General features: G+C 67.0%; 55 protein-coding genes and 1 pseudogene (1 of these 56 running past the window's edge). 28 read left to right on the forward strand and 28 right to left on the reverse strand.

All coding sequences use genetic code 11. The features are described from left to right. Positions 1–234: 234 nt before the first annotated feature. The 7 genes and pseudogenes from G1H10_RS24730 to G1H10_RS24760 all read right to left on the reverse strand — a co-directional run bounded on the left by G1H10_RS24730 (position 235) and on the right by G1H10_RS24760 (position 8,486). Positions 235–747: a DUF3800 domain-containing protein gene (locus G1H10_RS24730; RefSeq protein ID WP_163743010.1), complete on the reverse strand. Its 513-nt coding sequence runs from the start codon at positions 745–747 to the stop codon at positions 235–237. Between the two features lie 80 nt (positions 748–827). Beyond that, a pseudogene (locus G1H10_RS35145) lies at positions 828–920 on the reverse strand (LacI family DNA-binding transcriptional regulator); the annotation flags it as partial. A 48-nt stretch (positions 921–968) separates the two neighbouring features. Then, positions 969–1,742 carry a glycoside hydrolase family 16 protein gene (locus tag G1H10_RS24740; protein WP_163743012.1) on the reverse strand — a complete coding sequence of 258 codons (774 nt, stop codon included), beginning with the start codon at positions 1,740–1,742 and terminating at the stop codon, positions 969–971. 78 nt (positions 1,743–1,820) lie between these two features. Next, entirely contained in the window at positions 1,821–3,884 is a 2,064-nt protein-coding gene (locus G1H10_RS24745; RefSeq protein WP_163743014.1) for a glycoside hydrolase family 3 protein, read from the reverse strand. A gap of 172 nt (positions 3,885–4,056) precedes the next feature. Next, positions 4,057–4,806, reverse strand: coding sequence for a phosphatase PAP2 family protein (locus G1H10_RS24750; RefSeq protein ID WP_163743015.1), 750 nt, complete (start codon positions 4,804–4,806; stop codon positions 4,057–4,059). A gap of 244 nt (positions 4,807–5,050) precedes the next feature. Then, positions 5,051–7,294, reverse strand: a complete 2,244-nt coding sequence (locus G1H10_RS24755; RefSeq protein ID WP_163743017.1) for an FAD-dependent oxidoreductase — start codon at positions 7,292–7,294, stop codon at positions 5,051–5,053. 142 nt (positions 7,295–7,436) lie between these two features. Beyond that, on the reverse strand, positions 7,437–8,486 hold the full coding sequence (locus tag G1H10_RS24760) for a LacI family DNA-binding transcriptional regulator (RefSeq protein ID WP_163743019.1): 1,050 nt from the start codon (positions 8,484–8,486) through the stop codon (positions 7,437–7,439). Positions 8,487–8,708: 222 nt separating this feature from the next. On the opposite strand from G1H10_RS24760, the gene G1H10_RS24765 reads away from it, so the two are divergent. Then, on the forward strand, positions 8,709–10,952 hold the full coding sequence (locus G1H10_RS24765; RefSeq protein ID WP_163743021.1) for a hypothetical protein: 2,244 nt from the start codon (positions 8,709–8,711) through the stop codon (positions 10,950–10,952). 172 nt (positions 10,953–11,124) lie between these two features. Then, positions 11,125–12,903 (forward strand): hypothetical protein, encoded by a 1,779-nt coding sequence (locus G1H10_RS24770; protein WP_163743023.1) that lies wholly within the window; start codon positions 11,125–11,127, stop codon positions 12,901–12,903. Between the two features lie 42 nt (positions 12,904–12,945). On the opposite strand, the gene G1H10_RS24775 is transcribed toward G1H10_RS24770, so the two are convergent. Continuing rightward, the gene (locus G1H10_RS24775; RefSeq protein ID WP_163743025.1) at positions 12,946–14,049 is read right to left on the reverse strand and encodes a LacI family DNA-binding transcriptional regulator; all 1,104 of its coding nucleotides are present in this window, start codon (positions 14,047–14,049) and stop codon (positions 12,946–12,948) included. Between the two features lie 202 nt (positions 14,050–14,251). Between G1H10_RS24775 and G1H10_RS24780 the strand changes: the two genes are divergently transcribed. The 7 genes from G1H10_RS24780 to G1H10_RS24810 all read left to right on the forward strand — a co-directional run bounded on the left by G1H10_RS24780 (position 14,252) and on the right by G1H10_RS24810 (position 20,707). Continuing rightward, positions 14,252–15,592 carry an ABC transporter substrate-binding protein gene (locus tag G1H10_RS24780; RefSeq protein WP_163743027.1) on the forward strand — a complete coding sequence of 447 codons (1,341 nt, stop codon included), beginning with the start codon at positions 14,252–14,254 and terminating at the stop codon, positions 15,590–15,592. After that, positions 15,592–16,545, forward strand: coding sequence for a carbohydrate ABC transporter permease (locus G1H10_RS24785; protein WP_163743028.1), 954 nt, complete (start codon positions 15,592–15,594; stop codon positions 16,543–16,545). Before G1H10_RS24780 ends, G1H10_RS24785 begins: the two co-directional genes overlap by 1 nt. Beyond that, positions 16,542–17,420 carry a carbohydrate ABC transporter permease gene (locus tag G1H10_RS24790; RefSeq protein WP_163743031.1) on the forward strand — a complete coding sequence of 293 codons (879 nt, stop codon included), beginning with the start codon at positions 16,542–16,544 and terminating at the stop codon, positions 17,418–17,420. The genes G1H10_RS24785 and G1H10_RS24790 overlap by 4 nt, the downstream gene beginning before the upstream one ends. Positions 17,421–17,422: 2 nt before the next feature. Continuing rightward, positions 17,423–18,931, forward strand: a complete 1,509-nt coding sequence (locus tag G1H10_RS24795) for a sulfatase family protein (RefSeq protein ID WP_163743179.1) — start codon at positions 17,423–17,425, stop codon at positions 18,929–18,931. 73 nt (positions 18,932–19,004) lie between these two features. Next, complete coding sequence (locus G1H10_RS24800; protein ID WP_163743033.1) at positions 19,005–19,409, forward strand: YybH family protein; 405 nt, start codon at positions 19,005–19,007, stop codon at positions 19,407–19,409. 37 nt (positions 19,410–19,446) lie between these two features. After that, positions 19,447–20,142, forward strand: coding sequence for a DUF4190 domain-containing protein (locus tag G1H10_RS24805; protein WP_163743034.1), 696 nt, complete (start codon positions 19,447–19,449; stop codon positions 20,140–20,142). A 70-nt stretch (positions 20,143–20,212) separates the two neighbouring features. Beyond that, on the forward strand, positions 20,213–20,707 hold the full coding sequence (locus tag G1H10_RS24810; RefSeq protein WP_216853630.1) for a GNAT family N-acetyltransferase: 495 nt from the start codon (positions 20,213–20,215) through the stop codon (positions 20,705–20,707). Here G1H10_RS24810 and G1H10_RS24815 read toward each other — a convergent pair. Both G1H10_RS24815 and G1H10_RS24820 read right to left on the reverse strand, forming a co-directional pair. Then, on the reverse strand, positions 20,691–21,308 hold the full coding sequence (locus tag G1H10_RS24815) for an RNA methyltransferase (RefSeq protein ID WP_216853631.1): 618 nt from the start codon (positions 21,306–21,308) through the stop codon (positions 20,691–20,693). The two genes, G1H10_RS24810 and G1H10_RS24815, sit on opposite strands and share 17 nt — an antisense overlap. Before the next feature lie 144 nt (positions 21,309–21,452). Continuing rightward, positions 21,453–22,028 (reverse strand): dihydrofolate reductase family protein, encoded by a 576-nt coding sequence (locus tag G1H10_RS24820; protein WP_163743038.1) that lies wholly within the window; start codon positions 22,026–22,028, stop codon positions 21,453–21,455. 71 nt (positions 22,029–22,099) lie between these two features. Here G1H10_RS24820 and G1H10_RS24825 point away from each other — a divergent pair, with 71 nt between their 5' ends. Both G1H10_RS24825 and G1H10_RS24830 read left to right on the forward strand, forming a co-directional pair. Next, positions 22,100–22,669, forward strand: a complete 570-nt coding sequence (locus G1H10_RS24825; protein WP_163743040.1) for a TetR/AcrR family transcriptional regulator — start codon at positions 22,100–22,102, stop codon at positions 22,667–22,669. 192 nt (positions 22,670–22,861) lie between these two features. Then, positions 22,862–23,374 (forward strand): pyridoxamine 5'-phosphate oxidase family protein, encoded by a 513-nt coding sequence (locus G1H10_RS24830; protein WP_163743041.1) that lies wholly within the window; start codon positions 22,862–22,864, stop codon positions 23,372–23,374. Between the two features lie 42 nt (positions 23,375–23,416). Here G1H10_RS24830 and G1H10_RS24835 read toward each other — a convergent pair whose 3' ends face one another. Beyond that, positions 23,417–24,064, reverse strand: a complete 648-nt coding sequence (locus G1H10_RS24835) for an SRPBCC family protein (protein ID WP_163743043.1) — start codon at positions 24,062–24,064, stop codon at positions 23,417–23,419. Further along, entirely contained in the window at positions 24,061–24,462 is a 402-nt protein-coding gene (locus G1H10_RS24840; protein WP_163743045.1) for an ArsR/SmtB family transcription factor, read from the reverse strand. Before G1H10_RS24840 ends, G1H10_RS24835 begins: the two co-directional genes overlap by 4 nt. A 180-nt stretch (positions 24,463–24,642) precedes the next feature. Between G1H10_RS24840 and G1H10_RS24845 the strand changes: the two genes are divergently transcribed. Continuing rightward, complete coding sequence (locus G1H10_RS24845) at positions 24,643–25,350, forward strand: RraA family protein (protein WP_163743047.1); 708 nt, start codon at positions 24,643–24,645, stop codon at positions 25,348–25,350. 80 nt (positions 25,351–25,430) lie between these two features. Further along, on the forward strand, positions 25,431–26,117 hold the full coding sequence (locus G1H10_RS24850; protein WP_163743048.1) for a hypothetical protein: 687 nt from the start codon (positions 25,431–25,433) through the stop codon (positions 26,115–26,117). Between the two features lie 7 nt (positions 26,118–26,124). Here the strand turns inward: G1H10_RS24850 and G1H10_RS24855 are convergent, their stop codons facing one another. From G1H10_RS24855 to G1H10_RS24870, 4 genes are all read right to left on the reverse strand, one after another. Further along, the gene (locus G1H10_RS24855; protein ID WP_163743050.1) at positions 26,125–26,634 is read right to left on the reverse strand and encodes a DinB family protein; all 510 of its coding nucleotides are present in this window, start codon (positions 26,632–26,634) and stop codon (positions 26,125–26,127) included. Positions 26,635–26,675: 41 nt separating this feature from the next. Then, entirely contained in the window at positions 26,676–27,104 is a 429-nt protein-coding gene (locus tag G1H10_RS24860) for a PPOX class F420-dependent oxidoreductase (RefSeq protein ID WP_163743052.1), read from the reverse strand. Between the two features lie 145 nt (positions 27,105–27,249). Beyond that, positions 27,250–29,076, reverse strand: coding sequence for a metallophosphoesterase family protein (locus tag G1H10_RS24865; protein ID WP_163743054.1), 1,827 nt, complete (start codon positions 29,074–29,076; stop codon positions 27,250–27,252). 347 nt (positions 29,077–29,423) lie between these two features. Then, positions 29,424–29,918, reverse strand: coding sequence for a DUF3145 domain-containing protein (locus G1H10_RS24870; RefSeq protein WP_163743055.1), 495 nt, complete (start codon positions 29,916–29,918; stop codon positions 29,424–29,426). 266 nt (positions 29,919–30,184) lie between these two features. Here G1H10_RS24870 and G1H10_RS24875 point away from each other — a divergent pair, with 266 nt between their 5' ends. Both G1H10_RS24875 and G1H10_RS24880 read left to right on the forward strand, forming a co-directional pair. Continuing rightward, positions 30,185–32,245, forward strand: coding sequence for a M3 family metallopeptidase (locus tag G1H10_RS24875; protein ID WP_163743057.1), 2,061 nt, complete (start codon positions 30,185–30,187; stop codon positions 32,243–32,245). Between the two features lie 111 nt (positions 32,246–32,356). Beyond that, entirely contained in the window at positions 32,357–33,178 is an 822-nt protein-coding gene (locus G1H10_RS24880) for a serine hydrolase domain-containing protein (protein WP_163743059.1), read from the forward strand. An 18-nt stretch (positions 33,179–33,196) separates the two neighbouring features. Here G1H10_RS24880 and G1H10_RS24885 read toward each other — a convergent pair whose 3' ends face one another. The 4 genes from G1H10_RS24885 to G1H10_RS24900 all read right to left on the reverse strand — a co-directional run bounded on the left by G1H10_RS24885 (position 33,197) and on the right by G1H10_RS24900 (position 38,423). Then, a complete protein-coding gene (locus tag G1H10_RS24885) occupies positions 33,197–34,465 on the reverse strand; it encodes a (Fe-S)-binding protein (protein ID WP_216853633.1) in 1,269 nt (422 codons plus the stop codon). Positions 34,466–34,507: 42 nt separating this feature from the next. Further along, positions 34,508–35,923, reverse strand: coding sequence for an FAD-binding oxidoreductase (locus G1H10_RS24890; RefSeq protein ID WP_163743061.1), 1,416 nt, complete (start codon positions 35,921–35,923; stop codon positions 34,508–34,510). A gap of 6 nt (positions 35,924–35,929) precedes the next feature. Continuing rightward, positions 35,930–37,495: an FAD-linked oxidase C-terminal domain-containing protein gene (locus tag G1H10_RS24895; RefSeq protein ID WP_163743063.1), complete on the reverse strand. Its 1,566-nt coding sequence runs from the start codon at positions 37,493–37,495 to the stop codon at positions 35,930–35,932. A gap of 169 nt (positions 37,496–37,664) precedes the next feature. After that, entirely contained in the window at positions 37,665–38,423 is a 759-nt protein-coding gene (locus G1H10_RS24900) for a GntR family transcriptional regulator (protein ID WP_163743065.1), read from the reverse strand. Between the two features lie 406 nt (positions 38,424–38,829). Between G1H10_RS24900 and G1H10_RS24905 the strand changes: the two genes are divergently transcribed. From G1H10_RS24905 to G1H10_RS24935, 7 genes are all read left to right on the forward strand, one after another. Further along, complete coding sequence (locus G1H10_RS24905) at positions 38,830–40,248, forward strand: extracellular solute-binding protein (protein WP_163743067.1); 1,419 nt, start codon at positions 38,830–38,832, stop codon at positions 40,246–40,248. Beyond that, on the forward strand, positions 40,226–41,185 hold the full coding sequence (locus G1H10_RS34760; protein ID WP_216853634.1) for a carbohydrate ABC transporter permease: 960 nt from the start codon (positions 40,226–40,228) through the stop codon (positions 41,183–41,185). The genes G1H10_RS24905 and G1H10_RS34760 overlap by 23 nt, the downstream gene beginning before the upstream one ends. Then, complete coding sequence (locus G1H10_RS24915; RefSeq protein ID WP_163743069.1) at positions 41,182–42,063, forward strand: carbohydrate ABC transporter permease; 882 nt, start codon at positions 41,182–41,184, stop codon at positions 42,061–42,063. Before G1H10_RS34760 ends, G1H10_RS24915 begins: the two co-directional genes overlap by 4 nt. Further along, a complete protein-coding gene (locus tag G1H10_RS24920; protein ID WP_163743071.1) occupies positions 42,063–43,172 on the forward strand; it encodes an ABC transporter ATP-binding protein in 1,110 nt (369 codons plus the stop codon). Before G1H10_RS24915 ends, G1H10_RS24920 begins: the two co-directional genes overlap by 1 nt. A gap of 75 nt (positions 43,173–43,247) precedes the next feature. Then, on the forward strand, positions 43,248–44,465 hold the full coding sequence (locus G1H10_RS24925) for a CehA/McbA family metallohydrolase (RefSeq protein WP_216853635.1): 1,218 nt from the start codon (positions 43,248–43,250) through the stop codon (positions 44,463–44,465). Between the two features lie 158 nt (positions 44,466–44,623). Beyond that, positions 44,624–46,003: an FAD-binding oxidoreductase gene (locus G1H10_RS24930; protein ID WP_163743075.1), complete on the forward strand. Its 1,380-nt coding sequence runs from the start codon at positions 44,624–44,626 to the stop codon at positions 46,001–46,003. A 58-nt stretch (positions 46,004–46,061) separates the two neighbouring features. Further along, complete coding sequence (locus G1H10_RS24935; protein WP_163743077.1) at positions 46,062–47,063, forward strand: patatin-like phospholipase family protein; 1,002 nt, start codon at positions 46,062–46,064, stop codon at positions 47,061–47,063. A 9-nt stretch (positions 47,064–47,072) separates the two neighbouring features. On the opposite strand, the gene G1H10_RS32545 is transcribed toward G1H10_RS24935, so the two are convergent. The 4 genes from G1H10_RS32545 to G1H10_RS24950 form a co-directional block, all read right to left on the reverse strand. Next, entirely contained in the window at positions 47,073–47,480 is a 408-nt protein-coding gene (locus tag G1H10_RS32545) for a DUF5808 domain-containing protein (RefSeq protein ID WP_216853636.1), read from the reverse strand. Between the two features lie 28 nt (positions 47,481–47,508). Next, a complete protein-coding gene (locus G1H10_RS34150) occupies positions 47,509–47,643 on the reverse strand; it encodes a hypothetical protein (protein WP_281354388.1) in 135 nt (44 codons plus the stop codon). Between the two features lie 9 nt (positions 47,644–47,652). Continuing rightward, entirely contained in the window at positions 47,653–49,173 is a 1,521-nt protein-coding gene (locus G1H10_RS24945) for a sodium-dependent transporter (RefSeq protein WP_163743079.1), read from the reverse strand. Between the two features lie 171 nt (positions 49,174–49,344). Beyond that, entirely contained in the window at positions 49,345–50,388 is a 1,044-nt protein-coding gene (locus G1H10_RS24950; protein WP_163743081.1) for an aminoglycoside phosphotransferase family protein, read from the reverse strand. A 54-nt stretch (positions 50,389–50,442) separates the two neighbouring features. On the opposite strand from G1H10_RS24950, the gene add reads away from it, so the two are divergent. Then, positions 50,443–51,459, forward strand: coding sequence for an adenosine deaminase (gene add, locus G1H10_RS24955; protein WP_163743082.1), 1,017 nt, complete (start codon positions 50,443–50,445; stop codon positions 51,457–51,459). Next, positions 51,456–52,211 (forward strand): GntR family transcriptional regulator, encoded by a 756-nt coding sequence (locus tag G1H10_RS24960; protein ID WP_163743085.1) that lies wholly within the window; start codon positions 51,456–51,458, stop codon positions 52,209–52,211. Before add ends, G1H10_RS24960 begins: the two co-directional genes overlap by 4 nt. Before the next feature lie 129 nt (positions 52,212–52,340). Here G1H10_RS24960 and G1H10_RS24965 read toward each other — a convergent pair whose 3' ends face one another. The 3 genes from G1H10_RS24965 to G1H10_RS24975 are packed head-to-tail and all read right to left on the reverse strand — an operon-like array spanning position 52,341 to position 54,290. Then, a complete protein-coding gene (locus G1H10_RS24965) occupies positions 52,341–53,552 on the reverse strand; it encodes an RNA polymerase sigma factor (RefSeq protein WP_216853637.1) in 1,212 nt (403 codons plus the stop codon). A gap of 14 nt (positions 53,553–53,566) precedes the next feature. Continuing rightward, positions 53,567–53,929 carry a YciI family protein gene (locus G1H10_RS24970; RefSeq protein ID WP_163743184.1) on the reverse strand — a complete coding sequence of 121 codons (363 nt, stop codon included), beginning with the start codon at positions 53,927–53,929 and terminating at the stop codon, positions 53,567–53,569. A 1-nt stretch (position 53,930) separates the two neighbouring features. Further along, positions 53,931–54,290, reverse strand: a complete 360-nt coding sequence (locus G1H10_RS24975; protein WP_163743088.1) for a YciI family protein — start codon at positions 54,288–54,290, stop codon at positions 53,931–53,933. 136 nt (positions 54,291–54,426) lie between these two features. On the opposite strand from G1H10_RS24975, the gene G1H10_RS24980 reads away from it, so the two are divergent. The 4 genes from G1H10_RS24980 (at position 54,427) to G1H10_RS24995 (ending at position 56,666) form a co-directional block, all read left to right on the forward strand. Next, complete coding sequence (locus tag G1H10_RS24980; protein WP_312856640.1) at positions 54,427–54,741, forward strand: nucleotidyltransferase family protein; 315 nt, start codon at positions 54,427–54,429, stop codon at positions 54,739–54,741. A gap of 148 nt (positions 54,742–54,889) precedes the next feature. Continuing rightward, positions 54,890–55,873, forward strand: a complete 984-nt coding sequence (locus tag G1H10_RS24985; RefSeq protein ID WP_163743090.1) for a phosphotransferase enzyme family protein — start codon at positions 54,890–54,892, stop codon at positions 55,871–55,873. Positions 55,874–55,971: 98 nt separating this feature from the next. Next, entirely contained in the window at positions 55,972–56,235 is a 264-nt protein-coding gene (locus G1H10_RS24990) for an antitoxin (RefSeq protein WP_163743092.1), read from the forward strand. A gap of 17 nt (positions 56,236–56,252) precedes the next feature. After that, the gene (locus G1H10_RS24995; RefSeq protein WP_163743094.1) at positions 56,253–56,666 is read left to right on the forward strand and encodes a type II toxin-antitoxin system VapC family toxin; all 414 of its coding nucleotides are present in this window, start codon (positions 56,253–56,255) and stop codon (positions 56,664–56,666) included. Positions 56,667–56,670: 4 nt separating this feature from the next. On the opposite strand, the gene G1H10_RS25000 is transcribed toward G1H10_RS24995, so the two are convergent. Beyond that, positions 56,671–57,671, reverse strand: the 3' portion of a protein-coding gene (locus G1H10_RS25000) for an ABC transporter ATP-binding protein (protein ID WP_376778659.1). Its footprint extends 829 nt past the window's final position; the window shows 1,001 of its 1,830 coding nt (coding positions 830–1,830); the start codon falls outside the window, past its right edge; its stop codon occupies positions 56,671–56,673.

Genomic DNA, 57,671 nt, shown 5'->3' on the forward strand with positions numbered 1-57,671 from the left:
CGTGCGCCCGCAATCCAGAACGGATGCGCACCGCCCGACAGCCACAGCAGACGTGCGGCTGCTTTGCGTGGTAGCGACTGGTCGTGACGCTTGGTGCGTCACGTCAAGTTGCCCGCGAAAGTTGCACGCGGTACCGCGAAGTCGCTATCGTCATAACTGCGGTGACTCGTCCTCAACCTCTTGAGGGCCTCCCGCCCAGCCTTACGCCCCGCCATGTGCGGGGCGTTCGTGCGTCTACGGTACCCATTCCCACTCGTGGACGACTCTTTTCGAGACTCTGCTCCAGATCTGCCGGTTGGCCAGGTCGGCGCGGCGATCTAGCTCAGTTACGCTCATACGCCTGTGATGCATGTAGGCAACAAGATCAACGGCCTGGATCAATCGGCTCGCACGCGACGGCGCAAAGTAGATGGTGTCGACGATCTGTTCGAGCTTGCTGGATCGGTAACCTGGAGTGCCCGCACGGCGGTAATCCCACAGGTTCTGACGATAGGTCTCCTGCCCGTCGATCTCGTCGGCGATGAGCAGCACGCGCTGTTTCGGATCGAATGTGCGCGCATGCGCATCCACTCTCTCCATGACGTGTTGGAGCACGACCCCGTGTGGTCTGGCAGCCTCGCGATAGCGAGCCCTAAGCCGCACCACGTCGACGCCACGTGACCCACAGCGCTCTAACGTAGACAGAAAGCCTGCTGTCAGTCGACGCGGATGGGTGCGTTCTCGACCTTGTCGAGGTACGGTGCTCACTCACTGTCCAGCTCTGGCATGCACGACTCCGGGCAGTCCGGTGCAGTGGTGCCGTTGGCCGGGTCGTTGTACAACGCGATCTCGTTCGTCCCGGCTTCGAGGGTGAGCACGCGCGATACGGTCGGCACCGACACGCCGGCGAGCTTGGCGACGTCGGTGTCGGCAGGGGCGCGTGTGGATGGTCGTGGCGTCTCCCCACCAGGTGTGCAGCACGCCGGCTGTCAGCGCTCGTATCCGCGCACCCAGTCCACCACGAGCGACGGTACCTCGTCGCCTGGAGGGCCAGACGGGAAGTCGAAGACTGCGAGCATCATCTGCATCGGATAGGTCGGCGGCCCCGCGCAACGCCGGACCAGAGCGCCATCGATGAAGATCTCGGCGCTGTCCGGTGTCCAATCCACGGCGTACGTATGAAAGGCCGTGACATCGATGGGCAACCGCACGGCTTGGAAGTCCTCAGCCACGGCGGGATCACGAAAAGGGTGCAGGCCCATGCCTACGGCGGCAGAAACACCGGGCACGACCGCATTGCCGAAGACCTCCATCAGGCAGATCTCCGCGGAGCGCTCCGGTATGTCCTCCAATCCGACCATCCAGCACGCCACCATGGCCCGCGGGGTGACCACGCCGCGGGCCCGAATCTCGAGATATCCGTACTCCGGTGTCCAGCCCCAGAACGTCTCTTGTTCCTCGCGCACCCTGACGCCTTGGCGATAGGGCTGCTGGCCGACAGTGCTGCCGACCGGCCCGGAGAAGTTGCCGGACTGGACACCGGACACCCGCAGCGGGGGCGAATGATCTCCGGCGCACCACAGACCCTGTTCGGGTGGGATGGTCAGATACAGACAGGAGTCGCGGACGGCGTACGTGGCCGCGCTCTCCGCCAGGGAACTCCACGCAGGTAGGTAATGCGGCAGCCACACGGTGCGGTCGAGATCTGGCCCGTCGAAATCATCCTCGAAGACCAGCCGGCGCGCATCGGGTCGATCGGACATGGATCCCATCATCCGTCCGCGGCCCGATGCGCACCACTGATATCGCACCACCCCTGCGACGGTACTGATCGGTTCAGCTCAGCGATGACCTTTGGTTCGCAAGCCGTGCCCGTACGGGAAGAGCGGCTCATAGTCCTCGTCGCCGACGTTGATCGGTACCTGCTCCTCGCTCCGCGGCCAGGTCATCGGCAACGTCCCGGTGAACGGTCGCTCGCCGAAGAGGACGTCGGCCACGCCGGCACCCTCGCTGCCCGGAAGCCACGACGCCACCAGCGCATCCATGGAGCCGAGCTGATCGGTGACGATCTGCGGACGGCCGGAGACGATCAGCACCACACACGACTCGACCTCAGCGCACACCGCGTCGATGACTTCCCGGTCCCCCGGTTGCAACGTCAGAGTCTTCTCTTCCTGCTGTTCATGCGTGCACCAGGTGCACACCGGCCCGCCGACGTCGCCGTAGCCCTCGGCGTACGGAGTCTCCCCGACGACGACGATGCCGACGTCCGCGTCACCGACCGGCGCCGAGGCGTCCTCACTGAATGTGACGTCGGCATCCGGTGCCACCTCCTGGATGCCTTCGAGGATCGTGGTACCGGGGATGACGTCGCCCGACTGCCCCTGCCAGGTGATCGTCCAGCCGCCGGCCTGGTTGCCGATGTCGTCGGCGTTGCGGCCGGCGACGTAGATGTCGCCGTCGCGGTCCAGCGGCAGCACGTCGTCGTCGTTCTTCAGCAGGACCTGCGAGTCCGCGACCGCGCGCCTGGCCAGTGCCCGATGCTCCGCGCTTCCGACCTCGTCCACATGGTCCTTCGTGGCGTAGGGCTGCTCGAACAGCCCGAGCTGGAATTTGACACGCAGGATTCGCGACACCGCATCATCGATGCGCTCCATGCTCACCCGACCGGCGTCGACCTCCGCGAGCAGCAGATCCTGGAACTCCTCGGCGCTGAAGGGCTCCATGAACATGTCGATGCCCGCGTTGACGGCGGTACGCACCTTGTACGGCGTGAGGCCGTCGTCGTCGGGATTGTCCGGATCCGGGATCTGGTGGATGCCCTCCCAGTCCGAGAGGACGAACCCACGGAAACGGTAGTCGTCTTTGAGCACACCCGTGATGAGCTCGGCATTGGCGTGCATCCTGATCGGGTTGCCGACGCCGTCCTCGGTCCAGTCCACGCTGGAGAACGACGGCATGACGGTGCGCACGTTGTGCCGCAGAACGGCGGGACGGTATGGCGCCAGGTGGATGTCCTCGAAGTCGTCCCGGTCGGTCACCGTGATGCCCTGATCGATCGTGAACGCCCGCTCATCCCACGGCAGATCCTCGTTCTCTTCGGCGATCTCCTCGTCGAACTCGGTGCCGCCGTCGCCGGCGTAATGCTTCGCGGTCGCGACGACGCGGTCGTCCGGGACCGGCCCGCGCCGGTGGCCCTGCAGGCCGTCGACGATCGTCGCCATCCGCCGGACCAGGTCTGGATCCTCGCTGAAACTCTCGTACGTCCGTCCCCAGCGTTCGTCACGGGCGACGCATAGGCACGGCCCGAAGTTCCACGGGACGCCGGTGGCACGCATCTCCGCGGCGGTGGCCTCCCCGATCGCCCTCGCCAGGCGGGGATCGCCGGTCGCGCCGAGGCCGATGTTGTGCGGGAACACCGTGGCGCCGTACACGTTGGCGTGCCCGTGCACGGCGTCGGTGCCGTAGATGATCGGGATGCCCAACCGCGTGCCCAGGGCCTGTTCCTGGAACTCGTTGACCATGTCCACCCACGCCTCGGGGGTGTTGGGCGTCGGCGTCGAGCCGCCCCCGGACAGTACCGAACCGAGCTGCCAATCCGCGACCAACGACGGGTCGTCGGCGACGGCGCCGCGCTCGGCCTGCGTCATCTGGCCGATCTTCTCTTCGAGCGTCATACGCCCGAGCAGATCCTCGACGCGCCGGTGGACCGGCAGCGTCGGGTTCAGGTACGCAGGATCGGATGAACCGTGCCGTCCCGAGTCCGGCGACGACGCGCGCGCCGTGCCGGCCGCCGGACGGTCTGAGCCGGTACGAACATCGCCGGCCGAGCCGTCGGCGGACGAAACCAGCGACAAGGTCAGCATTCCGGTTCCGATGAATGCGATAAGCGAGCGGGATCGCATGGTGCCCTCCCCACATCGGAGCGATCCGTGCGCTGGCTTGGCCAAGACCTAGCGTTTCCGCCCGCCATACTCGTCGTGAGTCTCAGCAACGTCAAGATGTCCGTTCTGTCTCGTTCGCATCTATACGGTGGTACCTCGCGCGGGCGCACCGTCATGCTCGCGGAGAGCGCGCCTACGGGATGAGCGGTGGCTCCTGTACCGCCGGCTTACGCCGCACCAGCCAGCTGGCCCCGACGAGGCCGATCAACGCCAGCAGACCGCCTGCGATGCCGTCGACGATGTAGTGATTGGCGGTCAGCACGATCGCAAGGAACATCAAGACCGGCATGGCAATGCCGAAGACCTTGCCCCACCGACTGGTCGAGAGGGTGGCCCATGCGATGCCCATAAGCAGATTCCACCCCAGATGGAGGCTCGGCATCGCGGCGTACTGGTTGGTGAACCCGGGCGGCTGCAGGACCCGGTAGGCGTTGGTGTGCTCGGTCACGGTATCGATGAACCCGAGATCGGCAAGGAAGCGGGGCGGTGCAACCGGAAACGAGGCGAAGATCACCAATCCGATGGCGCCCGAGATCAGCAGCGCGTTGCGGAACAACGGGAATGCCGGCCGGTGCCAGGCCAGGATCCATATCAGCGTTCCGACCACCACCGGCCAATGGCCGTACATATAGATGCCGTTGAGCACATCGACCAGCCAGCCGTGATCGGTGATGCGCGCCTGGAGGTCCGGCTCCACAAAGAGTCCGATGCTTCGTTCGAAGCCGATGACGCGGTCGGAGTTGTCGAATGCCAGGTCGGCTCGGCCGTCGATGAAGCCGCGAACCAGGAAGTACAGAAAGACCGCGGTGGCCACGATGAGGATCTCGCGGGAGACCGTCCGGGCTCGATCACCTGGCTGCCAGGCGATTCCCCCGATATGCACCTATCCTCCCGAACGCAACCACCGACCACTGACCACCCCGTCACAACACCGGTGCACCGTCGGCGATTCCTCCGCCAGGCCAAGATGCGGCCGTCGTGATGGCGGCCGGTCGGGATTTGAGGCTTGCTTCACGATACAACCAGTGCATGTGCTCCGTAGGCATTGAGGGTGCGAGGTCGTACGTGGGTCGTCAGGCGCGGCTCGCCTCGCCGGTGTTTCACACGCGTCGGCTTCCGACCATCCGTCACGGCGACTCCGCATATGCCCGGATCTCGATGATCTCCGCCCGCGGGATGCCCCATGTGGTCTCTACCACCACCCGGATGGCGCTGGTGCGGACAACCTCTCCGAGCCGGTGGATCCGGTGACGCCTGCGGTTGGCGCGCACCCTCGCGATGACCTTCCACGCGCCGTCGCCGCCGCACGCCTCGAGACGGTAGTCGCGGACCAGCTGTGGCGGCGCGCGGAACTCCGTGCGGTGGTGGTGCAGATTGATGAGATCCTCGTTCACATCGTCGTTGAACGTCAGTCTGATCTCGGCGATGTCGGCCTCGTCATCGAAGGACAACTGCAGCCATTGCTCGGCGTAGGGAAGCATCGGCCCGGATGCCCACAGATTCGGTCCACCGTACGGCCGCGTGTATCCGTTGAGCGCTTTGCCCGCGGCATATGCGTCGGTCGCACCCTCGACGGCAACAGCCAAACACATCCGCTGCGACGCAAGTGGCCTCCACTCCAGCACCGGTTGCGGCCGGTCGGCGGGACGACGGAGCGGCTGCCGGGTGAAGCTCAGCACGCCGTACGGCGCCGTCGTGCCGGCGTGCAATGTGACGTCCGGGTTGGCGCGGACGACGACGAAGACGTTCCGCGGATCCGAATCAGGGACCGCTACCGGCACGGCCACACGTTGATCGTTTCCGCGTTCGACCGGAACCTCCACCGCGCCCATGAGCGTCGCCGGGACGTAGTTCTGCGGCTGACCCGTCTCATAGACCTCGACATTCAGCTGCGAATCCGCGTCTGCGTCCAGCACGATGCTCAGCCCGGCGAACCCCGGATCCGCCGGGATCACCACCCCGGCATCGGAGTGGAGTCGGTGCCGGAGCTCACCCGGGTCGACCTCGATCGAGGTGAGCGTGCTGGATGCTGTCACCGTCGCCGAACGTGCCAGATCCGCTTCATCGGTGTTCCGAATGCCTAGCACCGATCCGTCCTGCCTCAGCAACGTCTGCTGCAGGAGCGTCGTGTGCGACCGGCCGAGTTCGCGCGGGGAGAATGCACGGTCGGCGCAGAGCGCCGCGGCAGTACCGGTCGCTTCCCCAACCGTCGCGCAGGTAGCCATCACCCGCGTGGTGCCGAATGCCACATGGCTGGCCGAGATGTCCCTTCCGGCGAACATCAGATTCTCCACGTTCACCGAGTACAGGCACCGGTACGGAATGTGATAGCTGCCATCGATGTGCAGGTGCTTCGAGCCGGAATCGGCCGCGTACATTCCCTCGGGTGGATGTAAATCGATCGACCATCCGCCGAAGGCTACTCGGTCATCGAAGAGCTCCTGGTCGAGCACCTCGTTCTGGGTGAGCATGTGATCCCCGACAAACCGCCGATATTCACGCTTTCCAGGAATGGAACCGACCCATTCCAAAGTCATGGTGTCGGCATCGAATTTGCCCGAGTTCTTAATGTAGTCCCAGATGCCGTAGATGACGGACCATAGCTCGTCACGTATGCGTTCGTTCTCGTGCACGGTGTCGAGTTCCCCGCCCCACTCGATCCACCAGTACGCGCAGCCGTTGTCACCGGATCGGATCACCCGCTTCTCCGGGATGGACGTCTGTGTGATGTCCTTGGCGAACGACGGCGGGACGTACTCGACGTTCTCACCGGCATCCTTCGTGTAGAACAGCAGGGTGCTGCCGAGCGTAATATCGTCGGCCACCTCCGGCGCCCACTCTTCCCCGAATTCGTGGCGTGCCTCGCGGCCGATCCGATACTGCGCACCTGCGAGATAGCCGACCAGTCCGTCCCCCGTGCAATCCAAGAAAATCGGGCTCTCGAATCGCGTCGACAATTCGGAGCCCATGGTCCAGCCGCTCACCGACTCGATCCGTCGACGGCCCCGAGGTCCGGTCGCACTGACCTCACGCACATCGGTATTCAGAAACAGGCTGATATTCGACTCCGCCCGTACCGTGTCAAGGATCAGCGCATCCCACAGATATGGATTGCCTTCTGGGTTGCGGTACTGGTTCTCAACGAACAGCTCACCCATGATTCCGCCCTCCCGGGCGAACCTGTGCACGCCATGTGCCGTCGCTCCCACCACCCACACCCGTACTTCGCTGGACGAGTTGCCACCCAGGACCGGACGGTTCGTGATCAAACACACGCGCCTGCCGAGCCGCGCTGCGGCCACTGCCGCGCAGACGCCGGCCAAGCCGCCACCGACGACCGTGACGTCGGAATGTACCCGTTGTTCCCGCACGACTTCCGCTCCATCTCGCCCGAGTCTCGTGACCGCCGGTCCGTTCAGCCAGCGGGTGTCAGCGCAAGTCTGCCCACAGCTGTTAGCACACGTCAAGGGGCCGATGTGTGGGCGCTCGTACCGCTCTCGACCCCTAGACGAGTCAGTCCGGCACGCCAGCCGAGGATTGGCGGACGACGAGTTCGGTCGGCAGCTCCACGGAGCCGACTCCGTCTCGTTCGCCGTTCATCTGCCCGACGAGCATCGTCACGGCACGCACCCCTACCTCGTGTAACGGCCATCGCACGCTGGTGAGCGGCGGCGTCAGATACGCACACATGGGGAAGTCGCCGAACCCCACCAACGCGATGTCATCGGGAATCCGCCGGCCGGACTCGTGGATGGCATGCATCGCACCCACCGCCATCCAGTCGTTACCCGCATGCACCGCGGTGGCATCGGGCCAACGGTCGAGCGCTTCCATCGTCGCCCGGTACCCATGCTGGGAACTCCAGGTCCATGGCCCGGGATCGATGTGCCGTGGTGGCGACAACCCGCGGGAGGTGAATTCGTCGGCGAACGCACGCAGCCTGGGGAGCGGCTCGCCTCCTCCAGTCGCGCCCGCCACCATCACCACCTCGGTACGTCCGCCGTCGATCAAGTGTCTCGCAGCTTCGCGCAGCCCACCGCACTCATCCGTGCTGATGCTCCCTACCTGATCCAGCGGGAGATCGCCGGCCTGCACGCCCAGGCCGATGTGCACAACGGGCGTCCGCCAATCAGCCAGCTCGCGCGCCAGCCAGTCCAGGTTATGCACCACGACGCCGTCCACCTGAGCATCTCGCAGGACGCCGAACACGTCGTAGGACTGCGATTCCAAGACCGGTGGCAGGAACTTCACCGTATGCTGGCGTCGTGTCGCCCCTTCGACCGCCCCCACCATGACGTCCTCGAAGATGGGCAGCCGCAGTTTGGACGGCGGGTGCGTAGTGACGACGCCGACGGTCAGGTGTCGCTGCCCCACCATCGCGCGCGCCGCGGAGTTCGGCACATATCGCAGCGTGGCGGCGGCGTCGCGGATCCGCTCCTGGATTTCCTTCGACAGCCGTAACTCGTCGCCCCGGCCATTCAGCACGAGCGAAACAGCGCTCGGCGACACACCAGCCAGTTTGGCGACATCCGCTCTCGACACGGCACGAGCTCGAGTAGGCACGGCCCCGCAACTCCTTCATGAGCAACCCTTGACGGATGTTAGCAGGGACCTGCACACTGCAAGGCTAACAGCTGTTAGCACGCGTGATCGATCCTCATCCGGAACCGCTGGTTTCACTACGCGCTCCTCGCGCTTACACCGAGGGAAGGGATTATTCGTATGGCGACATTGAGGCTGCCGGCGAGGCGACCCGGGCGAACTCCGACTCATCGGAGCGCCGCCGTGCTCGCTCTGGCCACGGTGCTGATGGTCTGCTTCACGCAACTCACCGCGGTCGTATCGTCCCCGACGGCGTCGGCGCAGACGACCTACTTCAACGACGACTTCGAGGCGGGTGATGCCACACGGTGGACTCCCCTGGACGGCTCGTGGTCGGTCGTCGACGATGGTGCCGGGGGCAAGGTCTACCAGCAGGGCGAGAGCCGGCCGGATCAGGCCTCGTATGCGGTCGCCGGTGACGGCGGCTGGGGCGACTACAACCTGGCCGCCGAGATCACACCGGGCGATCTCGGCGCCGGCGCGGCCGGCTTGATCGCCCGTTACCAGGACGGATCCAACTACTACGCCGCGAGGGTGAGCGATGACCAGCTCGAACTGACGAAGACCGTCGACGGGGTCCAGAGCACGCTGGAGAGCGCACCGATCGACCTCGTCGACGCGCCCGGCCTTCTCCTCGAGATCGAGGTCCGCTCCGACTACGTCAAGGTGTACGTCAACCACAACCTCGTCGTATCGAGTCAGGACTCCGCGCTGGACGCCGGCCGCGTCGGGCTCGGCACGTGGAACGCCGCAGCCGCTTTCGACGACGTCCGGGTCTCCAAGCCGATCGAGCTCGGCGTGATGCGCGCCAACCTGCAGTGGTACGAGCGGTACTTCGTGGACACCTTCCAGAACAACATGAACCGGTGGACGCGGATCGGTGACTGGGAGCTCGTCCCGCGGGAGATCGAGAACGGCCAAGACGACAACAACGTCGTCGAGGCGAGCGAGAACGAGGACGGCCGAGACCCGCTCGCTTGGTCCGCCTGGGACAGCTCGATACGGACGGACACCACAACGCGGGTGACGGTCATCCCGGTCGAGGAACTGGACGGCGACAAGCGCGCATCGGTGATGTTCCGCCTGGTCAACAGATGGAACTACTACGCCGTGCACATCAACTCGACGACCGTCACGCTGGAGAGAAAGGTGAGCAACGCCTCTGAGGTCATCGCCGAGGCGCCCCTTCCCGAGGACGTCGAGATCGAGCCGGGGACTCCTCTGTACGTCGACATCGACGCCTACGGCCCGGACATCGACGTCTACCTGGACCATACTGCTGTCCTGTCGGCCAGTGACTCGACATTCACCGAAGGCCGGGTGGGTCTCGGCACCCGTGGAACGAACGTGCATTTCGACGACGTCGAGACGCACGACAAGTTCGACCAGTTCGCGCTGCTCGACGAGATGAAAGACAACGGGATGAACCGCGCGCGACTGACCTACACGCGGTACAAGTACCTGCGGCTGGTCAGCGAGTGGGTCAAGCACGCGAACGAGATCGACCTGGACGTCTTGATGAGCTTCTCGTTCACCGGCGATCCGCAGTACTACCCCAAGGGAACGGAGAAGGTCTTCGGCTCGATCGCATGGGGCGCCTACCGCCTCTCCGACATCGACCCGCATCGCTTCGCCCGGGCATACCGCACGTTCCTGAAGCAGTTCCGCGACTCCGGGGCGCAGCTCACCGAAGTCGGCTTCGGCAACGAGATGAACTGGTTCGGCTTCAACGGCGACCTGCGGGAGGTCGACGGACCCAAGATCTTCGACCTGGACACCGATATCTCGGATCCGGAGTTCGCCCAGGTCCGCGAAGGCATCGAGAAGTATGGTCAGCTGCTCGCGCAGGCGCGGCACGTGACCGACTCGGTCAACCGGATCGGCGACGTGCAACTGGTCTCCGGCGGCGTCAACCATCCCGACACCGCCGGCATCATGGAGAACGGCCGGGTACACGTGCGGCCGGAACTCTTCCTGACGTTGCTGCAGGGCACCCACCGGGATCAGCCCGCGAACGCTCCGGACTACCTGTCGGCGATGGACCAGATCGGCGTCCACCTGTATCCGTTCCAGAACGGTGGCCGGTCGTACGACACTAATCCGGACACCGCCTACGCGACCACCGTGGAATTCGTCACCGAGATCATGGATCCGATCATCGCCGCCATCGGGTCGGACTACACGTTCCTGATCGCCGAAGCCGGCGCCTACCGTCGAGACGCGATCACCCTGCAGGGCGAGCAGATCACCGAGGAGCAGCGGCTCGAGCTGTACCGGACCTTCGTCCGAGCTTTGCAGGATCCGGCGCTCTCGGACGTGAACTTCGGCACCATCATGATGTACTCCTTCGACGACGGCCCCTGGGCCGCCTACGACGACGGCAAGCTGCTCCCCGTCGGCGAGGTCTTCGCCGAGTACCCGTACTGATCACGCGAGGCATCGTCCTCATCGCTTCACCTGCGGGCCGGGACGCCGGATCTGCCCCCTGGCTCCCGGCCCGCATGCATCACCGGATCCACCTACGACGACGTAGAGCGGAAGGCAGCAGCACATGCGCGACATCATCACTTCGAGGAGAACGTTTGTCCTGATCATCACGATGGCCGTCACCGTCATCGGTCTCTATCCCGTTCCCACCGAGACCGCGCACGCGCAGACGGCGATCTTCGCCGATGATTTCGATGACGGCGACGACGGCTGGGCCCCGGTGGAAGGACACTGGCGGGTCGTCAGCGACGCATCTGGGAATCCGGTGTATGAGCAGGCGGCCACCGGCTCAGGCGTCCCCGGCGTCAGCTTGATCGACCTCCCGCCTTGGCAACCCTTTCATGTGAAGGTGCAGGTCACGCCGACCGACATTCAGCCCGGGGACGCGGTCCGGGTGTTCTTCCGGTACGAGGACCAGGACAACCATTACCTCGTCTTCCTCTCAGAGTCCTCGGTACAGCTGAGACGCCGGGTGAACGGGAGCCTGACGACCATCCAGGAAGCGCCGGTCAATATCGAGAACGGGATCTCTTACCAGATCGACGTCGAAGGCAGAGGCAACCATTTCACCGTCCACGTCGACCATGCCCAGAAGCTGTCTGCCTACGACCCGTACGGCAGACCCGGCTCCGTGCTCGCGGAGGGCAAGATCGGGCTGGGGACCTGGCAGACCGGCGCGCAGTTCGACAACGTCAGGGTCGCCAACGTCGTGCGCATGGGCGTCGCGCAGAGCCACCTGAGCCGGTGGGGCCAGCGGAGCGTCGAGTCGCAACAGCACGTCCTCGATGCCATGGACACCGCCGGGATCAACCGCGTCCGCCTCGCGCTCCCCCGTCCCGGCCGGCTCAGCGACGTCACGGAACAGGTGTGCCATGCGAAAGACAACGACATGAAGGTCAGCCTCCTGCTCGGGCTGAGCACAAACGAGGACTACTACCCGGACGGCACAACCAAGGCCCAGCGGACGAACTTCGACCCTGTCTACCGGCTTTCCGATCTGGATCCGGCGAAGTTCGAGAAGGCGCTCTACACCACGGATACAGATAAGGCGGGCAACGAGATAGACGGCTATCTGGAAGTGCTCGACAATGCCGGTTGCGTGCCGGACGCGCTCGTCATCGGAAACGAGCTCAACTGGATCGGCTTCAATGGGGATCTTCCAGAGGTGACGAGCGATCAACCAGGCGTTCCAGACGGCAAGATCTTCGACCACGACACCCCATGGGGCGACGCCGGCTATGAACAGATCCGCACCGGCATCGACAAGTGGGGGCAGGCGATCTCTCGCGCCAGGGAGGCGGCCGACGCCGCCTTCGGGCAGGACAAAGTCAAGATCGTCACCGGCGGCTTCGCCGACATTCCGCACGGCCACGTTCGGGACAGGGCCGGAAGCTACATGGCGCCGCAACTGTTCGTGCAGCTTCTTCAGGGCACCCACCCGAACCAGTCGGGCAGGCCCGACCACATCTCCGACGCCGACTTCATCGGCACGCACATCTATCCGTACCGGCCCTATGACCTCGACCCGGAAAGAGGGTATGACACGATCCGGGATCACATCGCCGACGTGATGGACCCCGTCGTCGACAAGATCGGCGCACCGAAGCCCTTCTGGATCGGCGAGTTCGGGTTCCGCAACAGGCACAGGATCGACGGGGTCTTCGAGACAGTCACCGAGCCGGAGCGCCTGCAGCTGTTCCGCTGGTTCATGCTGGCGCTGTACGACGAGAAGCTCGCCGACATCGACTGGCGCGAGGTATACGTATACAACTTCACCGACAACGACCTCCTCAGCATCTATGAGTGCGAGACGACGCCCGAGGACGAGTACGTCTGCGAGACGGGCACTCTGCTGGACCCCGGTGAGGTATTCCGGGATTACCCCTACTGACCGACTACTCCCACCACGTCGGCGACCTCGATACCGCGAGACTCAATCCGAAACCTGTTCCGGCTCCACGGTGCGTCTCGCGGTATCGAGGTCGCGTCTATGTTCGGCATATCCAGTCGAACCACGGACCACCAGTTCGGTCGGCAGGACCACAGCACCGAGACCGGCGGGTTCGTCCTCGAGCTGTGCCAGCAACATCTCCACGGCTTTGACGCCCAGATCGCGGAGCGGCCACGTCACCGTGGTCAACGGCGGGTTCAGAAAGGCGCTCACCGGGAAATCGCCGAATCCCACGACCGCGACATCGTCGGGGATCCGGCGACCGGTCTCCACCAGCGCACGCATGGCACCGATCGCCATCCAGTCGGTGCCGGCCTGCATCGCCGTGATGTCCGGGTGAGCGTCGATCAGTTCCCTGGTCGCGCGGTAACCGTCCTCTGGAGACCACGTCCAGAATCCGGGGTCGATGTAGTGCGAGACGCCCGCGTTGCACTGCGCGAACTCGTCGATGAACGCCTGCAGACGGCCGACCGGAGGCCCCTGCGGGCGGACGGCACCGCCCACCACACCCACAGCCCGGTGCCCGTCATCCGCGAGATATCGCGCGGCGGAGCGCATCCCGCCCTGCTCGTCGGTCGTCACCACTCCGATCCGGTCTACCGGGAGTTCGTCGTGTTCCTCCCCCGGCCCCGCGTAGACGACCGGCATGCGCCAGTCGGCGACGGCCTGCGCCAGCCACCCCAGGTTGTGCACCACGATGCCGTCCACGTGTGCATCGCGGAGCACGCCGTAGACGTCGTAGGAGTCCGGATCGGTCACCGGCGGCAGTATCTTCACCGTGTGTTGGCGACGCGCCGCCTCCTCGACGGCGCCGACCGCGAAGTACTCGAAGATCGGCAGATGCAGGGTGTTCGGCGGCTGCCGGGTCACCACGCCGACCGTGAGATGCCGTTTGCCGACCATCGCGCGGGCCGCGGAGTTCGGCACGTATCGCAACCGCATCGCCGCGTCGCGGACCCGCTCCTGTGTCTCCTTCGAGACTCGCTTCTCGTCCGCACGGCCGTTGAGCACGAGCGAGACCGTGGTGGGCGAGACACCAGCCGCGCTGGCGACATCTGCCCGCGAAACGCCTTGACCTCGTGCCACGACCTACCACTCCTCGCAACTCACCTTACGTGCGGCCGCCCGCGTGGAACGCGGCGGACCACCGCCGACCGTCCTTTGCCTGTCATGAACCTTGACACATGCTAACAGGAGTTGGCACACTCGTGCTCACTGCTGTTAGCAAGGATCGACGCGCTCCACCACAGACACCGAAGTCAAGCCCCAACGCATCCGTGGAGACACCATGACCACAACCCATCGTTCGTCCCGAGCAGAATTCGCGGCCGACACGACGCTGAGCCGGCGCCGCTTTCTGCGCGCCAGCGCTGCCGCCGGTCTCTCCGTCCCAGCCATGGGCATGCTCAGCGCCTGCGGGGAGGACAGCGACGACGGCCCCAGCGCGGGCGGGTCAGGTGGCTCGTCGTCGACGCTGCGCGTCATCCACCTACCGTGGATGGAGAACGTCGCGCCGTGGCTTCCGGACCTGGGCACGCAGTTCGAGGAGAACAACACCGGCGTGAGCGTCGACGTCTCCCCGCTGGCCTCCGCCGAAGGCAACCCGCAGGCGCTGATCCAGAAGTTCACCCTGGAGTCCCGCAAGGACGAACCGTCGTTCGACGTACTCCTCGGTCCGACGCCGTTCAGCCTCGCGGCACCGCTCGCCAAGGCGGAAGTGATCGCACCGATCGGAGATCTGATCCCCGACGACATCTTGTCCCGGATGCCTGACTCCATTCTCAGCGAGGTGACGGGACCGGACGGCAACATCTGGTGCTTCCCGTTCTGGCAGGACGTCATGGGCTTCCTCTACAACAAGACGTTGATGAGCGAGGTCGGCCTGGACCAGCCGCCGGCGACGTGGGAGGAGTTGCACGCCCAGGCCCAGTCGATCGCACCGGAGCTTCCCAAGGACACGTACGCCTACGGTGCGGACTGGAACTGGGTGACCCGGATGTTCCTGCCGATGCTGGTCACCATGACCGACACGCCGTACGCGGAGAACGGCACCCCGAACGTCGCCGACCCAGCCGCGCTCGAGGCTCTGCGGATGCTCAAGGACCTGGGACAGGCCAGCCCGCCCAACTCCACCACGGAGCTCGCCTCGGCCGAGGTGTTCCAGGCCGGCAAGGTCGTGATGGAGACCTACTGGCAGCCCCAGTACCTCCGCGCCCAGGAGGCAGGCCTCGGCGAAGACGAACTCGGTTTCAGCGGCAACCTCGGTGGTCAGCGCAACAGCACCGTGTTCTGGTCCACCGTCGCGCTGATCCCGGCCAACAGCAAGAACGCCGAGCTCGCGGTCAAGTTCGTCACCGACGGCTTCCTGAGCGACGACGGTATCCAGCAATCGATCGAGGACGCCGGCCGCTTCTTGCCGCTGAACGACATCGAAGACAGGTTCCCCGACTGGATGAAGCCGTTGTACCAGCAGATGCTCGAAGGTTCCCCGCTCCCCCTGAACGACTCGTTCGTGACCGTGGTCAAGGACACGTTCCAGACCGAGGCGGAGCGGATGGTCATCGAGGACCAGTCGCCCGAGGACACCCAGCAGAAGCTGATCGACGCGTTCTCGGCATACGCATGGTGATGGACACGGCAACGACGACGCCCGGCGGCGCGATGAAACCCGTGACGACGACGTCCGGCGCGAGAAAACCCGACGCCGGGAGGAGGTTCAAGCGGGCTCTCACCGGCTACCTCTTCGTGGCGCCGGTGGTGGTCCTCATGGGCGTCTTCGTCTTCTACCCGCTGGCACAGACGGTCTACCTGACGTTCTTCGACTATTCCTTCCTGGCCGACACCCAGGAGTTCGTCGGCGTCGACAACTACGTCGAGTGGGCCCAGGATCCGATGACCTGGCAGACCCTCTGGGTGTCGGTGAAGTTCTTCCTCTACTACGTTCTGGGCTCGATGGTGCCTGGGCTGGTGATCGCCATCATGATCGACCGGCTGGCCACCACATACGCGCCGTCGGTGTACCGGACGATCTTCTACTTCCCCGTCGTGTTGCCGGCAGCGATCGTGTTCTCGATGTGGCTGTGGATCTACGATCCGACGCTCGGGATGTTCGCCCACTTGAGCGATACCGTGGGCGCGGACAGCTCGCCGAACTGGCTGGGCGATCCGGACCTGGCGCTACCGTCGCTCGCGATCATGAACAGCTGGCGGTTCCTCGGCGAGACCGTGATCTTCTTCCTGATCGGTCTGGCGGCGATCCCGCGCGACTATGTCGAGGCCGCGCGGACGGACGGGGCCGGCGAGGTGAAGATCGTCGTCCGGATCATCATTCCGCTGCTCATGCCGTTCATCTTCCTCGTCTTCGTGCTCCGGCTGCGTGCCCTGGAGTTGGTCACCGAGCCGCTGTTCATGACCCAGGGCGGGCCGGTGGATGCCACCCGAACCTACGGCCTTGAAGCCTACGAGCTGTTCCACAACCAGGACCGGATCGGGTACGCCGACACGTGGTTCGTCCTGCTGGCAGTGATCTCTTTGGTGACCGCCGGGTTCGCAAGCCGACGTCTACGGAGTTACCAGACATGACCGCCACGCCCACCATGACCAGACCGGGGCCGAACGTGGCGCGCGCGCAGTCGCGACGCCGCAACCGGCAGCCCGTCGAACACACCACGCTCATCGTCCTGACCGCGTTCCTGCTCGCCCCGTTCGCCTGGTTCGTCTCGGTCGCGTTCCGGCCGAAGGACCAGCTGTACCAGTTGCTGCCCAGTTCCCTGACGCTAAGCAACTTCACCGAGATGGTCGACCGGGTGCCGGACATGGTCGCCTACTACACGGATAGCATCATCATCACGTTCAGCGCCGTCGTCATCATCGCCGTCGGATCCGCGCTCGCCGGGTTCGCGTTCGCCCGGCTGAGCTTTCCCGGTCGCGACGTTCTGCTCTGGATGATCGTGGCCACGATCTTCATCCCGCATCCCACCGTGGTGGCCTCGCTGTGGGTGCAGCTGTTCGAGATGGAACTGCTCGACACCCGGCTGGGGTTGACCCTGGTGTACGCCGCCTGGGGCTTCGCGATCGGCACGTTCATCATGCGCAACGTGTTCAAGCAGATCCCGATCGAACTGGAGCAGTCCGCCCGGGTCGACGGCGCGTCCAGCTGGCAGATCCTCTGGCGGATCTACATCCCGCTGGCGATGGGCGGCATGGTGGTCGTTTCGATGTTGTCGTTCGTGCACATCTGGGGTGAGTATCTGTTCGCCTTCACCTTCGCCGGCGAGAACGTGATCCCGATGTCCCTCGGCATCCAGTTCTTCCAGCCCAGCGGCTCGGACCCGACGTACACGTTCAACGTCGCCGCGGCCGCGGGTCTGGTGATGTTCGTCCCGTCGCTCGTCATCTACATCGGCTTCCAGCGCTGGTTCAGCCGCGGAACGATGGAAGGAGCGCTCAAAGGGTGAGCATGAAACGACCGAACATCCTCCTGATCACCACCGACCAGCAGCACTGGAACACGATCGGAGCGTTCAACCCGGAGCTGCGCACGCCTAGTCTCGACCGGCTCGTCGCCGAAGGCACCACCTTCAGCCGGGCCTATTGTCCCAATCCGACCTGTACGCCCACCCGGGCGTCGATCATCACAGGCAAATATCCCAGCCAGCATGGCGCATGGACGCTGGGTACCAAGCTCCCGGAGTCCGAGACCACGATCGGCCAACTGCTCGCCGATGGCGGTTACCGCTCCGGCCTCATCGGAAAGGCGCATTTCCAGCCTTTGCACAGCACCGCCGAATACCGTTCCGTCGAGTCATACCCGACGCTTCAAGATCTCGATTTCTGGCGCAAGTTCCACGGCCTGTACTACGGGTTCGATCATGTCGAGATGCTTCGCAACCACGTCAACGAGGCGCACGTGGGGCAGCACTACGCGCTGTGGCTCGAGGAACAAGGGGCCACCGACTGGCGCCGCTACTTCTCGCCGCCTACTGGGACCATGGACAAGCCCGATGGATTCCGCTGGGACATCCCCGAGGAGCTGCATTACAACACCTGGCTGGCCGAGCGTGCGTCGTCGTTCATCGCCGACTCCGTCCGCGACGACCAGCCGTTCTTCTGCTGGGCGAGTTTTCCCGATCCGCATCCGCCCTATCTGGTGCCGGAACCATGGGCCTCGATGTATCACCCGGACGACCTGACCATCCCTGAACCGGTCCCCGGTGAGCACGACCGGAACCCGCCGCACTTCGGCCTGACGCAGCAGGACGATCCGGACTTCGCCGATTGGCACGAGTCCGGATTCGCCGTCCACGGTCTGCGCTCGCACCGGCTGGGCGACGACGAACGACGACGGCTGGTCGCGGCCTACTACGGCATGGTGAGCTTCACCGACGCGTACATCGGCGCCATCCTGGACGAGCTCGACCGCCGCGGCGTGGCCGACAACACGATCGTCGTGTTCTCCACCGACCACGGCCACTTCTTCGGACAGCATGGGCTGCAGCACAAGGGTCCCTTCATGTACGAGGACATGGTCCGGGTGCCGATGCTCGTCCGCTACCCCGGAAAGGTACCCGCGGGCCGGGTATCGCCCGCCATCCAGTCGCTGGTAGACCTCGCCCCGACCTTCCTCGACCTTGCCGGATTCGACACACCGGCGACGATGACCGGCGTCAACCAGAGCGATACCTGGCTGGGCCGTCGCGACGCCGTCCGCGACCATGCGATCTGCGAGCACCACCATGAGCCGACGAGGGTGAACCTGCGCACCTACATCAGCGAGCGGTACAAGCTCACCGTCTATTACCGCCAGACCTACGGCGAGCTGTTCGACCTGGAGGCGGACCCGGGCGAGTTGCACAACCTCTGGGACGATCCGGACCACGCCGATCTGAAATCGCGCCTGCTGCTCGAGTACGCCTGGGCAGAGCTGGGCAAGGAACCGATGTGGATGCCGCGGATCGCCAGCGCGTGACGCCGACGCATGCCCGGTGCTCAAGGCCGACCCACGCCTGGTTCTCAAGGAAGCCGCGTGGCACGCTGGCACCATGGTGACCAGAACGGCGGTGGCGGCGTGGGTGACGGCGTACGAGCGTGCGTGGCGGGCGCCTGGCACGGACGGGCTGGCGTCGATCTTCACCGAAGACGCCAGCTACCTCCAGGGGCCGTACCACGAGCCCGTCGTCGGCCTACCCGCCATCGCGCGGATGTGGGATGACGAACGGGAGGGTCCGGACGAGGCGTTCGAGATGAGCAGCGACATCGTGGCCGTCGACGGTGACACCGCGGTGGTCCGCGTCGAGGTGATCTACGGCGATCCGGTGAACCGCGAGTACCGCGATCTGTGGGTGATCCGCTTCGCCGACGACGGGCGCTGCCGCTCCTTCGAGGAGTGGCCGTTCTGGCCGTCGCGACCGATCACCGTGCCGAGGAACGCGACGAACGACGCGTGACCACCACGGCTACCCGGTCCTGCTAGAGTCCCAGGCCGTGGCCGATCCGTACGCGCAGCCGTCATTCGAACGCCATGCGCCGACCCACAACTGGTCAGCATCCGACCGCTCCGACCCACACGCCGGCGAACCCGACGGTACGCGGAACGGTTTCGCGACCGCCTCGCTCCTCCTCGGGATCATCGGTGTCTTCACGGCAGCCGCCGGCTTCGGAATCGCCGCGCTTGTCCACATCAGACAGCGCAGGCAGCGCGGACGCGGCATGGCGATCGCCGGCCTTGTGCTCTCCGGCGCCTGGGCTGTCGGCATCGTCGCCGCGATCATGCTGACGGTCATCGACCTGGCAGAGCGTGACTCCGACGGGACCATCACCGATGGCGGTGACGTGTCGGTGATGTCGGTCCACGTCGGTGTTTGTTTCGTGAACCTGGAGGAAGCCGCCGAGATCAGCAGGCTGCCCGCCGTGCCATGCTCCGAGCCACACGTCGCCGAGGTCTTCGGCGTTTTCGACCTGCCCGAAGGCGAGTGGCCGGGCATGGAGGCGATCGGAGAGCAGGCAGACTCCAGGTGTGCTGAGATCTTGATCGAGTACTCCTCGACTGCATACGAAGATCCCGGCGTCGGCCTGTTCCATCTGCATCCGCTCGAATCGATGTGGCCCCGCGACCGAGAGATCGTCTGCATCGCCTATGCCCTGGACGGGGCGGTCACCGGCTCCTACGCAGACCGGTAGCCGGATCGGTCGCTCAACGCGGCGAGCAGCGCCTCATCTCCTTTACCGGCCGGCGGATTACACTCGACGGGTGCAGGCCGACGACGATGCGCTCCTCTTCCGTGCCGCCACCGACGACGACGCCGGGGCGGTCGCCAGGATCTGGCACGAGGGCTGGCCCGACGGGCATCTCGGCAACGTGCCGGACGAGCTCGCCGCCGTCCGAACCGAGGAGTCGTTCTATGTCCGGGCCTCGGAACGCGTCGGCGACACGGTCGTCGCTGTCATCGACGGCGCGGTGGCCGGTTTCATCATGGTGGTCGACGACGAGGTGGAGCAGGTCTACGTTGCCCGCCGGCACCGTGGTTCGGGTGTGGCGAGTGCACTGCTCGCCGAGGCGGAACGGCTGGTGAACGTCAACGGCCACGACCGGGCATGGCTCGCCGTCGTCGCCGGCAACGCACGGGCCCGGGCGTTCTACGAGCGCCAAGGATGGAGCGACGGCGGCCCCTTCGACTATCAGGTGCCGACCGCTGCCGGAACGATCACCGTGCCGGCTCACCGGTACGTCAAGCGCGTGGGGTGATCGTGCCCGTCGCCGGCCACCGCGCCGCGTGGATCAACCCGGAGCTCCATCCCGGTGCTCGGCCATTCCTCGGTGGCCGGAGCGTGTCGACCATGTGCCCGCTGGACACCAGCAGCCACGAGACCACCGAGTTCGAGTTCCACATGTCTCCGGTTCCCAGCTCGTCGCGGCCCCACGTCAGTCGTGGCGCCCGTGGCACCAGGCTGAGCAGCTCCGATGCGCGCCGCACGTCCTCGCTCAGGACGTGCGCACCGCCCACCGCATAAGCCACATCCGGTATAGCGCCGTCACGCCAGCAACGCACCTCATAGCGGAACAACACCGATTGCCCAAGCCAGGCACAGCCGACTGGACCCGTGAGCGCGACCCCACGTTCGCCCGTGCCGTTGCCCCACGCGGGTGCCACCTCGATCACATACCGCTCATCATGGACGCGCACCTCGAGCGCCGCGTGATACAGATCTCGCGCGGGACGATGCTCGCGCCATGCTGCCAGCGCTTCGAAGACCTTACCGTTCACCCGGACCGACCGTCCCCCGGCCCCGAGCGGCAGCCAGTACAGCTGCACGCGCGCACGCGCCGATCCGCTGACCAGATCCACGTGGCTCACCTCCGGGCCGCCCCGCACATCATCTGGCACAGATCGGGCCGTCACGGCCCGATCGGACGCCATCAGCATCGCAATCGAGGATCCTTCAGTCGTAGCGCCGAAAGTCCCAGCATTCGGCGCCGAAGACCTGCCTTGTCAGTCCCGGCGGTACCACGTGATCTGCGTACCATTGCTGAACACTTCGCGCTGTGTCGGCGTGAACGCGGCGGGACGGAAATCGCCTGAGATAACCGGCACACCGGCTCCCGCCAGGACGGGATAGCTCTTGAGGATGAGCTCGTCGATCTCATCGAACAACGTGCCGGCCAGCGTTCCACCCCCACACAGCCAGATGTCCGAGGTCGCCTCCTGCTTCAGCCGGCGCACCAAGCCGACCGGGTCCTGCTCCACCACCTCGACTGACGAGTCATCGATCCGGCCCAGGGTGCCCGACACCACGTATTGCTCCATATGCGCATAGGGGCTCATGACCCCGATATCGAGAGCCGGCTGGTATGTGCCCCGACCCATGACGAGTGCGCCGAAGCGTCTGTTCGGCTCGTCGGGAGTCATGCCCACCAGCGATCGCACATGGGTGGGGATCGTCTCGGGGTAGTGCGTACGGATCCATGTGACCAGGTCATCGGCCAGCGGGAAGAAGTCGACCTCGCCGTCAGGCCCGGCGATATAGCCATCGAGGGAAACGCCGACGTAGTAGACGAGCTTTCGCATGCGTCACTCCCTGAATCTAAGTACTATAACTGTAGTGGTAATAGCATAGTACTACATCTGGAGTGGTTTAGATGCGAACGAACCTTCAACGACGGCATGCGCTACTCGACGCGGCCATCGAAGTGCTGGCTCGCGACGGCGCGCGCGGGTTGACCTTTCGCGCGGTCGATCGCGAAGCCTCGGTGCCGGGCGGCACGGCGTCCAACTATTTCGCCAACCGCGACGAGCTCCTCACCCAGGTGGTCGACCGCTTCTATGAGCGGCTACAGCCCGATGAGGCCATCATGGCCGAACTCGGCCACGGACCGCGGACTCGAGAAACGATCACCCGCCTGCTGACCGAGACCGTCGACCGGGTGGCGACCTTCCGGTCAGGGTTTCTCGCCCTATTGGAACTGCGGCTGGAAGCGACCCGGCGGCCACGTCTGCAGGCGGTGCTGACCGAACGGGTCCGTGCGGACCTGTCGTTCAACGTGCGCAACCACCTCGACTCCGGCCTTCCGGGCGACGAGACCTCGGTCCGGCTGCTCTACCTAGCTCTGAACTGGCTCATCCTCGAGCGTCTCACGCTTCCCGAGCTGTTCACCGATACACACAATCACCAGCTCATCGCCGCTGCCGTCGACCGGACCATCGGCTGACGCGCATCTCCGAGGGCGGATGCCCGACCAGGACCGAGGCGAGTGCCGGCGGGTGCCAGGGCGAATCCGGGACGCGGGCGGGGCGATGACTTTCACCGCCGCACCGGGTCTGTACCCACGATGGCCGGCCCGCGAGCAAGCGGCGCGTGGCGGACCTCAGACCCTGCCGTACATCAGGAAGGACCGACCGACATGACCAAAACGGAGCCGGAGACCACCCTCGACACGCGTTTCAGCGAGGACATCGCCCAGGCCACTCCATGGGCGCACACCCGGCGCCGACTCCAGGATGCCGAGCTGTTCTGGATCTCCACGGTGCGACCCGACGGCCGGCCGCATGTGACGCCACTGCTGGCCGTATGGGCCGACGAGACGTTGTACTTCTGCACCGGGCCCGAGGAGCGCAAAGCGCTGAACCTCGCGCACAATCCGCACGTCGCTTTCACCACAGGTACCAACACCCAAGACGGAGAGCCCGACGTGGTGCTGGAAGGTACGGCCGTGCGCGTGACCGACGACGGCACGCTCCGGCGGCTGGCTGACGCCTGGGTCGCCAAGTACGGCGAGGGTTGGCGCTTCGATGTCCACGACGGCGGCTTCCACCACTCCAGCGGCGCCGGCCACGCGTGGGTATTCGGCATACGTGCCAACGCGGCGTTCGCGTTCGCCAAATCGCCATACGGCCAGACCCGCTACCGCTTCTGACCCGCCGACGGCCCACGCACGCTCGCGTGGTCCGGTTCCGCTTCAGGTTGTGCTCGCGTCTTCCGCGCCGGTGTAGAAAGCAGTGGTTCGCTGAGCAGCGGCTTCCGCGGCAGCGGCGTCCTCACCAGCGGCGATACTGGCGTCGCGCCACCGCTCACTGCTCAAGGTCATGAACCGGCGCCCGTCGTCGGACTCCGTCCAGGCCATGTGCTCCGGCGAATTCACTGCTTCCCCGGTCGCCAGGTGGAGCGAAAGCCCGGTCAGTGCGAGATCCCAGCCGACACCGACCGCCCCCGGCCCGAACTGGGCCCATCGATCGTCGTCGACGTGAGCGACGTGTTCGAGCTCGAAGCGGGTCCGGTCGTCGCTCTCCCGGATGAACCGCACCTCGATCCAGCTGACCTCGCCACCGTACTCCCAGGTGGCGGCGAAGCTGTGCGGCGGATCGCAGCGTTCGATCGTGCCGCCGGCGTTACCTTCGAGCTGGTAATGCCCGTTCAACCGCAGGTCACCCGAGATCGGCATGAACCACCGCGGGATGCGCTCGGCGTTCGTGCACGCGTCCCAGACCTCCTCGAGCTGCGCGTCGTAGGTCTGGCTGATGGTGGTCGTCCGCGCCTCGCCCGCCTCCAGGGTGCGGCGGCCCACCTCGCGACGGACGGCGTTGATCTGCTCGATAACAGCGATCATGATGGTCTCCCAGTTTCTCCGTGTGGTTCGTGTGATTCAGGTGGTTCCTGTGGTTCGGCGGACCGTGCACGCCGTCGCTGCTCGCGTCGGCCGCGCGCCAACTCGGTCTCCAGCGCCATCAGCGGAGGCGTCCAGAACCGGCGGAAATGGTCGAGCCAGCCGTCCACCTCACGCAACGGCTCAGCGTTGACCGCGTACAGCCTGCGCGTGCCTTCGGGTCGGACCGTGGTGAACCCGCCTTCGCGCAGCACTTTCAGGTGTTGCGAAACTGCAGGCTGCGTGATGCCGAATTCCTCCTGGATGACGGCGCACACCGCCCCGGAGCTCATTTCGCCGTCGGCGAGCAGTTCCAAGATCCGCCTCCGGACCGGATCCCCGAGGACATCGAACGCGTGCACGGCAACAATGTACAGCTGCTGCTTATATAAGTCAATGCTAATACACTTGCCGACGCGGCACTGGCGCCGTTGGATTTACCTGACTAGAGTCAGCAAAAACAAGACCCCGCGACGTCGGTCGGTGACCTGCGCGTACGTCACCACCGTCGCCCGTCACGCGGAGCACGTGAGAGGACGAGCATGGATCCCGAGGTGTTACGAACGCGGTTCGCCGAACTCACCACAGCCCACATCGCCGACGCGTGCATCCGCGCACATGTGCCCGTCCGGTGCGCCCCCGCGGGCGTCCGTGCGGTCGTGCCGGGCAGCCGGATGGCCGGTCGGGTGCTTCCCACCCGGCACGTCGGCAGCGTCGACGTCTTCCTCGAGGCGTATGAGTCCGCGACCCCCGGCGACGTGCTCGTCGTGGACAACGGCGGACGCGAGGACGAGAGCTGCGTCGGAGACCTGGCGGTGCTCGAAGCGCAGGCAGCCGGCCTGCAAGGCGTGGTGATCTGGGGTCTGCATCGCGACACCGTCGACATTCAAGCCATTGGACTGCCCGTCTTCAGTGTCGGCTCGCTCTCTACCGGGCCGCAGCGCCTCGACCCCCGGCCCGACGACGCGCTGGAGTCGGCGAGCGTCGGCGAATGGACGGTCGGCCAGGCCGACATCGTCTTCGGCGACGACGACGGCGTGATCTTCGCGCCCGCGGCAGAGGTCGATCGGCTTCTCACCCTCGCCGAGTCCATCCGCGATACCGAACGACGCCAAGCCGAACGGATCCGCGCCGGCGAAACGCTGCGCGATCAGTTGGGGTTCGCCACGTATCTCCAGCGACGACGAGAGCAGCCGGCCCTGACCTTCCGGGAACATCTCCGCAACGTGGGCGGCGCCATCGAGGAATAATAGGCCGTACGCTCGTCGGTCAACCTCTCACCGGATTCGCGCGTCGTCGTCACAGACCACGGACCAAAGAGAGGGTATCCATGACCGGTGCGAGCCGTTGCGCGATGGCGCTCGGCATTGCGATGGTTCTCGCCGGCTGCAGCGGTGAGGCAACCACGCGGCAGCCGCTCGGGACGGCGTCTGCTGTGGCCGAATCCGCCGCCGCTGCCACCAGCTCAGCAGCCCCTACGGACACCGGATCACCGGCGTGGACGGTCACGCCGGATCCCGGACATGCCTCGGAGGTCTCCGACGACGACGTGGCGTTGATGGAAGACTTCGTCGCATTCATGGTGGAACCCACGCCACGCCGTGCGCAGCGCCTGCCCTTCGTCTCCGATGGTGTCCGGCTCGGACTGGGCGACGAAATGAGCACAACGGTGGCCGTCGACGGTCTCGCTGACGAGAAGTCCTGGGTCGTCGATCGAGAGACGTTCCGCGCGCACACCGGTCCGTTCTCGCCGATACGGATCATCCGGGAACACATCGCGGCTGCCGTCGATCCTCCATTGCGGATGAGCAACGACCTGCAGGTGTCAGTCGGTGAGCACGCGCATTGTGCGTCCCTGCCCGTTCCGCCACCCGCGTCGGTCGCGTCGTTGCGGCGGGTCTCCGTCCAGCCCGCCCACGGCTCTATCGGGAGCTGCGTGTTCTGGTTCTCCGTCGATCTCTACCTGGATACTTCCGGGGACATCCAGGCCGTGACATTCGACCTCTACGAGCCCTGATTTCAGCTCAGTAGTATCCCTTCGATCCGTCGAGAAGCTCCCGGATAGTGTCCATATGGCCAGCGTGCCGGGCGGTCTCTTCGATCATGTGCATCAGAATCCATCGCAGGCTGGCGGCAGAGACCCGGAAGTCGGGATGTGCGCCGACCTCATCGAGCGAGCGGGCGGCGATGATCTCGTTCGACGTCGCACACTGGCGCCCGTACTCGTCCAGAAGCTTGGCCAGCGGCACACCGTGGACCATCATGTCCGCGTCCTCGGGTTCCTGGAACTGCGGCCCTTCCGCCGGGCGGCCGAGCAGTACTACCTCGAACCACGTCTGCTCCACCCAACGCATATGCGACACGATGCCCGCCATCGTCATCAACGGCGACGTCGGGAGCACCGAGCGATGCGCGTCGCTGTCGGAGAGCCCGTCGCACTTCCAGTGGATGATCGCTCGTTGCATGTCAAGCCAGCCCACGAGCTGAGACCGCTCATCCGCTTCGAAGGGTGGCCGGACACGAGGTGGAATCACGCGGCCGACGCTACTCGATCACGCCAGTCCGCACACGTGATTTATCCCGTCGGCGACTCGGGGTGTTCCGCGCGCCGTGCCGCGCACCAGGTGTCGCCGCATGGTTCACCGGCCATGTTCCAGCTCCATGACGTGGTCGGCGTGATGCGCAGGAACGTGCCCGGGCCCACCATGCCGACCCGGTCGATCGGACCATCGGCCCGCCCGTACACCCGGATACTGCGGGTAATGAACGGCTCGAACGACACCATGTCGTCGACGACCAGCGCGACCTTCGTGTTTCCGGCCAGCACGTTGCGGAACTTACGGGTATTGACGACGGCCGAACCTGTGCCTCCGACCCAGAAGTGTGTCCCGTCGAACTCGAAGGCCACCGGTACGACGTCCGGCTGCCCGTCGTCGTCGACGGTGGCGAATCTGGCGAGCGGCTGGGACCGTAGATCGGCGATCTCTTCATCAGTGAACGACACGGGTGCCTCCTGTGCGGGTGGAACCGGTGGATCCGGACGAGGATCCACCGGTCGCGGACTGTTCTCACCACCTACACGAATGGATAGCGCCCATATCGACACCCAAGCGTTGCGTGACGTGTTCGAGCCAGGGCGGCGCCCGTGCCTAGAGCTTGAAGCGGTCCATCACGACCGGTGCGGCCTCGGGCGTCCGCAGGTCGTACAGGTAGCTGACCACCTCGCCGGCACCGGTGTCCAGGATCGAGAAGACGGTGAACTCGTTGCCGGCGGCGAACGGCAGTGACGCGCCGTCGTCGTTGGTCAGCGCGTGCACGCTCGGCACCACCGGCTCCAATCCGCCCGGGTTGCCCTGCGCGGAGTAGTTGTCCGCGTTCCACGGCGCCGGCGGCACCGGCCGCGAAAGGCCGGAGAGCGGATGGTAAGCGCCGTAGGAGTTGCCGACGTTCGACGTCTCCAGGTAGTTGGTGCCGGACGGTGCGACGAAACGGTTCCACAGGTGCGAGTGACCGTTGAGGACCAAGTTCACCCCGGCCTCCTCCAACAGCGGAGCGACGTCACGGGTCAGGTAGTTGTCCTCCTTGGGGTACTCGTAGCGCACCCGTGGCTCGCCGTTCTCGCCCACCTCCTCGATCCGCACCGGATCCGTGAACGGCGGCGACATGTTGTCGCCCAGGCCGTGCGGCCCCTCATGCAGCATCACGACGGCGTACTCGGCGTCCCGGAACTCCGAGCCGGCCAGCTCCGCGCGCAGCCACTCGTACTGCTCGCTCCCGACACCGATCTCTTCGAAGATGTGCGATCCCCACCCTTGGGCCAGCGGGTCGTCGAGCGTGTGCGGCGCCTCGGTGAAGCGCGTCCTGTCCCAACTGCTCTGGTCGGCGGCGATGTTCGGACTGCGCCAGATCCGGGTGGAGTACAGGGAGATCAGCCGCACGTCGCCGACGGTGGTCGCGTAGTACCGCTCCCCGCCCGGCGACGAGTCCGGGAGCGTGAACAGTTCTTCGTAGCTGGTTGTGTTGAACGAGTTGTCGGTGATCCACTGCTCTTTCAGCCGCTCGTCACCGGTCGGGTTGATCTCGTCGGCGATCCTGGCGTATTCGGCCTCGGCCACTGCCCGCGGAACGGGCGAGTTGAACGACTCGTTGAGCGAACCACGACCGGCGCGGCCCATCACCTCGTGGTTGCCGACGGCGGGAAACAGCGGTGCGTTCTGGATGATCTCCGCACCGGCGTACTCCACGCCGTTGGCCTCGTATGACGCCCGTCCCTGCAGCGCCGGGAAGAACGCGAAGCCACGCTGGTCGTCGAACCACTCCGACGCCCGGTCAGGGACGTTCACCAGATCTCCGGCGAGGAACACCGCGTCCACCTGGCCGACGGTCTCCGCTACCTGCTGCAGGTTCGCCGGGGTGTTCGCCTTGAGCTGATGGTCGCTGGTGAGCAGGATCTTCAGGTCGTCGCCGTTCCGCGGGCTCGGCGTCAGCGTGTAGGTATCCGACGCAACCGGGCGGGTGCGCGCCAGCGAGACGACTCGGTAGGGGATGCGCACGCCCGGTTCGAGACCGGTGACCGTCGCCTCGTGCCGGTAGACGTCCCGAGGCGTGACCTCGTCGGGAGCGTCGGGGATGGCAGACGCGGCGTCCTCCGCCATCTGCGACAGTTTGGCCGTGTCGGCGGGGAACACGTCGATGCCGGAAATCCGGGCACCGCCGGCGGCGGCACGGAGCTGCCCCGAGTTCAGTTCATCGACCCTTTCGCCGACGAGCACGACGTGCGAGCGGCCCTCGAACTCGGTCATCCACGTGACGTTGACCGAGTCTTCTTCCGGCAGTTGAAGGTACGGCTCGGTCAGCAGCTCCCGCGCGGCGGAGGCGGGTACCGCTGCAGCATCAGAGCCGTCCGCCTGCCCCACCGCCGTCACGACGACGAGCGACAGCGCGGACAGGGACAGGACAAGGAGACGCGCAGCCATGAAGACACTCCTGGAGAGGATGGAAGCGACGCGGATCATCCTGCTGCTCCGCCCGTGAACTGCGCTGCCCATCGCTGGTGAACCGGGGCGAACGGCCAGGTTGCGGATGTGCGACGCCGGCACGGGCTAGCGGCCGCGGCCCGCGAACGAACCGCCGGCTGGAATGAAACGAGCCCGGCTCAACCCTCCTGGGGAGCCGGGCCCATTCACATGGTGAGGCCGCTGTCTCCCGGATCACCGGGCCGGGGAAATCACCGGTGCCGGAGCGGCCACGAACAAAGGCGCGTTATCTGGATGTGACCATACACGTGACAGGACGGCCTGTGAAGCCCTTGACTCAAGTTTTCTCAGACCACCTGGTGGAGCCACCGGACCGGCGCTCCGTCACCCGCGTACCGAAAGGGTTCGAGCTCGTCGTCCCATGGCTTGCCGACCAGCCGACGGAGCTCCTCTTCCAGCGAGATCTCGCCCTCGGTCGCCTTGACCACGGCGGCCTTGATCCGGTCCTCCGGAATCATGATGTCGCCGTGCACGCCCGTCACAGCATGGAAAATGCCCAGGCTCGGCGTATAGGCGTACCGCGCGCCTTCGTTGCCGGGGCTCGGCTCTTCGGTCACCTCGAACCGCAAGTGCAACCAACCGCGCAACGCGGACGCGATCCGCGAGCTCGTGCCGGGCTCACCCTGCCATGAGAGCTCGGCCCGGTAGGCGCCGGGCTGAGCAGGCTGCGGTGTCCATTCCAGGCTCACGCGCACACCAAGTACACCGGCGGCGGCCCATTCAACATGCGGGCACAACGCCGGCGTTGCGGCGTGGACGTACAGGACGCCACGTGTCGTCACCAGATCCTCCTGTGAGTCGAGGGACGCCTTCCCCTGCGACCTCTTCTCATCACTTTCAGGATCAAGCGACGGTCCTATTGTGCATGATCGCGTGCGAGGATGCCACGCATACCCACCGCCCGCGTGGCGTGTCGGCGCGCGCGAGACCGGCCGGGCGCACGAATCATCACCAGCCGCGCATGCACACGAGCCCGCATGGCAAGGTAGTGCGCAACACCGCGCCACACCCCAGGCGCCATCAGCCTGTACGAGGAGTGACCCTGCTCATGTCGTCCGAGAACCCGTTCCTCTCCCCCAGCGACCTGCCCTACCAGTTGCCGCCGTTCGAGCGGATCGACGAGTCGCATTACCGCCCGGCGTTTGAGCGGGGCATGGCAGAGCAGCGGGCAGAGATCGATGAGATCGTCGCGAACCCCGACGCCCCGACGTTCGAGAACACCATCGTGGCGCTGGAACGCACCGGGGAGACGTTGCGCCGGGTATCGGCGGTCTTCTTCAATCAGGCCTCGGCGGACGCGAACGACACGATCCAGGAGATCCAGGGCGAGATCGCTCCGAAATTGGCCGCGCACGAAGACGCGATCTACCTCAACGCAGAGCTCTATGCGCGAGTCAAGGCCGTCTACGACGCCGACCCCGATCTCGACCCGGAGTCGCGGCGGCTGCTGGAGCGCTATCACCTCGACTTCGTCCGTGCCGGTGCGGCCCTGCGGCCACAGCAGCAGGAGCGCCTGCGGGAGATCAACGAGGAGCTCTCGGCGCTGTCCACGACGTTTCAGAACAAGCTCCTGGCGGACACGAACGCCTCCGCCGTCGTCGTCGACGACGAGTCCCAGCTGGCCGGGCTCTCCCCGGATGCGGTCGCGGCCGCGGCCGAAGCGGCCCGGGAACGCGACCTTCCGGGCTCGTACGTGCTCACCCTGATCCTGCCCAGCAACCAACCGGTACTTTCCTCGCTGACCGACCGGCCCCTGCGGGAACGTATCCACGTGGCCTCGATCCAGCGTGGCGCGAACGCCAATGAGCACAACACGGCGGAGACCGTGGCGCGGATCGTGGCACTGCGCGCCGAGCGGGCCGCGCTGCTCGGCCATCCGCACCACGCGGCGTACGTGCTGGAAGACAGCACCGCGGGGTCTCCGGCCGCCGTGCACGAGATGCTGGACAAGCTCACCCCCGCCGCCGTCGCCAATGCGCACGCGGAGGCCGCCGCACTGCAGGAGTCGATCGGTGACGAGTTCCAGCTCGAACCCTGGGACTGGTCGTTCTACTCCGAGCGGGTCAAGCAAGCGAAGTACCAGGTGGATGCGGCGGCGCTGCGCCCGTACTTCGAACTGGAGCGTGTCCTGCACGACGGCGTCTTCTATGCCGCGAACCGCCTGTACGGCCTGAGTTTCGCCGAGCGCACGGACCTGGTCGGCTACCACCCGGAGGCCCGCGTCTTCGAGGTCACCGATGCCGACGGGTCCGGGGTGGGCCTGTTCATCGGCGACTTCTACACACGCGATTCCAAGCGCGGCGGCGCGTGGATGAACTCGTTCGTCGACCAGTCCGCGCTGCTGGACACCAAGCCGGTGGTGATCAACAACCTGAACATCAGCAGGCCACCCGCCGGCGAGCCGACACTGCTGACGTTCGACGAGGTCACCACGTTGTTCCACGAGTTCGGTCACGCATTGCACGGACTGCTGTCCGACGTGCGGTATCCGAAGTTCTCCGGTACCAGCGTTCAGCGTGACTTCGTCGAGTTCCCGTCCCAGGTGAACGAGATGTGGGCGGTGTGGCCCGAGGTGCTGGCGAATTACGCCCGGCATTACCAGACCGGTGAGCCGCTGGCGCAGGAGGTGGTCGACCGGTTGCGCGAGTCCCAGATCTGGGGTGAGGGCTTCAAGACCACCGAATACCTGGCCGCGTCGCTGCTGGATCTGGCCTGGCATGAGCTGAGCACCGAGGACGCGCGGAGCCTCTTCCCCGATGACGCCGAGACCACGCAGCGCATCACCCGCTTCGAGGCGGACGCGCTGGAGCGGGCGGGCGTCGCGGTGGCGGCAGTGCCGCCACGTTACCGGACGACGTACTTCGCGCACGTGTTCGCGGGCGGCTACAGCGCCGGCTACTACTCCTACATCTGGAGCGAGGTGCTCGACGCCGACACCGTCGATTGGTTCACCGAGAACGGCGGCCTCACCCGGGAGAACGGCGACCACTTCCGCCGTACGCTGCTCTCCCGAGGCGGCAGCATGGATGAGATGCAGGCGTTCCGCGAGTTCCGCGGCCGCGACCCGCAGATCGAGCCGCTGCTCACCCGCCGCGGCCTCGCCTCCTGACCCGCCCACGACCCTCCCCATGCCAGCTCCCCCATGATCATCAACCGTCGCTTGCCACAGCGGGATGGACGGTTGATGATCTGCGGAGCGGGCCGGGTAGGGTCGTAAAGCGTGGAGAGCCTACGGATGATCGAGCAGTGGCCCGTGGACAACGCCGCCGCGGCGGTGGTGGCCGCGGACGGCACCGTCCTCGACAGCCACGGCGACGGTGACCGGGTGTTCAAGCTGGCCTCGGTGACCAAGCTGCTGACCGCGTACGCCGCGCTGCTCGCCGTGGAGGAGGGCGTCGCCGAGCTTGACGACCCGGCGGGGCCGGAGGGCTCCACCATCCGGCATCTGCTGGCGCACACCTCCGGGTTGAACCTGAACGACCACACCACCATCGCGCCGGTCGGCAATCGTCGGGTGTACTCCAGCGCCGGTTACGAGCAGCTGGCGGACGAGCTGGCCAAGCGGTCAGGCATCGATTTCGCCGACTACGTCCGCGAGGGCCTGCTCACGCCGCTCGGCATGGCGTCGACCGTGTTCGAGGGTTCGCCGGGGCATGGCGCGTCGTCCACCGTCAACGACTTGGTCCGCTTCGCCGCGGAGCTGCAACGCCCGAGCCTGCTAGACCCGAGCACGGTGGCGACCGCCACCACGGTGGCGTTCCCCGGTCTCGCCGGGGTTCTTCCCGGCTACGGTCGCCAAGACCCGAACGATTGGGGCCTCGGCTTCGAGATCCGGGACCACAAGAGCCCGCACTGGACCGGGGCCCAGAACTCGCCGGCGACCTACGGACATTTCGGGCAGTCCGGCACGTTCCTCTGGGTAGATCCCGAGGCCCGCTCCGGCGCCGGACTCGCCTGCGTCGTACTGACCGATCGCGACTTCGGCGACTGGGCGATCGAGGCCTGGCCGCCCCTCTCCGACGCCGTCCTCACCTCCCCATGATCATGAACACTTTCCGTGCTATGTGAACGGTTTCTGTTCATCACTCTGGGCAGAGAGGGCCGACGCGAGCAGCTGCACCGGGTGCACCACCGGGAGATCCAGCTCACGGCCGATCTGCAACGCGCATCCCGGATTGGTGGTGACGACGACGTCCGCCCCGGTCGTCGCCAGCGCCTGCGCCTTGCGACGACCGAGTTCGGCGGCCGGCTCCGGCTCGACCAGGTTGTAGATCCCCGCCGAGCCGCAACACAGACCGTCGTCGACGACGGGACGCAGCTCGATGCCCGGGATCCGGCCGAGCACGGTGCGCGGCGCCGCCCGCACCCGCTGGGCGTTCGCCAGGTGACACGCGTCGTGATACGCGACCGCCAAGTCCAGCCGAGCGTAGGGACGGCGCGGCTCCAGCTCCGCCAGCACCTCGGTGACGTCCCGCACTTTCGAAGCCACCGCCGCCGCCCGCTCAGCGTAGCGCGGATCGTCGGCGAGGAGCCTGTCGTAGTCCTTCATCGCCGAACCGCACCCCGCCGCCGTGACCACGATCGCGTCCAACTCCAGCCGGGCGAAGATGTCCACGACGGCACGCGCACGGTCCAGGGCTGACGCCTCCCGGCCGCCGTGCAGCTCCAGCGCCCCGCAGCATCCCTGCGCCGAGGGAGCCAGCACCTCGCACCCCTCCGCCGCCAGCACCCGCACGGTGGCCTCATTCACGTCGCCGAAGAACACCTCCTGAACGCAGCCGGTCAGCAGACCGACCCGGAGCCGGCGCGCACCCTCGGGCGGTGTCCGGGTGGCCGTCCGCCGGGTCACAGCCGCCCAGGTGATCCGCGGCAGCACCGACTCCACCGCACGCAGCCGCGCCGGCAGGCGGTCCAGGATGCGGCTGCGACGCACCACGCGCGCGATCCCGAGCCGCTGATACACCCAGCCCACCAGTGCGGCCGCACGCAGTCGGCGGCGCCCCGGGAACGCGCGGAAGATCATCGAGCGGAACGCGCGATCCCGCCAGGGCCGGCGGTAGTCCCGCTCGATGGTGGCCCGCGCCGACTCGATGAGCTGGTCGTATTTGACACCGGACGGGCATGCCGGCACGCACGCCATGCAGCCGAGGCAGGCATCGAGGTGGCCGACCCAGGTGGCGTCGATCGGCGAGCTGCCCTCGACGGCCGTCTTCATCAGGTGGATCCGCCCGCGTGGCGAGTCCATCTCCTCGCCCCACAGGTTGTACGTGGGGCAGGCCGGCAGGCAGAACCCGCAGTGCACGCAATCGTCGATCAGTTCTCGGTCCACCTGTCGACGCCTCCCGTTCCGGTGTCCTCGATGCCGGTGTTCCTAGATGCCGCCGGCAAACCGGCCCGGCGCGAACCGCCCGTCCGGATCCAGCGACCGCTTGACCGCACGTGACAGGCCCAGCAGCGGTGCGCTGCCGAGCTGGTCCCATGGATCGACGTGGTCGTCGAGGCCGACGGGGCGGTCGCGGACGGTGACCGTGCCACCCACGGCACCGATCCGCTCGCGCCATGCACGCACGATGGCCGCGTGCGACGCCACGTCCCCGCCGGAGAGAACGGCGTCATGCAATCCGAGCCCGGCATGGCTGTGGATACTCACCTCCGGCGCACCATCCGCTGCCGTCTGTACGGCACCGCGCAGCGCTGCATCACCCAGGGCGGCGTCCAACGCGCTGACCGCATCCGCGAGTTGACTCGGCAGCGTCGCGGCGCGTGCCACGGTGCAGCCGGGCCCTTTCCCTGCGTGCGCCTCGCGCCAGGCGTCCCATACCTCGCCATCGCCGTCGTCGTCGACGGGCTCCGCGCTCAGGTCGTGCCGGGCGACAAGCTCAGCCAGCTGATCGACCCGCCGGCTCAACCCGGCCGCTCGGCCCTCGAGCGCGACGAGAAGCGCCCCACTCCCATGATCATGAACACTTACCGTTCTATGTGCACGGTTAGTGTTCATGATCACGGAGCCGGACCATTCGATGGCCGCGCATTCCACCGGGCTGGCGAGTAGATCGACGACGAACGACGACGCGCGCGCCGCCGACGCGGGGATGAGCAGTGTCCGAGTCGCCTCCGGCAACGGATGCAGCCGGAGGGTCAGCTCCGTCACCAAGCCGAGGGTGCCGAGTGAGCCGCACCATAGCTTGCCCAGGTCGTAGCCGGCCACGTTCTTGATCACGGTACCGCCGCTGCGGCTGACCGTCCCGTCGGCGAGCACGACCGTCGTCCCGATCACCAGGTCCCGGATGCCGCCGTAGGAGAACCGTCGCGGCCCGGCGTCGTTGGCGACGTAGACGCCGCCCACCGTCACGTCGGCGGCGCCCGGAACCCACCGGCGCATCGGCGGGTCGACGGCGAGCTGCTGCCCCGCGTCCGCCAGCTGCTTTCGCAGCCGCGGGAGGGGCATCCCCGCCTGCACGATCGCCGTCATATCCCCCGGCTCATGGTGGATCAACCGGTTCAGGCTGCGGGTATCGATGACGTCCCACGGGCGCGCGGGCGACGATGCGCCGGCTTGTCCACGCCAAGGGAGGTTTCCCCAGGCCAGCTTGGTGCCGCCGCCGTGTATCAGGAGGTTACGACCCGACTCCCGGGCCGCCAGCACTGCGGTGCGGGCCTCCGCCAGCTCGGTCGGACGGTGCACCGCGGCCAAGTCGATGAGCCCAATGCGTTCCACCGGGTGCTCGTCCGTCGGGTGCTCGTCCGTCGTCGTCATCGACGGCTGAGCCGGCAGCTCCGTCGACATGGCAGTTCACATCCGCTCGATGACGCCGGCGGCCTCGAGCGGATGCGGCCGGTACGGGCCGGGTCGCTCACCGCACAGGCGCGGAGTCGGCAACACCTTGTCCGGGTTGCAGCGGCCGTCGGGGTCGAACGCGGCGCGGACCCGGTCCATGACGGCCAGGTCGTCTTCGCCGAACATCTTCGGCATCGAGCAGGCCTTGTCGGCACCGATGCCGTGTTCGCCGGACAGCGACCCGCCGAAGGAGACGCACAGCTCCGCGATCCGGGTGGAGAGCGACTCGGCGCGCTCGGACTCCCCCGGCCGGGTGCTGTCGAAGAGCACGAGCGGGTGCAGGTTGCCGTCGCCGGCATGGAAGACGTTGGCCACCCGCAGGTCTGCCTCGGCGGCCATCTCGGCGATCCGGGCCAGGCACTCCCCCAGGCGGGTGCGCGGGATGACGCCGTCCTGCACGAGGTAGTCCGGCGCCAGCCGGCCCATCGCCGCGAACGCCGCTTTGCGCCCGCGCCAGATGCGCGCCCGCTCGTCCGCGTCGTCGGCGATGCGGATGTTCGACGAGCCTGCTTCCTGACACAGCGCCACCACCTCGGCGAACGCCGCGTCGCATTCCGCGTCCGGGCCGTCCAGCTCGACGATCAGCGCCGCGCCGGCGTCGAGGGTGAACCCGGCCGCGGCGTCCTCTTCGGATGCCCGGATGGCGAGGTTGTCCATCATCTCGACGGCGGCGGGCACGATCCCGGCGGCGATGATCGCGCTGACCGCGTCCCCGGCCGACGCGGGCGAGTCGAAATCAGCCACCAGGGTGTGCACCGACTCCGGGCGCCGCAGTAGCCGCAACGTCACCTTGGTGACCACGCCCAGGGTCCCCTCCGACCCGATCAGCAGCCCGCGCAGGTCATACCCGGGCGGGTCGAGCGTCGTCGCTCCCACCTCGACCAGCTCGCCGCTGGGCAGCACCAGCTCGCAGCCGAGCACGTGGTTGGTGGTGAAGCCGTACTTCAGGCAGTGTGCGCCGCCGGAGTTCTCCGCGACGTTGCCGCCGATGGAGCAGACGATCTGGCTCGACGGATCCGGCGCGTAGTAGAGATTGTGCTCGGCGACGGCTCGGCTGACGGCGGCGTTCGTGACGCCAGGCTCGACGGTGATCCGCTGGTTGGCCACATCCACGTCGAGGATCCGGCGCATCCGGGACAGGCCGATCAGCACGCCGTCGGGATGGGGCAGTGCGCCGCCGGACAGTCCGGTGCCCGCTCCGCGCGGTACCAGCGGGATTCCGCGCTCCGCGCAGGCCCGCACCACCTGGACGACCTCGTCGGTGCTGGCCGGCAACGCGACCATTGCCGGCACGCTGCGGTAGGCGGCCAGGCCGTCCGACTCGTACGTGCGTCGTCGGGAAAGTTCGGTGATCAGGCCGTCGTCGCCGAGAACGGGGCGGAGTTCCGCCGCGAGCGCGGCGATATCCGGCGGCAGCGCATCGGGCGGTGGCGCACCGTCGCCCCGCGGCCCGTCGCCTCCGCGCCAGGCTCGCCCACGTCCGGCGCCGTCGCGGCGGTTGCGTCGTCGCAGTTCCGGCATCGCGGCACCCACTCCCGGGTCGCTTCGATGACAGCCATGGTAACGACGCCACCCTACCCCCACGTCACGCCCGTCCCCGCGAGTCCTAAATGATCATGTGAAGTGGGTTTTCTCGTGCCCTACCATGCCTGCAGACATGGGGGTGCGCGAGAAAACCCACTTCACCTGATCATTTTCGGGGTGGGCAGCCGGGGGGGTGGGTGAGGTCGAAGGTGTAGCGGGAGGCGCGGTAGATGTGGGATCCGTACTCGATGGCGCGGCCGGCGTCATCGTAGGCGATCCGGTTCATCGTCAGCAGCGGCGCGCCCGCCTTCTCGTCCAGCAGCCGGGCCTCCGCCGCGCGCGCCGCTCGCCCGCCGATCGACTGCGTGGCGATCTTCAGGCTGATGCCCGCGGCGCGGATCAGGTCGTACAGCCCCTGCTCCGCCAGCGCCTCACGGCTGAGCGGCAGCTGTTCGCGCGGGATGTAATTGTGCATGATCGACAGCGGCTCGTCGCCGGTGTAGCGCAGCCGCTCGATCACGTAGACCTCGCTGTCGGTCGGCACACCGAGCTTCTCCGCCACGTTCTCCGACGGGGCCTCGATATCGAACCTGAGCACCTCGGTCCGCGGCTCCCGCCCAGAGGCGCGTAGGTCGTCGAAGAGGCTGGACAACTCCACCGGACGCCGCACCTTGGGTTGGACCACTTGTGTCCCGACGCCACGCTTGCGCACCAGCAGTCCGCGATCGACCAGATACTCGATCGCCCGGCGCATGGTCGGCCGCGACAGTCCAAGCTGATCGGCAAGCAGGATCTCGTTGTCCAACCGGGTTCCCGGCGGGTAGACGCCCGTCTCGATCAGCTGCTCAAGATGCTGCGCGACCTGGAAGTACAGCGGCACCGGGCTGGTGCGGTCGACCACCAACTGCGGGATGCTCTCGGCCATCCGGTCACCTCGTCTCCCGTGGATACAGACATCAGTATGTTAGAACATCGAGGTCAACGCAGCCCCGCGCACCGCAGTGCAGCGCGCGGGTCACAATTCGACCAACCTTGTGCATTGGTCTAGCCAAGGTTAAGAGATCGTGACAACCTGACAGCAGCCGATACCCACCCCGGTGCCGGGACGTACCGTCGACCGGGCATGCACGTCGCTGGAGGTTCGATGACGAGCCCACATGTCTGCCTGACCGGCCATGATGCCGACGATCAGTGTTCTGCCGCCGTTGCCGTGCCGGCTACCTGACGCCCACTGAAACGGCCTATACGTCATGACATCCTCACACGCGACACCCGCAGGTATCCATCAATACGTATGAACCCAACGACTCTCAACGGCAGTTGGAGGACGGATGAAGACCCACGTCAGGCGCGGTAGCATCGCCGCGGCCCTACTCATTCCCGCACTCGTCCTGGCCGCATGTGGCGGCGATGACGACGACTCGCCGGACAACGGCAACGGCGAGGGCCAACAAGATGGCGACGGCGGTCAGATCACCCTGACCCTGTCCGAGAACGCCATCCGCGGCGGCAAGAACACCGAAGCCGCCGAGTTCATCGAGGATTGGCTCATCCCCGAGTTCGAGGCGATGAAAGCCGAAGAAGGTGTCGATGTCACCGTCAACTTCGAGGGCGCCGGCTCCGACGACGAGGATTACAAGACCGCGATGGCCCTCGACCTGTCCACCGGCGAGGGCGCCGACGTGCTCAGCCTGGACGGCATCTGGGTCGGCGAGTTCGCCCAGGCCGGCTACATCGCACCGCTGGAGGAGGTCCACCCGGACGCGACCTCGTGGGACGGCTGGGAACAGATCCCCGAGGCCGTCCAGCAGAACATGACGTTCGACGGCCAGCTCTACGGCATCCCCGGCGGCACCGACGGCCGCGTCATCTACTACAACAAGGAACTCTTCGCCGAAGCGGGCCTTCCGGAGGAATGGCAGCCCACCAGCTGGGAGGAGATCCTCGAGGCCGCCCGCGCGCTCAAGGAGATCGACGGCGTGATCCCCATCCAGCTCAACGGCGGCGTCAACATGGGCGAGGCCACCACCATGCAGGGATTCCTTCCGCTGCTGGTCGGCACCGGCGCGAACATCTGGCAGGACGACATGTGGCTCGGCGGTTCGGAGCAGGTCCAGCAGGTGCTGGATCTCTACGCCACCATCTACGGCGAGGAAGAACTCGGCGATCCGCTCCTCCAGCAGGAGGCAGCGGGCCGGGACAACTCGTTCCTCCAGTTCTCCGAGGGCAGCATCGGCATGCTCCTCGAGGGCGACTACTTCTGGCGCTCGGTGATCAACCCGACGTCTGATCTCGCTCCGATGGAGAACCGCGACGAGGTGGTCGGCTGGGCCATGATCCCGGCGATGGAGCCTGGAGCCGGCATCAACGGCCAGGACTTCGTCAGCATGTCCGGCGGCGGTGGCCACGTGCTCAACCCGAACACCGAGCACCCGGAGCACGCCTGGGATCTGATGGCCTTCATGGAGTCGCCGGAGGCCCTGATGGAGCGCCACGCCGACGACCCGCGGATCACCGCACGCACGGACGTCAACGACGAGATCATCACCGACGAGATGATCCGGTTCATCGCCGACGAGGTGCTGCCGATCACCGCCTACCGGCCCGGCCTGGAGGCGTACCCGCAGGTGTCGATCGCGCTGCAGGAGGCCACCGAGGCCGTCGTCACCGGGATGTCCCCGGCCGACGCTGCGGCCCAGTACCAGTCCACGCTCGAAGGGATCGTCGGTGCCGAGAACATCGCCGACTGATCCATCCGCTCTGGGGCCTCTCGACGACGAGAGGCCCCAGCGGCCTGTCCGGCGCCCGGACGACGTGGACGCCGCCGGACTCGGGCGCGCCCGAGCGTCGGCGTTCGTGGCGCCGGCGCTGGTCCTGATCGGCGTGTTCCTGGTCTTCCCCGCGCTCTGGACGCTCTACCTGGGCGTCACGAACTGGCGGCTGACCGGTCTCGCCGCCGCCGAACCCGAGTTCGTCGGCCTGGACAACTACGTCGACGCGCTCAGCGACGACCGGTTCCTCGGTTCGCTGTACCGGACGTTCGTCTTCGTCATCGGATCGGCCATCGCCGGGCAGATGGTGCTCGGCTTCATCATCGCCTGGCTGATGCGCAACACCACCAAGCTGATCCGCGGCCTGGTGGAGACCCTGGTCCTCATCGCGTGGATCCTGCCGGCCTCGGTGATCGCGTGGCTGTGGCTGGTACTGCTCGATCGGCGCAGCGGCACGCTGAACGCGATCCTCGGGACCGAGGACACCGCCTGGCTGCTCGAGTACCCGATGCAATCGATCATCGCGTTCAACATCTTCAACGGCACCGCGTTCTCGATGCTGCTGTTCAGCTCCGCGCTCGCGTCGATCCCGCCGTCGCAGATCGAGACGGCGAAGATGTCCGGGGCGCGCACCTGGGCGACCCTGCGCGACGTCGTCTTCCCGAACATCCGGGGCCACATCCTGACGGTGTTGCTGCTGGTCACTCTCTGGACGTTCAACGTGTTCGCGCCGTTCCTGCTCACCGGTGGCGGGCCCGGTCAAGAGACCGAGATCTTCCCGGTGCTCATCTACCGGCTCGCGCTGCAGACCGGCGAGCTGGGCAAGGGTGCCGCGTTCTCGCTGATCATGATCATCATCAACCTCGCCATCGCGCTGATCTACCTGCGTGTACTCCGGGAGCGACGTCAATCATGACCACCACCGTGGAGCCACCCGCCGCGCCACCGACCACCGGCCGAGGCGCGAACGGTGCGTTCGTCCGTGCCGCCCTGGGCCGGATCGGGCGCTACGTGTTCATCAGCTTCGTCATCGCGTTCTTCGCCCTCCCGGTGCTCTGGCTGGTCAGCGCGCCGTTCGACCGGGCTCCGGCGCTGCGGCTGTCGGTGCCGGAGTTCACGCTGCGCAACTTCGAGGTCCTGCTGGACAACCCCTACGCGCTGCGCTCGCTGGGGAACTCGGTGATCATCTCGCTGGCCACCATGGCGATCGTCCTGGTGCTGGCGGCGCTGGCGTCGTACGCGCTGTCCCGGGTCCGCATTCCGGGCCGGGACGTGCTGCTCTACTCGCTGCTGCTGCTGTCCTCGATCGTCACCGGCACGGCCGCGATGGTGCCGACGTTCGTGCTGATCACCGAGCTCAAGCTGATCGACACCCACCTGGCGGTGGTGCTGGTGATGGCCGGCGGGCTGCTGCCGGCGGCGATCTTCATCCTCAAGGACTTCATGGACAACACGCCCAAGTCCTACGAGGAGTCCGCCCGGGTGTACGGCGCGTCGTCGCTGCAGGTGTTGCGGCACGTCGTCGTCCCGATCGCGCGGCCCGGGCTGGCGACGATCGCGGTGTGGGGCGTCGTTCAGGTGTGGGGCAACTTCCTGGTGCCGTTCATCCTGCTGCGCTCCCCGGACAACTTCCCGGCCGCGGTGGTCATGTTCACCTTCTACACCGAGGGCGGGCAACCGAACCTGGCGCTGATCTCCGCGTTCTCCCTGTTGTTCTCCATCCCCGTCGTGCTGCTGTATCTGTTCGTGAACCGGCGCTACGGGTTCCGCTTCTATGGAGGTATCAAGAGCTGATGGCAGCGATCATCACGTCCAAGCTGGTCAAGGAGTTCGCCGGCGGCGTCCGCGCGGTCGACGGCCTGGACCTCACCATCGAAGACGGTGAATTCTTCGCGCTGCTCGGGCCCTCCGGATGCGGAAAGACGACGCTGCTGCGGACGATCGCCGGGCTGGAAGCGGCCACCGAGGGGCAACTGTTCATCGGCGACCGCGACGTCACCACTCTTCCACCCGGGGACCGCAACATCGCGATGGTCTTCCAGGACTACGCGCTGTTCCCGCACATGTCCGTGGCGGACAACATCGCTTACCCGCTGAAGATTCAGAAGGTGCCGAAGGGTTCGCGGCTGCAGACCGCGCAGGAGACCGCCGACGGACTGGCGCTGCAAGGCCTGCTCGACCGGCGCCCGGGACAACTCTCGGGCGGCCAGCAGCAGCGCGTTGCGCTCGCCCGCGCCGTGGCGAGCAACCCGCAGGTCTTCCTGTTCGACGAGCCGCTGTCCAACCTGGACGCCCGGCTACGGCTGGAGGCGCGCACGTTCCTGAAGCGGCTGCAGCACGAACTCGGCGTCACGACGGTCTTCGTCACCCACGACCAGGCCGAGGCGCTCGCGCTCGCCGACCGCATCGCCATCATGAAGGCCGGCCAGATCCAGCAGATCGGCAGCCCTCGCGAGGTGTTCGCGCAGCCGTCCAACACGTTCGTCGCCGGATTCGTCGGGTCGACGCCGATGAACCTGCACGCGGCGAAGGTCGCCGACGGACGGGTACGGGTGGCCGGAGCCTTGGTGCCGGTACCGGCGACGGCCGAGGGCGTCGTGGCCGACGGCGACGAGGTCATCTGGGGTGCCCGGCCGGAGTACCTGCAGTGGTCGCCGACGTCTGCCGACGACGCGATCGAGGGCACGGTGACGATCGCGGAGAATCTGGGCGCGTCCGCGCTGCTCACCGTCGAAGCCGACGAGACGCTCATCCAGGTGATCGTCGACGAGGACGACGAGCCGGCGGTGGGCACCAAGGGATGGGTCGTTGCGCGGCGAGACCGCACGCTTCTGTTCGACGCGACGTCCGAGCAGCTGATCAGCTCAGACGCTCGCCAGCCGGACCACCTCGCCGCCTCGTGACAGCCCATGTACGAACGTCGCCGTGGATTACTGGGGTTCTGGCCCCAGTAATCCACGGCAATCATGGAGACGGCGATGCGAGTTGAACGGAAACTGACGCCATACGACCGTGCGACGTCGCCGTATCTCGAAGTGCCGTTCGAGGTCCGACCGGGGACGCCGTCGGTGGAGGTGCGGCTCGCCTATGACCGCGCTCGCGGCGTGGTTGACCTGGGCTGCCTCGGTGCCGCCGGATTCCGCGGCTGGTCCGGCGGCGCACGCTCCCGGTTCGTCATCGCGGCGGACTCGGCGACGCCCGGATACCTGCCCGGCGAGCTCGAACCGGGTGTGTGGTCTGTCGTGTTAGGCCTGCACCGCGTCCCGGCCGACGGGGCGGACGTCGTCGTCGAGATCGACGTGCCGGCGACCGGCCCTGCCGAGATGGAGCCGGCTCCGCCGCCCGCACCACAGCGGCCCCCGCGTCGCCCGCTGCCCGCCGACGCCGGCCTCACCTGGGTAGCCTGCGACTTCCATGCGCACACGCTGCACTCCGACGGGTCGCTCGGCCGAGCGCAACTGGCGGCGCTCGCCGCCGAGGTCGGCCTCGACGTGCTGGCGGTGACCGACCACAACACCGTGAGCCACCACGACGGCCTCGGCAAGATCGGTGCCGGCTACGGCGTCACACTCGTGCCCGGGCAGGAGGTGACCACCGATCGCGGCCATGCCAACGCGTTCGGCGAGATTCCGTGGGTCGACTTCCGCAAGCCGCCGCAGACATGGGTATCGCACGTTGCCGAGCACGGCGGACTTCTGTCGATCAACCATCCGCTTGCCGCCGACTGCGCCTGGCACCATGTACTCACCCAGCACCCGCCGCTGGCCGAGATCTGGCACTGGACCTGGCTGGACACCCGCTGGTCGGGGCCTTTGGCCTGGTGGAACGCGTGGGGCTGGGACACCATACCGATCGGCGGCAGCGACTTCCACAGCCCTGAGCAGGGCCGCGCCCTCGGCGTCCCGGTCACCTGGGTGGCGGTGGAATGGAGTCCCTCCGACGGTGTGACACCACCGTTCGAGCTGGTGCTCGACGGGCTGCGCGCGGGCCGGACCGCGGTCGCGCAGCGGCGGGACGCACCGGTCCTGCTCCGCGTCGACGACGAGTTCGTGGCGCTCGGCGCCGACGGCACGGTGCTGGTGGACGTCGAGGGTCGCCGGCGCGTGGTCCGCGGCGAGGTGGCCCGGTTCCCGGCGGCGCCTGGGCCACACCGCCTGGAGACCCCCGACGCCGCCGTCGTCGCGATCACTGGATAGGCGACTCGTAAGGCGGCCGCCGTCGTCGCGCGTATACCGTGGCGGCGCCGGACACGCCTTTACTCACTCTTGACCCCGTCTGGTGCCGTCGCCGAGACAGTAGAGCGCGAGGGCCTGCGAGCTCGTTGGCCCCGCACGCCATTCTTGGGGGGACGGACATGACGGATCCAACCATGCTGAACGGATTCGCGGACAGCCTGCGCGGGGAGCTCGTCGGCCGGTCCGACGATGAGTACGACCGCGCCCGGCAGCTGTACAACGGCATGATCGACAAGCACCCGCAGATGATCGCCCGGTGCGTGGACGTCGCCGACGTCATCAACGCGGTCAACTATGGCCGCGAACATGACCTGCTCATCGCTATCCGGGGCGGCGGGCACAACGGCCCCGGCCTCGGCAGCTGCGATGACGGCCTGGTGATCGACCTGTCCCGGATGAAAGGCATCCGTGTCGATCCGGAACGCCGGACCGTGCGGGTGGAGCCGGGATGCACGCAAGGCGACGTCGATCATGCCGCCCACGCGTTCGGGCTGGCCGTGCCCGCCGGGATCGTCTCGACGACGGGGGTCGCCGGCCTCACCCTCGGCGGCGGCACCGGCTACCTCAGCCGCCAGCACGGCCTCACGATCGACAACCTGCTGGAGGCGGATGTCGTCCTCGCCGACGGCAGTTTCGTCACGGCGAACGAGTCGCAGCACGAGGACCTGTTCTGGGCGCTGCGCGGCGGCGGTGGCAACTTCGGCGTCGTCACGAGCTTCACATTCCAGGCGCATCCGGTCGGCACCGTCTACGGCGGCCCGCTGTTCTGGAGCCAGGATGACGCGCGGCAGATCATGCAGTGGTATCGGGAGTTCCTCCCGCACGCGCCGGAAGAATTCTGCCCGTTCCTCGGGCTCAAGACGGTTCCGTCGACAGATCCCTTCCCGCCGGCGCTGTGGGGGCAGCGCATCTGCGCGCTGATCTCCTGCTACAACGGCACCGCCGACGACGCCGAGGCGGCGATGAAGCCGATCCGCAACGCATTGCCGCCGCCGATCCTGGACGGCATGGCCGCCATGCCGTTCCCGGCGTTGCAGAGCCTGTTCGATCCGCTGCTGCCACCAGGGTTGCAGTGGTACTGGAAGGGGGACTTCGTCAAGGAGTTGCCTGATGCGGCCATCGACGCCCATCTCGAGAACGCCGCCCAGGCGCCGAGCGAGCTGTCCTTGATGCATCTCTATCCGATCGACGGCGCGGTGCACGGCGTGGAGCCGGGCGCCACAGCGTGGAACTATCGCTCGGCCACCTGGTCCATGGTGATCGCCGGCATCGACCCGGATCCCGCCAACGCCGAGACGATCACCGGCTGGGCACGGGCGTACTGGGAGGCCGTGCATCCGTACACGATGGGCGGCGCCTACGTGAACTTCATGATGGAGGAAGGCGACGAGCGCATCAGGGCGACGTACGGAGACAACTATCCGCGACTCGTCGAGGTGAAGGGCACCTACGATCCGGAGAACCTGTTCCGGGTGAACCAGAACATCACGACGCCGTAGCGCAACCTTGGATACGCTGTTCGGAACGACACCCGGGCAACGTGGACAGGCGAGGACCATGGACGCGGATCTGGTGCTGGAAGGCGGCGGGGTCAAGGGCATCGCGCTGGTCGGCGCGATCTCAGAGCTGGAGGAGCGTGGCTACCGGTTCCACCGCGTCGCCGGCACGTCGGCCGGGGCGATCGTCGGGTCCCTCGTCGCCGCCGGCGTCGGGGCCGGCCGCCTGCGCGAGATCATGCAGGAGCTGGACTACCGGCGCTTCCGGGACGGCAATCTGCTGACCCGCCTCGGCATCCCCGGCCAGGTCCTGTCCATCCTCACCACCAGCGGTATCTATCGCGGCGAGTACGCGCGCGGCTGGCTCGGTGACCTGCTCGCCGAGCACGAGGTGCGTACCTTCGCCGACCTGCGCGGCGACGACCCGGGCACCTCGCTTCCTCCGGAGGAGGATTTCCGCCTGGTGGTCATGGCGTCCGACGTCTCCCAGGGCGAGCTGCGCCGCCTCCCCTGGGAGTATGACCGGTACGGGATGAAGGCCGACGACGTGGAGGTCGCCGATGCCGTGCGGGCGTCCATGTCGATCCCGTACTACTTCCGCGCGGCCAAGCTGCGTGATCGGCAGCTCAACACGGACAGCTGGCTGGTTGACGGCGGCATGTTGTCGAACTTCCCGGTCGCCGTCTTCGACCGGCGCGATGACCGCACGCCCCGCTGGCCGACGTTCGGGATCAAGCTGTCGGTGCGTGCGGACGCGGCCCTGGGCCAACGGCACCGGATCACCGGGACGCTCTCCATGAGCAAGGCGATGCTGGACACGATGACCGGGTTCTACGATCGCATCCATCTGGAGCGGGCCGACGTCCTCGCCCGCACCATGTTCATCGACACCATGAAGGTGAAAGCCACCGACTTCGACCTCGACCGGTCCACTCAGCAGCAGCTCTTCGACAACGGCCGGCGGGCGGCCGAGTCCTTCCTCGACGGCACGGACGGCCGCCCCGGCTGGAACTTCGAGGAGTACCTCGAACGCTACCGGCTCCGTCCCACCACGCCGGCGTGAGGCAACGCCTCACCTCACCGTTATGAGGCCGCATCTCACCCTGATGTCGTCAGGCCGCAAGTCACCTTGCTGTCGTGGGAGCGACAGCAAGGTGACACATGGTCGTCCGACCGGGTTCAACCGGCGTCCGTGGACGACGGTCCGGCTTACGCAAGCCCGAGCCTGCGCGCGATCCGGCCGACGTTCACCCGACCATCCCACCCCGAAGACGTGCGGGGTGAAGATCGCCGGGTCGTCCGGTGCCCACATGCGCTCGCGGACGCGCTGCATCGTCGGCGGGCGGAAGTCGTAGGGCACCAACCCGCCCACAGCGCCCTCCCACGTTCGCTCGTCCGCCGGCTTGCGCAGCTCCGCCGCCACCGCTGCCGCCACCAGGCCGGCCGCGCCGAGGGTCACCAGTGTCCTGCCCTTGTCCATACTCATCACGGTACGCCGCGCGCTCGCCCTACTCGACCGCGCCGTCCTCGCCCTCCGCGAGCCTCGCCTTCTCCCGATCCTTCTTGACCGCCCACGACAACAAGAAGATCAGGATGAGCAGGTCACCGCCGAGGAAGATCAGCGTCCATATGACGACGTCCATGGCTGCTCCTCACCCCTCACGCCTGGTCTCGACCGTGCCAGGACCGCCAGGTGGCGTCATCGGTCCCGCCGACACCTGCCTGCTGAGCACGTTGTTCAGCGCGAACATGACGACGAACAACGCCGCCCACTGCGCCACCATGGTCATCAGGCTGAACGGTTCGAACGGGTCCCACCAGGTGTCCGGCGCGAACTCGTCGACGGTGCGCCAGATCCACCAGCCGAACAGGGCGACGAAGACGGCCGGGAAGATCCGGATCAGCCCGGTCCACCACCACGTGACGCGGAAGTCGCTCACCGTGTCGAGCTCTGCCCGCGCCCGGTTCACGCCGTACTTCATCATGGCGACGGCGGAGAACAGGCCGCCGATCAACAGGCCGACGCCCCAGACGAAGTCCTGGTTGGACAGGAAGTCCAGGCTGATGGCCGACGGGATGCCGGCAAGGAACGCGACGCCGACGATCCACGGCACCGCACGCCGGCGCGGAAGGCCCATGTCTTCGACGTTGCGGGTGGCCAGCTCCATCATCGCGATCAGGCTGGATATGCCCGCCATCGCCAGGGCCAGGAAGAACAGCGGCGCGAAGAACCAGCGGCCGCCGGGCATCTCGCCGAACAGCTCGGCGAAGAAGATGAACGCCAGTCCCTCGTTCCCCGATGCGGCGGCTTCCTCAGCGAAGCTCTGGGTGCGCAGCGCGAAGATCGTGCCCAGCACCGCCGTGCCCGCCAGCAATGAGGCGAGCAGGTTGCCCGCGCAGATGGTGGTGGCGTTCAGCGCGAAGTCCTCGCGGCGTCGCAGGTATACCGAGTACGTCAGGTACAGCCCCCAGCCGGCCCCGGTCGAGAAGGCCATCTGGGTGAACGCCTCCAGCCACATCCGCGCGTCCCCCATGGAGCCCCAGTCGGGCACGAACAGGTAACGCAAGCCCTCGGACGCCCCCGACAGCGTCATGGCCCGGATGGCCAGTATCACCAGGAACACGAAGAGCAACGGGATGGCGAACTTGAGGATCGCCTCGAAACCGCGTTTCAGGCCGCGATAGACGATGAGGCCGACGGTGCCGATGGCGATGGCGTGGAACAGGATGGTCTGCCATGGCGTGGTCGTGAAACCGTCCCATATGCCCTCGGTGTCCGCACCGCTCTCGAACCGCCCCGTGATGGCGTACACGAAGTAGCGGATGGCCCAGCCGCAGACGACCGAGTAATAGAACATGATGCCGATGGTGACGAACCCCATGAATCCGCCCATCCAGGCGAACTTGCGGCCCATGAAGTCGCGGAACGCACCGACGGTGCCGAGGCGGGACCTCGATCCGAGCAGTGATTCCGACATGAGAATCGGGATCGCCCACACCAGGTTCGCGACGACCAGAGCGACCAGGAATGCGCCGCCGCCCTGCTCGCCGGCCACACGTGGGAACCGCCAGATGTTACCCGTGCCGACAGCCATGCCGATCGCGGCGGCGACGAAGGTGAACCTGCTCGCGAATACCTCTCGGGAGCCCGAGGAACTGTTCTGCGTGGCCATGACGAACCTCGCTCGTGTCGCGGTGTCCGGGTATGCCGTTATCAGGTGTCCGCGATCATGCCTCGCCGTTTCGGGTTTGACAACCCGTGGTCCAGCCGGGCGTCGTCGCAAGCGCACCGCCGCCACGGCCACGACCCGGCAACCGTGTGGGGGCGTCCTCCGCCGGCACCGCTAGACAGACAGCGTGTCGCGCACGCGCACGGCGGCTCCGACCTGGGCGGGCATCTCGGCGATGAGCCGCGGAACCAGGCGCGTGCCCAGGTCGGCCTCGGCTTCGGTGACGGCGCGCAGGCCGAGGGTGCGCTCGACGTTCAACACGAGCCAGTCGAGGCTGCTCGTCAACGTCGGGCCGAAGTCCTCGGGCCGGATCTCGGTGTCCGCGCCTCCGCCGTCGCGGTACGCGCGGATCACCTCCCGGGCGACGTCCAGCTCGTGCCATACCGCCATCGACATGGCCACGTCGCCCAGCTCGGTCCGTGGTACCAACGGCACGGCCACGTCCCAGTCGCACAGCACCGGACCGTCGGCGCTCATCACGATGTTCTTCTGGTCGATGTCGCCGTGGCTCATCACCTCGTCGTCCGCCCGGAGTGCGGATGCTCGCGCGAGCTCAGCGACGACGCGCGTGTGCGACTCGAGCGCCCGCAGATCCGCGGCCCAGGACGCCCCCGCGCGCTCGGCGGCGGCCACAAGTTCAGGCCACCGATCAGCGTTGTCCGTGTTGGCGACCGGGAAGAGCGTCCGATCTTCTACCGCGACATCGAGCTGGTGCAGGGTCGCCAGCGTCCCACCGATCCACGAGGCGACGCCCCGATCCACCGGCCCGGGCCGCATCGGCTTCCCCTCCACCCACGCGTGCACGCGGACCGGTACACGCGAGCCTCCGCCCAGCACATCCACCCAGGCCAGGCAGCCCCCATCGACCGGGTTCGGGATCGGCTCTGGCATCGCGACCCCAGCGGCACGCGCTCGCTGCTCGAAGGTCCACGCCGCATCGAGCCGTTCCTGCCAGCGCGGATCACCCCACGGGTTCCGTATCTGCTTGACCGCGTAACCGGCGCCGCCCGTGGACAGCTTGTAGACCCGGTTCGACCAGGCGCCGGAGACCGGTGTCATCTCCTCGACGTGGCCGCCCAGGCCGAACGCTGCGATCACGGCTGCTGGATCCGGGGCAACCTCATGCGGTGGAGGCGCCTCATCCGGTTGCGAAGGCATCGGCTCACTCTCACCACGGACCAATTTGTATGGTAGACAATACATGTGACGGACGTGCGGGATGACATCACGACATGGCTTGCCGAGCTGCCGAAGGTCGAACTCCACGTTCACCTCGAGGGTTCGCTGCGGCCGGTGACCATGTTCACCCTGGCCGAGCGGAACGGCATCGACCTAGGCGCCTCCACCCCCGAAGAACTGACCGGTCTGTACGAGTTCAGCGACTTCGAACATTTTGCGAGGCTGTTCTTCACCGGTCTTGATGTGCTCCGCACGGCGGAGGACTTCGCCGACGCCGTCTCGGCACTCGCCGCCGAGCTGGCCGCCCAGAACGTCCGGTACGCGGAGGTGACGACGACGTCGCTCAATCACCGCAGACGCGGCCTCGCGCTCGAGGAGTACCGGGACGGCCTGAACGAAGGCAGACGACGGGCACTGCTCGAATCCGGTGTCCAGCTCTCCTGGGTCTGCGACATCTCCCGCGAGACCGAGAAGCCCGAGTCTCACGAAACCGTGGACTATGTTCTGGGTCGCACAGCGCCAGAGGGCGTCGTCGGGCTCGGGCTGGGTGGCATCGAGGCCGGATTCCCGCCCGAGCTGTTCGCGTCGTCGTTCGAACGCGCCAAAGCCGCCGGCCTGGCGTCGCTCCCGCACGCCGGCGAGACGGTCGGCCCGGCCAGCGTCTGGGGCGCGCTCGACATGCTGCATGCCGACCGCATCGGCCACGGCGTGCAGAGCATCGCCGACGACCGGCTCATCGCCCGGCTCGTTCAGGAGCGCATCCCGCTGGAGGTCGCGCCGACGTCCAACGTCTGCCTGAAGATCGTCGACAGCATCGAGACACACCCGCTGCGGCGACTCACCGACGCCGGCGTCGTCACGACGATCAACACGGACGATCCGGCGTACTTTGGCACGACGCTGACCGAGGAACTCCTCGCGGCACACCGGTGGCACGGGTTCACGCCAGCAGATCTCCACGCCGCTCAGGTCGCCGCGCTCGACGTCTCCTACGCGGACGCCGCCACCAAGGCACGCATCCATGCCGAGCTGGAGCGCGTTCAGCCATGACCCGGCCACCCGGGGCGGACCGGCCGCTGTACACGCGCATCGCGGCGTCGTTGAAGGGCCGGGTCCTCTCCGGTGCCCTCGCACCCGGTGATCGTCTGCCCGGCGAAGAGCACCTGTCCAGGAGCATGGGGGTGAGCCGCAGCACGATCCGGCAGGCCATCGCGGGGCTTCGCGACGCCGGCTACGTCACCAGCCGACAGGGTTCGGGGACGTTCGTCGCGGCCGAGCTGCCGATTGAGCCGCTCGTGCCGAGATCCGGTCCCGTCTACACCGGGTTTCTCGACGACCTCGACGACGAGGCCACCCACGTCGAAGAACTCCATCGCAGCCAGGAGACCTATCCGGCCGACGACGCCATCGCCGCCGGCTTGCGGATACCGAGCGGCTCCCCCGTCACGCGATACCGGGCGGTCCGGGTGCGCGACGGCGTCATCTACGGCGTGGCCAGCGACGTCGTGCCCGGCGCCATCGCCAACGGCATCACGCCAGACATCTTGGCCGCCAGTCCCACGATCCCCGACGCCATGGCGGCCGCCGGACACCCGGTCACCGAGAGTCTGCAGCGCGCGGAACCCGTTCTGATCGACGGCGCCGACGCCGACGACTGCGGCGTTGCCCCAGGCTCGCCCGGCCTGGTGCTGACCGGCGTCGCCTACGACGGTCAACACACCCCGCTCGACGCCTACACGCTGACGATCGTCGCCGGCTACGGCATCGGCTTGCTGCTCACCCGGGCGAACCGGGCCGGCTGACCCGCAGTGCGGCGCCACGGCACGCTGGGCACCGGTAAGACACAGCAAGGCCCCCGGGCCAGCACAGTGCGCATCGAGCGTCCATCCACCGTGGAGTCCTCGTGACGTCGAGCGGTCACGATTCGCGCATCAGCCCAGAGCCGCGCGGCGGCGGCGCAGGAACTCCTGCTCGGCGGTGTTGTCGGTCCGGGCGATCGCCTCGTCGTAAGCGGCCGCTGCCTCGTCGTCGCGGCCCAGCCTGCGGAGCAGATCGGCCCGAACCGCGTGGAACAAGTAGTAGCGATCGAGCGCGATCTCGTCCACCTGGGCCAAGGCCGCCGCCGGTCCGTCGACCTCCGCCACGGCGACGGCGCGGTGCAGCGCAACCACGGGACTCGGCGCGACGGCCAGCAACTGGTCATAGAGCTGCACGATCTGTAACCAGTCGGTCGCGGCGACGCTGGGCGCGTCGCTGTGCACGGCGCTGATCGCGGCCTGGATCTGGTACGGGCCTGGTTGATCGCGTCGCAGGCACGCCCGGACGAGCTGCTGCCCTTCGGCGATCAGTTCCCGATCCCAGCGGCTGCGATCCTGATCCGCCAGCCGCACCAGGTCCCCAGACTCCGTGGTGCGGGCGGCTCGGCGCGCCTCGGAGAGCAGCATCAGCGCCAGCAGCCCCATCACCTCGGGCTCGTCCGGCATGAGCTCGGCCAGCAGCCGGCCGAGCCGGATCGCCTCCGCACACAGGTCGGCCCGGATGAGCTGCTCGCCGGATCTGGCCGCGTAGCCCTCGTTGAAGATGAGGTAGATGACGGCGAGTACCGCGTTGAGCCGCTCGGGAAGGTCGGCGTCGCGCGGGACCCGGTACGGGATCTTCGCGTCGCGGATCTTGCCCTTCGCCCGGACCAGGCGCTGTGCCATGGTCGGCTCCGCGGTCAGGAACGCACTCGCGATCTCGGCGGTCGTCAACCCGCCGAGCAGGCGCAACGTCAGCGCCACCTGGGCGTTCCGGGCGAGCGACGGATGACAGCAGGTGAAGATCATGCGCAGACGGTCGTCATGCACCGGACCCTCCTCCGCCGGTTCTTCCTCGGCGTGCAGCAAGGCCGCCTGGGCGTGCTTGTCCTCGCGGGCCGCCTCCCGGCGAAGGCGGTCGATGGCTCGGTTCCGGGCGGTCGTGATGATCCATCCCGACGGGCTGGGCGGAAGCCCGGATGCCGGCCAGCGCTGAACCGCGGCAGCGAACGCGTCCTGGACCGCCTCTTCGGCGACGTCGATGTCACCGAAGCGGCGGACCAGCACCGATACGGCGCGGCTGTATTCCTCGCGGAAGACCCGCTCGATCTCCGCGGGCGAGATCACCGGCGCATTGTCCGTCACGCGCAGGATCTCTCGCTCTCGTCCAGCACGGGCCGGACCTCGACCGGCAGGGTGAGCGCGCGGGAGAGCTTGCGTCCCCACTCGAGCGCGGCGTCGATGTCGGGCGCCTGGATGACCGTGAAGCCACCGACGTGCTCCTTGCCCTCGATATACGGGCCGTCGGTGACGAGCACGTCGGCGTCCTGCGGCCGCACGACCGCGGTGGCACTCGACGGGTGCAGGCCGGCGGCGAACACCCAGGCGCCGGCCTCGCGCATCTCCGCGTTCACCGCTCGGACGTTCTCGATGACAGAGTCCAGGACCTCGGCCGGCGGTGAACCGCCGTCGGGCTGGTAGATACTGAGCAGGTACCGGTTCACGTCAGGCATTCCCACCGTCCTGAAACGGGCGCACCTCCACCGGGAGCAGCCGCACGGCCCGGGCGAGCTTGCGGCCCCAATCCAAGGCGACGTCGAGATCCGGCGCCTCGATGATGGTGAACCCGCCGAGGTGCTCCTTGCCCTCGATGTACGGACCGTCCGTGGTCAGCACGTCGTCGTCGCCCTTCGCTCGCACGACCGTGGCCGTGCTCGCGGCGTGCAGACCACCGCTGAACACCCACACGCCGGCGTCTTTCATCTCTTGCTCCAATGCGTTCAGGTCACGCATGACGGGCTCAAGGATCTCCGGCTCGGGAGCCGGCCCATCCGGCTGGTAGATGCTGAGCAGGTACTGAGTCATGGTTTCCTCCCTGAAGGTGACGGTACCGGCCGTCGCGCCGGTCTCTCACCCTCTACACGAACGACCCACGCCCGAATCGACACCGCACGCATAGCTCTGGAGCACAACGTATGCCAGACGGGCTACGCTTGGGATTGTGATAAAGAGCCGCACCCGCGCCTTGCGCCGAACGCTAGACGTTCACAGTGACGAGGTCAGATCTGTGCTGCGTCGGTATGGTGCTTCGAATCCGCGTCTTTTCGGTTCGGTTGCGCGCGGCGAGGCGACAACCGACAGCGATATCGATCTTCTCGTGGATCTTGATCCAGGGATGGGAAACACGCTGTTGCGCATCGCCGGGCTGAGCGAGGAGCTATCGCAGCTACTTGGGGTCCGGGTTGACGTGGTGAGTGACGAGTTCCTCCTCGAAGGCGTCTCGCAAGCTGCTCGTGCGGAGGCCGTCGCCTTGTGAGCCGGCTGACGCCGTTCGTCAGCACGTGAGTTCGTCTGAACAGGCCGATCCTGCCCATGATCTCGCAGATGCAGAGCCGGCTGACGAGCACTGACCCATCGCGAAAACGACGTAGCGTGCACGGCTCACGACCACCATGATGAGCTGAATGAGCGGCATGAAGGAGGCCGACCTCCAGTACGTGTGCCAGGCCTTCACATTGGGCGGGTTGCACGACGTCCAGCGTGTCGCCCGGGGCGCGATGGGCGCCGTCTGGCGGATAGACGTGTCGTCACCGGTCTCGACGTCGCTCACCACGTACGCGGGGAAGGAGCTCTTCTGGGAGATTCCGAGCGCTGACGCTGTCGTCGACGAGGTGCGCTTCGTCGACGCGTGCCGGGACGCGGGCGTGCCCAGTCCGACGCCGCTGGCCACTCCGGACGGTGACTACCTCGTCACCGACATGTCCGGGCGGGTGTGGCGTCTCTACGAATGGGTGGACGGTCGCGTGCCCGAACTCTCCGACGAGGACACGGTCAGATGGCTGGCCGCTCAGATCGGCCACATCCATGCGCTCGGCATCACACCACCCGCCGGGGTTGAGCCGCACCCGTTCTACCAGCGTGTGGACGTCGACTGGGAGAGTCTTGCCGGAGACGCGGCCGCGTCCGGCACCGGCTGGGCACCGGATCTCGAAGCCAAGCTCGACCAACTTGTCGAGCTCTCCGACCTGGTCAACACCGCGCCCGACGACGAGCCGGTGATGTGCCACCGCGATCCCAAGGCCACCAATGTGCTTCAGGACGCGGCCGGGCGACGATGGCTCGTCGACTGGGACAACTCCGGCCCGATGGACCCGGCACGAGAGCTCGGCCTGCTCCTCATGCATCACCTGAACGACGTCGACGCGCTCCGCTCGATCTCCGCCACCTACCGCGAGCACGGCGGCGTCCCGACGCTGCACGACGCCCACGCCTTCGCGACCGGGCTGGCCGTGTGGCTGAACTTCCTGTACGGCCAGGCACGAGTGGTGCTGGATGCGGACACCACCGACGACGATCGACGTTTCGCCGAACCGCGCGTCACCGGCCTGCTGCACACCATGCCGACGCTGGCGCAGCTCGAACGAGCGGCCATGGCGGTGGCGTCGTAGCTCGCGCATCTCCTTAACCGCGTTAATGCCGATCGCAGGCAGCAGTACACCTAGCCTGATATATACTCTTGGTATCTATCAGCTTGGAGGTAGTACCCATGGCGACTACGACACCGGACACACCGACCACGGCCGTCGCGAAGGTGTTCATGCACGGCCGGAGCCAAGCTGTTCGTCTACCGAAGGCCTTTCGAGTCGACAGCGATCGTGTACGGGTGCGGCGGGCCGGACGTGGTCTCTACCTCGAACCGGTCATCACCGACGTCGACGAGTGGTTCGCCGCCATGGATCGCCACAAGGATGTTGAATTCATGCCGGACGGACGCGAACAACCTGACCTACCCGCCGAACGCGCATGGTAGCCGAGGGGTCAGCGGACATGGCCGTCATGCTCGACACCGACACCGCCATTGCCCTCATACGTGGTCGGCCGACATCTGCGCGTGACCGCTATCGAGAGACGCATGCCGAGGGGCACGAAGTATGGCTCTCGTCGATCAGCGTATTCGAGCTCTGGTACGGCGTGAACCGCAGCCGCGACGTCCACGAGAACACCGAGCGGCTTGCGGACTTCCTCAGCGGACCTATCACCATTGCCGACTTCAATGAACTCGACGCCGCTCGCGCGGCGCAAATACGAGCAGAACTCGCAGCGGCCGGCACACCCATCGGCCCGTACGACCTGCTGATAGCGGGACAGGCTGCGCGGGCCGGGCACACCCTGGTCAGCGCGAACGGCCGTGAATTCGATCGAGTGAAATACCTCCAGGTCGAGAAATGGATCGCATCCTAGATCTTCATGGCCGGAAGACACCACCGTGCCAGGAGCGCCACAGGGCGGCGTACGAGCCGTCGGCTGTGACCAGGTCGTCGTGCGCGCCGAGTTCGGTGAGCCGGCCGTCCTCGACGACGGCGACCCGGTCCGCGTCGTGAGCGCTGTGCAGCCGGTGCGCGATGGTGATCACCGTCCGCCCTTCGAGCACCGCCGCCAGGGACCGCTCCGCGTGCCGAGCCGTCGTCGGGTCGAGCAGTGACGTCGCCTCATCCAGGATGAGCGTGTGCGGGTCGTGCACGAGCACTCGCGCGAGCGCCAGCTGCTGTGCCTGAGCAGCGTCCAGCGGGAGCCCGCCGGCGCCCACCATCGTGTCCAGGCCGTCGGGCAGCGAACGCGCCCACGTGGCGTCGACCGTGTCCAGCGCGGCGCGCAGCCGGTCGTCGTCGACGCCCGGCACGGCCATCGCCACGTTGTCCCGCAGGCTGGCCATGAACACGTGGTGTTCCTGGGTCACCAGCACGATCTCCCTCCGGTCCGGCGGCAGGTGGGCCACCGGGACACCGCCGACCAGGACGCGACCTGCCCGAGGGACGTCGACGCCCGCCAGCAGCCTTCCGAGGGTGGTCTTGCCCGCACCGGACGGGCCGACGATGGCGAGTTTCTCCCCCGGCTCGACCGTGAGGTCGATGCCGTGCAGCACATCGTGGCCGTCGACGTAGGCGAAACGCACGCCGATCAGCTCGATGCGGTCATCGGCGGGAACCTGCGCCGTACCGTCGGCGTCTGCCGACGCTGAACGGAGTTCGACGGGCCCGGGACGACCGGCCACATGCTCGATCCCCTTGATCCGGGCGAACGACGCGCCGCTGCGCTGAAGCTGCTCCAGCCACAGGTGCAGCCGCGCGATCGGCTCGGTCAGCTGCCAGATGTACAGGCTTCCGGCGACGACGGCGCCGAGGCTGACGATGCCCTCGGTGTAGGCGAACCCGCCCAGCACCAACAGCACCGCCGCCGGCAGGACGT

It is taken from the genome of Phytoactinopolyspora halotolerans (genome assembly GCF_010550675.1).
Taxonomy (GTDB): Bacteria; Actinomycetota; Actinomycetes; order Jiangellales; family Jiangellaceae; genus Phytoactinopolyspora; species Phytoactinopolyspora halotolerans.

Excerpts from the sequence above, each read along its gene's own strand:
- G1H10_RS24740 (WP_163743012.1), bottom strand. The coding sequence starts at position 1,742 with ATGTCCGATCGACCCGATGCGCGCCGGCTGGTCTTCGAGGATGATTTC.
- G1H10_RS24745 (WP_163743014.1), bottom strand. The coding sequence starts at position 3,884 with ATGCGATCCCGCTCGCTTATCGCATTCATCGGAACCGGAATGCTGACC.
- G1H10_RS24770 (WP_163743023.1), top strand. The coding sequence starts at position 11,125 with ATGGCCGTCACCGTCATCGGTCTCTATCCCGTTCCCACCGAGACCGCG.
- G1H10_RS24780 (WP_163743027.1), top strand. The coding sequence starts at position 14,252 with ATGACCACAACCCATCGTTCGTCCCGAGCAGAATTCGCGGCCGACACG.
- G1H10_RS24785 (WP_163743028.1), top strand. The coding sequence starts at position 15,592 with ATGGACACGGCAACGACGACGCCCGGCGGCGCGATGAAACCCGTGACG.
- G1H10_RS24790 (WP_163743031.1), top strand. The coding sequence starts at position 16,542 with ATGACCGCCACGCCCACCATGACCAGACCGGGGCCGAACGTGGCGCGC.
- G1H10_RS24795 (WP_163743179.1), top strand. The coding sequence starts at position 17,423 with ATGAAACGACCGAACATCCTCCTGATCACCACCGACCAGCAGCACTGG.
- G1H10_RS24800 (WP_163743033.1), top strand. The coding sequence starts at position 19,005 with ATGGTGACCAGAACGGCGGTGGCGGCGTGGGTGACGGCGTACGAGCGT.
- G1H10_RS24820 (WP_163743038.1), bottom strand. The coding sequence starts at position 22,028 with ATGCGAAAGCTCGTCTACTACGTCGGCGTTTCCCTCGATGGCTATATC.
- G1H10_RS24825 (WP_163743040.1), top strand. The coding sequence starts at position 22,100 with ATGCGAACGAACCTTCAACGACGGCATGCGCTACTCGACGCGGCCATC.
- G1H10_RS24830 (WP_163743041.1), top strand. The coding sequence starts at position 22,862 with ATGACCAAAACGGAGCCGGAGACCACCCTCGACACGCGTTTCAGCGAG.
- G1H10_RS24835 (WP_163743043.1), bottom strand. The coding sequence starts at position 24,064 with ATGATCGCTGTTATCGAGCAGATCAACGCCGTCCGTCGCGAGGTGGGC.
- G1H10_RS24845 (WP_163743047.1), top strand. The coding sequence starts at position 24,643 with ATGGATCCCGAGGTGTTACGAACGCGGTTCGCCGAACTCACCACAGCC.
- G1H10_RS24850 (WP_163743048.1), top strand. The coding sequence starts at position 25,431 with ATGACCGGTGCGAGCCGTTGCGCGATGGCGCTCGGCATTGCGATGGTT.
- G1H10_RS24865 (WP_163743054.1), bottom strand. The coding sequence starts at position 29,076 with ATGGCTGCGCGTCTCCTTGTCCTGTCCCTGTCCGCGCTGTCGCTCGTC.
- G1H10_RS24875 (WP_163743057.1), top strand. The coding sequence starts at position 30,185 with ATGTCGTCCGAGAACCCGTTCCTCTCCCCCAGCGACCTGCCCTACCAG.
- G1H10_RS24890 (WP_163743061.1), bottom strand. The coding sequence starts at position 35,923 with ATGTCGACGGAGCTGCCGGCTCAGCCGTCGATGACGACGACGGACGAG.
- G1H10_RS24895 (WP_163743063.1), bottom strand. The coding sequence starts at position 37,495 with ATGCCGGAACTGCGACGACGCAACCGCCGCGACGGCGCCGGACGTGGG.
- G1H10_RS24900 (WP_163743065.1), bottom strand. The coding sequence starts at position 38,423 with ATGGCCGAGAGCATCCCGCAGTTGGTGGTCGACCGCACCAGCCCGGTG.
- G1H10_RS24905 (WP_163743067.1), top strand. The coding sequence starts at position 38,830 with ATGAAGACCCACGTCAGGCGCGGTAGCATCGCCGCGGCCCTACTCATT.
- G1H10_RS24915 (WP_163743069.1), top strand. The coding sequence starts at position 41,182 with ATGACCACCACCGTGGAGCCACCCGCCGCGCCACCGACCACCGGCCGA.
- G1H10_RS24920 (WP_163743071.1), top strand. The coding sequence starts at position 42,063 with ATGGCAGCGATCATCACGTCCAAGCTGGTCAAGGAGTTCGCCGGCGGC.
- G1H10_RS24925 (WP_216853635.1), top strand. The coding sequence starts at position 43,248 with ATGCGAGTTGAACGGAAACTGACGCCATACGACCGTGCGACGTCGCCG.
- G1H10_RS24930 (WP_163743075.1), top strand. The coding sequence starts at position 44,624 with ATGACGGATCCAACCATGCTGAACGGATTCGCGGACAGCCTGCGCGGG.
- G1H10_RS24935 (WP_163743077.1), top strand. The coding sequence starts at position 46,062 with ATGGACGCGGATCTGGTGCTGGAAGGCGGCGGGGTCAAGGGCATCGCG.
- G1H10_RS32545 (WP_216853636.1), bottom strand. The coding sequence starts at position 47,480 with ATGGACAAGGGCAGGACACTGGTGACCCTCGGCGCGGCCGGCCTGGTG.
- G1H10_RS34150 (WP_281354388.1), bottom strand. The coding sequence starts at position 47,643 with ATGGACGTCGTCATATGGACGCTGATCTTCCTCGGCGGTGACCTGCTC.
- G1H10_RS24945 (WP_163743079.1), bottom strand. The coding sequence starts at position 49,173 with ATGGCCACGCAGAACAGTTCCTCGGGCTCCCGAGAGGTATTCGCGAGC.
- G1H10_RS24950 (WP_163743081.1), bottom strand. The coding sequence starts at position 50,388 with ATGCCTTCGCAACCGGATGAGGCGCCTCCACCGCATGAGGTTGCCCCG.
- G1H10_RS24960 (WP_163743085.1), top strand. The coding sequence starts at position 51,456 with ATGACCCGGCCACCCGGGGCGGACCGGCCGCTGTACACGCGCATCGCG.
- G1H10_RS24975 (WP_163743088.1), bottom strand. The coding sequence starts at position 54,290 with ATGACTCAGTACCTGCTCAGCATCTACCAGCCGGATGGGCCGGCTCCC.
- G1H10_RS24985 (WP_163743090.1), top strand. The coding sequence starts at position 54,890 with ATGAGCGGCATGAAGGAGGCCGACCTCCAGTACGTGTGCCAGGCCTTC.
- G1H10_RS24990 (WP_163743092.1), top strand. The coding sequence starts at position 55,972 with ATGGCGACTACGACACCGGACACACCGACCACGGCCGTCGCGAAGGTG.
- G1H10_RS24995 (WP_163743094.1), top strand. The coding sequence starts at position 56,253 with ATGGCCGTCATGCTCGACACCGACACCGCCATTGCCCTCATACGTGGT.